This is a genomic window from Micromonospora sp. L32 (assembly GCF_052068055.1).
GTDB lineage: Bacteria > Actinomycetota > Actinomycetes > Mycobacteriales > Micromonosporaceae > Micromonospora > Micromonospora purpureochromogenes.
Genome location: NZ_JBQHDD010000001.1, coordinates 228,135 through 283,733, shown reverse-complemented (window position 1 = coordinate 283,733; position 55,599 = coordinate 228,135). Strand labels below are relative to the sequence as shown.

The window sequence follows — 55,599 nt, the reverse complement described above, 5'->3', positions numbered from 1 at the left end:
GTGGCCGTACCCTCGGGCTCTTCTCGTCGCGGCGGGCGGCGCAGCAGGCCGCGGAGCTGCTGCGCGCGCGGACCGACCTGCCGGTGCTGCTCCAGGGCGAGGAGGCGCTGCCGCTGCTGGTCCGCCGGTTCCGGGAGGAGCGGTCGAGCTGCCTGTTCGGGGTGATGTCGCTCTGGCAGGGGGTGGACGTCCCCGGCGACGCGTGCCAGCTCGTGGTGATCGACCGGCTGCCCTTCCCGCGCCCGGACGAGCCGCTGGCCGCCGCCCGGGCGGCGGCGGTGGACGCCGGTGGCGGCTCGGGTTTCGCGGCGGTCAGCGTGCCGATCGCGGCCGTCCGGCTGGCCCAGGGGGTGGGCCGGCTGATCCGGGCCACCGGCGACCGGGGTGTGGTCGCGGTGCTGGACTCGCGGCTGGAGACGGCGCGCGGCTACGGGCCGTTCCTGCGCCGCTCGCTCCCCCCGTTCTGGTACACCACCCGCCCCGACGTCGCCCGCGGCGCCCTCGAACGCCTCGCCAAGGCCTGACCTCCCTCCCCCTCCCGCCCCCAAGCGCTTCTGCGGCTAGGTCGCGACACGCCGCAAACGGCCGCATCGCCAGGCGCGGAAGCCGCGACACGCCGCAAACGGCGGTGCGGGCGGCGAGGAGGCGCGGCACGGCCCGCGCGGCCCGCGACGCGAGGGGCCCGCCCCCGGGAAGGGGGCGGGCCCGTTTTGCGGATCTGCGCGGTCAGGGCGCGTGGGAGGCGACCACCACCGCGTCCGGCGGGGTGTCCGGGACGGTACGCGCGGCCAGCCGGCGGACCGCGGTGTTGAGCACCGCGATCAGCGGCACCGCCACCAGCGCGCCGGTGATGCCGGCCAGCACCACGCCGGCCGCGATCCCGATGATCACCGCGAGCGGGTGGATGGCCACCGCCCGGCCCATGATCAGCGGCTGGAGGACGTGGCCCTCGACCTGCTGCACCCCGATCACCGCACCCAGAATGATCAACGCGGTCACCGGGCCGCTGTCGACCAGCGCCACCAGCACCGCCACGACACCGGAGAGCGCGGCGCCGACGATCGGGATGAACGCGCCCAGGAAGACCAGCGCGGCCAGCGGGAACGCGAACGGCACGTCGAAGATGACGAGGAAGATGCCGATGCCGACCGCGTCGATGAAGGCGACCAGCACCGTGGCCCGCACGTACGCGCCGAGCGTGGCCCAGGAGGCCCGGCCGGCGTCGTCGACCTTCCAGCGGGCGGCCACCGGCAGCAGCCGGACCAGGAACCGCCAGATGTTGTTGCCGTCACGCAGGAAGAAGAAGGTGGCGAAGAGCACCAGGACGGTGCCGGTCAGCACCTCGGCCAGGGTGCTCGCGGTGGCGAGGGCGCCGCTGGTGAACTTCTCGGTGTTGCCGTTCACCCAGGCCTGCGCCTCGTCGATGTAGCGCTCCAACTGGCCGTCGGAGAGGTGCAGCGGGCCGGTCTTGAGCCAGTTCTGGATCTGCCGTACGCCCTGCGACGACTTCTCGCTCAGCTCCGGCACGCCCTGGATGAACTCGTTCACCACCAGGGTCAGCGTGCCGACCACCGCCGCCAGGCCGCCGACCAGCACCACGGCCGTCGCCAGCGACCGGGGGAAGCGCGCCCTGAGCAGCCAGCCGACGGCCGGCGCGAGCAGCGCCGAGAGCAGCAGCGCCACCGCCAGCGGGATGATCACGATGCTGATCGTGCCGACGATCTTCAGCACCGCCCAGGTGACCACGCCGATCACGATCAGCCGCCACGACCAGGCGGCGGCGATCCGCAGCGCGTGCGGCACGTCCGCGTCGTCGCGGCTGCTGGTCGAGGTGTGCATCGCGGCGGGCGGCTCCGCGCCGACCACGGTCGCCGACCTCGGCGCGGCCGGCCCCGGGGACGCCGGCGAGGCGATCCGGGCCTCCTCGGGCACGTCGGCGGGGGTGGAACGACCGGAGCGCACCGACTCCCGCCCGGACTCGTACGCGCGGCGGAGCCGACCGCGTACCCGCTCGAAGCGGCTCAAGCGCACCTCCTCAGGATGGAACCGGGCCGCCCAGGACGACGGTCCGGACAGGGTACGTCCGACAGCGACACCGTAGGGCAGTTCCGCCACACATTGCCCCCGCCCAGCACCGCTCAACCGCGGCGACGATCGCCCCCGGGCACGCGGTAGCGTCTTCGCGTGACCGCCGATCAGAACCTCGACTCCGGCCTGCCGATCCGTCTGCTGCACGACCGGGTGCTGGTGCGGGTGGAGGGCAGCGAGGGTGAGCGCCGCTCCACCGCCGGCATCGTGATCCCGGCCACCGCCGCCGTGGGCAAGCGGCTGGCCTGGGCGACCGCGGTGGGGGTGGGGCCCAACGTCCGCGCGATCGTCTCCGGTGACCGGGTGCTCTTCGACCCCGACGAACGCTCCGAGGTCGAGCTGCACGGCCGGGGGTACGTCCTGCTGCGCGAGCGCGACGTGCACGCCGTCGCCGCCGAGCGGGTGGAGACCGAGTCCACCGGCAACACCGGCCTCTACCTCTAGTGCGGTGTCCACTAACGTTCACCGGGTTCCGGTTCGGCGTTGTGGATCCTCGCTATGGGGGCGAGCGACTCCCCACCGGGTGGTGGGGCGGGCCTCCGCGGGCCAACTCGATCCTCACGCCGCCGGTGGTGCACGGGGCGGCGGGGATCACGTCGGGATCGGCCAGCACCGGGGAGGTGGCGGCCGGCTCGACGGTGCGTGACCACCTGCGGGAGCACGGGAACAGCTGCGCTGGTGGTGGGTCCGCCGCCCGGGGTGCGGGTGGCGATGCTGGCAGCCGCGACCAGGTCGCGGTGCCCGGAGAATGCGCAGTGCGGGCAGGACAACGTGCGTCCACGGGGTTTGGGGACCCGCTTTCGGCAGGCGGGGCAGGTGGAGGAGGTCCCGCGTTCGTCGACCAGGTGGACGGTGATGCCGGCCAGGATTGCCTTGTCGATGAGGATCTGGATCAGCCGGCCGATCTGCCACTGCCGCAGCCGCAGGTTGTGCCGCCGCCCAGCAGGCAGGTCGAGCACGCTGCGGGGGTCACCGATGTGCAGGACACCCACCCGCTGCCGGGCAGCCCAGGAGACGACCGTGCGGGCGGCTTCATGCTGGGCCTGGCGAACCCGCCGCCGATGCCGACCCTCCACCGCCCGGGCCCGGCGGCGGTACTGCCGCCACCGCCGTGACCCCCGCTCACCCGGCTTCGGCGCCCGCCCGGCGACAGCCCGGCGGCGGGCCTTCGTGTCGGCCAGGTGCATGCGATGCTCGGCGCGGATCGCCCGCCCGGACACCAGCAGCCCATGGCCGTCGGGACCAGCCATCGCATAGGGGTGGATGATCCCCAGATCCACGCCCGCCACCCTGCCGGGATCCGGTTCCTCACCGGGCGGGTAGACCGTCACCGGGACCTCGGCGGTCACGTCCAGGAACAGCCGGCCGGCCTCACACAGCAGGGTGATCGACCGGATCTGCTCGGCCGGATACGGCAGGTCCCGTCCCAGACGCACCCACAACGGGGCGGTGCCTCTCGCGGTGGGGATCCGCACCCGGCGCCCGGCGAGGGTGAACGTGCCGTGATACCAGCGCACCGGCATCAACCCACGCCGCCGACGCGGGAACCGCGCCGACACATCATCGTCCTTGCGGCGCTTCGCCGCCGCGAACCACGCATCCGAAAACCGGTGCAACACCGACCGGGCACCCGTGGAGTCCAACTCGGCGAACGTACCCGGCCCCGACGCCGCCAACTCCCGACACAACTCCTGGTAGCCGACCAACGGCTCGTCGCCACAGCGGCGGCGCCAGGCGTTGACCTCCAACACACACGCCCACACGTCGCCAGCCGACCGCAGCAACCCGAAACACCGTCGCCGCTGCCCCGACGTCACCCGCAACCCGACACGCGCCGTCCGGTGCACGACACGCGGCGCGGCAGGATCACGACGACGAGGCACAAACCGAAGCCAACACCACCCCTACGACATTTCTCACCGGCGACCAACCCGGCGAACGTTAGTAGGACACCGCACTAGCCGATCACCTGTCGACGGCACCGGCGTGCCGTTGTTTCACCTCGACCACCGGCCGCGCCGTTTGGGCGTCCTGTCGAGGGGAAGCCAGGCCCCAATCAGGGCCCTGGGGAGGGACGATGCCGGAATTGGTGAGGAAGCTTTTGTTCTGGGGCTTCATCGCGTTCCTGATCTTCTTCATGGCGTTTCGGCCGGACGGGGCGGCGCAGATGTTCAAGGGAATCGGCGCGGGCCTGATGGCGATCTTCCAGGGCCTCGGTGACTTCATGACCAGCCTGATGACCTGACCACCGTGCGCCGGCTCCGCACCGGCGGCGCCTGGCGCGGGTCAGGGCTGCCTGGGCCCCCAGGGCACGGCCGGGGGCGGGCCGTACCAGCCGGGTGGGGGGTGGGCGGCCGGGAGCGGCGGCGGGGCCAGCACCACCGGGATCGGCACCACCGGGGAGTCCGGGGCGTCCACCGCCCGCTGCGAGCCGTCCGGGAAGCGCAGGTGGTAGCGCTGCCCGTCCCAGACCCCGACCGGCGCCTGCGGGTCACGCCCGACGAAGAACGCCCGGTACGCCGCGATCGCCTCCAGCAGTTCCCGCTCCTCCCGCACGGTGCGCTCCCGGTCGGCCGCCTTGCGGTCCAGCCCCCGGCGCATCCCGTCGCGCAGCAGTGCCAGCCGGGTGGCCGCGAACTGGTAGCCGCGCATCGCCCGCAGTCCGGCGTCGCCGCCGACCCGGCGGGCCCAGAGCCGGGCGGCGTGCCGCCGGCCGAGGCTGCCCAGGGCCGCCACCTCGGGCGGGCTGAGCCAGCCGGCCCGGACGTAGTCCGGCAGCGTCCGCTCGGTGAGCCGCCCCTCCCAGGCCCGCAGCCAGACCGCGAAGCCGACCATGCCGAAGAAGATCGGCACCATCAGCGCGACCATGCCGTACATGAAGATCACCAGCTCGCCGGTGGCCTGCACCAGCGTCGGGATCAGGTTCCAGGTGCCGTGCAGCATCATCGCCAGCAGCAGGCCGGCGGCCGGCGCGAGGAACCGCACCCGGCGGTCCGCCGTCCGGGCGGCGATGCCCAGCCCGACCCCGGTCATCGAGGTGAACAGCGGGTGGGCGAAGCCGAAGAGCAGGATCCGGGTGATGAAGATGGCGAACACCTGCCGGAAGCCGGTGGCGGGGCCCCACTGGTCGGCGCCCGTGGCGTACCCGTAGCCACCCAGGTAGAGGATGTTCTCCACCATGGCGAAGCCGACCGCCGAGAGCCCGCAGTAGACCAGGCCGTCGGTGATGCCGGACCACTCCCGCCGCCGGAAGACCAGCAGCAGGATCGGGCCGAGCGCCTTGGTCAGCTCCTCGATGAACGGCGCCACCAGCACGCCGGTGAGCGCCTGCGGCAACCCCCAGTCCTTGAACAGCCCGGCCGCGGTCTCGTTGACCGTCAGCGAGGCGGCGGTGGAGACGAACGCGCCCCAGGCGAAGCAGAAGATCAGGTACTTCAGCGGCTCCGGCTCGTACCGGTCGAGCCAGAGGAAACAGGCGACCAGCACCGGCACCGGCAGGATCGCCGCCACCAGGCCGATGAGCAGTGCCTCCAGCCCGAGGTTGGAGCCGAGCACGAAGAGCATGTAGACCGCGCAGGCCGCGATCAGCAGCACCACCCCGGCCAGCGCCAGGATCCGTCGCCAGCCGAGCCGGCGCAGCGGCATCCGGGGCAGGGCTCCACCCGACGGCGGCGGGAGGGCGGGCGCGAGCGGCGGCGGCGCGGGCGAGCCGGGCGGGGTGTCGGCCATGCGGTCAGCGTAGTCATCTCCGGTCCACTGGTCCGGGCGCATCGGTGGTGGTTATGCTGCGGTCAGGTCACGAGCGCCAGCGTCAAGCCCCGGCTTGCTGGCCGGCAACCCTCGTCGAGGTTCGCGGTGGGGTGCCCCGGGTGATGACCGGGCCCGGCCCGATCCGTGTGCTGGGCAAGCGCGGACCCCGTCCCGTGTGCCCACACGCGGGGTCCCTGGACCCCGGAGGCCCACCATGACCCTCACCCTCGTACCGCCCGCCGCCCCGGCCACCGTCACGCCGGCGTCGACCGGGCCGGATCCGCTCGGCGTGCTCGGCGTACCCGGGCAGGTGAACCTGGACCACGCCGCCAGCGCACCCTGCGCGCGGGCCGCGGCCGACGCGGTGGCCGAGCTTCTGCCCTGGTACGCCAGCGTGCACCGCGGCGCCGGGGCGCTGTCGCGGCGCTGCACCCTGGCCTACGAGCGGGCCCGGCAGACGGTCGGCGACTTCTTCGGCGCCCGGCCCGACGACCACGTGGTGTTCACCCGCAACACCACCGACGCGCTCAACCTGCTGGCCAGGGCGCTGCCCCCGGGCACCACGGTGGTCACCTTCGCCGGGGAGCACCACGCCAACCTGCTGCCCTGGCCGCGCGGCTCGGTCCGCCTGCCGGTGCCGGAGAGTCCCGCCGGGGCGGTCCGGGCGCTGGACGCCGCGCTGGCCGAGCTGCGCCGGGGCGCCACGTCCGGGCTGCCGGTGCTGGTCGCGGTGTCCGGGGCGAGCAACGTGACCGGCGAACGCTGGCCGGTGGCCGAGCTGGCCCGGGTGGCCCGCCGGCACGCCGCCCGGATCGTGGTGGACGCCGCCCAGCTCGCCCCGCACGCGCCGGTGGACGTCGCCGCGCTGGACGTGGACTACCTGGCCGTCTCCGGGCACAAGCTGTACGCCCCGTTCGGCGCGGGGATCCTGCTCGGCCGAGCGGACTGGCTGGACGCCGCCCCGCCGTACCTGGCCGGGGGCGGCGCCACCAGCCACGTCGGCGCGGCCACCCACGAGGTGCGCTGGACGACCGGCCCGGCCCGGCACGAGGGCGGTACGCCCAACCTGCTCGGCGCGGTCGCCCTGGCCGCCGTCTGCGCGGCGCTGGCCGGGGCGGACCGGGCGGCGCTGCACGCCCACGAGCAGCGGCTGGTGGACCGCCTGCGCGACGGGCTCGCCGCGCTGCCGGACGCCGTCGAGCTGCGCACCTTCTCCCCCGAAGCGCCCCGGGTGGGCATCGTGTCGTTCGTGCTGGCCGGCCGGGACTCCGCCGAGGTGGCCGCGTACCTGGCCGGGGAGCACGACATCGGGGTACGCGACGGCCTGTTCTGCGCGCACCCGCTGGCCCGGCGGCTGCTCGCCGAGGCGGCGGCGCGCGCCGGGCGGGACGACCTGCCGCCGACCGCGCTGCGGGCCAGCCTCGGGCTGGGCAGCACCGTGGCGGACGTGGACCGGCTGCTGGCCGCGCTGGCCGCCCTGGGCTGAGCGCGGGCGCGGGCGCTGACCCGCGGCGCTCGGGCGGGACCGGTGCGGGCGGGGTTCAGCCGATCGGCGGGGCGGTGGGGGGCTTCGGGGTGCCCTGCCGCTCCGCCGGCTCGCCGGCGGGCTTCTCCTGGTCGCCGAAGGACCTCCGGACCAGCCGGTTCGCCTCCTCCTGGTCGAGGCCGGAGGCGACCAGGAGGTCGCTGGCGGTGGTACGCACCTGGGCGACCACCACGCTGCCGGAGAAGCCGACGCCCTCCGCGTAGGCCCGGCCGGCCTCGCTGACCGCGCGCAACGAGCGTTCCCGGGCCTTCTCCGGTTCCTCACCGACGGCGAACTCGTGCCGGAGCAGGCGCACCACCTCGGCGAGGTGGGCCACCGCGTCCGGCAGGGGCTCCGGCACCGGCTCCTCGTCCTCGATCATCGTGACGGCGCGCCGGATCAGGGTGCCGCTGTTGCGCATGGCCCGGTCGATCGGATCGGCGGCCTCCGCGTAGTGGGTCAGCTCGCTGCGCCGGTGCCACCGGGCTGGCGAGAGGGTGCTGGTCTCCTTCGCGCCCTCAATGGCCTCGGTGAAATTGGCCAGTTCCTCCTTGTTCTCGCGGAGCCGTTCCAGGGCCCGCTGGGCACTGCCGCGGTCCCGGTTGCGCAGCGCCTCGGCGGTGATGTCGAGCTGGGCGGCGAGCAGGTCCAGCGCCGGCCGGGCGGCCCGGTTGATCACCCGTAGCGGGTTCAGCGGCAGCAGGATCGCCGTCACCAGCAGCGCGATGCCGCCGCCGATGAACGCGTCGATGAAGCGGGGTATCTCCAGGTCCTGGGTGGAGGGGCTGAGCGTGACGATCAGCACCGCGGTCGCCGCGGCCTGGATGACGATGGCGACGCTGGCGCCGAAGAAGATGGTCAGCAGGATGGCCGACGTCACCACTATGCCGAGCTGCCATCCCCCGGTACCGAGGAAGTAGATCAGGACGTCGCCGAGGAACACCCCGACCGCGACCCCGATGATCAGCTCCACCGTGCGGCGCAGCCGCTGGCCGACCGAGGCGGCCAGGGTGCCGACCGCCGAGATCGGCGCGAAGACCGGCTGCGGGTTGTTCAGGAACTCGTGGGAGACGACCCAGGCCAGCGCCGCGGCGAGCCCGGCCTGGACGGCGAGGCCCAGGGCCATCCGGACCCGGTGCAACCGGTCGTGCAGGGTGGCGCGGCTGCGGTGCCGCAGCTCCTCCACCGCGTCGGCGATGCGCATCGAGTCGACGTCGGACTCACCGTCGCGCCGGCCGAGCCGACGCCACAGCGGTAGTCGTCGGTCCCGGGCCACGGCCATGGCCGGGACTACCCGTACCGGCGCGGTTCATCCCCGCCCGCTCGGGCAGACTCGGCGAGGTGACGGAGCTGATCGACCGCTGGCGGACGGCCGCGCGGGACGCCGGCGCCCCGGACGGGCCGGCGCTGGTCCGGGCCGGGGAGGAGTTGCTGGCCCGGTGGCGGGAGCCGCAGCGGCGCTACCACACCGTGCGGCACCTGACCGCCGTGCTCGACGTGGTCGACGGGTACGCGGAGCTGGCCGACCGGCCGGACCTGGTCCGGCTGGCCGCCTGGTGCCACGACGCGGTCTACGACCCCCGCGCGGCCGGCGAGGCCAACGAGCGGGACAGCGCGGCGCTCGCCGGCACGCTGCTGACCCCGCTGGGGCTGCCGGCCGCCGCGGTGGCCGAGGTGCGCCGGCTGGTGCTGCTCACCGCCGGGCACGCCACCACCGCCGACGACCGGGACGGCGCCCTGCTCTGCGACGCCGACCTGGCGATCCTCGCCGCGCCCCGGCAGGAGTACGACGCGTACGCCGCCGCGATCCGCGCGGAGTACGCGCACGTGCCGGAGCCCGACTTCCGGGCCGGCCGGGCCCGCGTGCTGACCGCCCTGCTCGCGCTCCCCGCCCTCTACCGGCTCCCCCCGCTCGCGGCCCGCTGGACCGACCCGGCCCGCGCCAACCTCACCCGCGAACTCGCCACCCTCACCTGACCTCCCCGGCCCGGCCGGGCGGGCGCCCGGCGGCATGATCCGCTCCCCGTTTGCGGCGTGTCGCGGTCTCCGCGCGGCGTAACACCGCAACACGCCGCAAACCGCGACCGCCACCCCGACCCGCGCGCCCCGACCATCCCGTCCGACCGCGTCGGCCCAGATGATCGGCTCACGGTTTGCGGCGTGTCGCGGTCTCCGCGCGGCCGGACACCGCGACACGCCGCAAACCGCGGCGGCGCCGGGCAGGGGCGACGGGGTCAGCGAGCGGGGCGGGTCAGGTGTTTGGGGCGGCGCAGGCCCGCGTCGCGGAGCAGGCGGACCAGCTCCCGGCTCGGGACCACCCGGGCCCCGAGCCAGACGGCCATGGCGAAGCGCTCGGCGGGGATGTCGTAGTGGTCGCGGTCGAAGCCGCGCCGGGGTGCGCCCAGCGCCTCGGCGAAGGCGTGCAGCTCCGCGAGGGAGACGTCGCTGATCAGGTGGGACCAGAGCCGTCCCCGCGACGGCCAGGCGGGCCGGTCCAGGTACAGCATGGCGGCCAATCTAGCCGCCGGTTAGCCTCTCCCGCATGGCCGGATCCCCCCTCCTCGACGACCTGCGTGCGGCGCTCGGCGACGACGCCGTCCTCACCGACCCCGATCTGCTCCGGATGCACCAGCGCGACGAGGCGGACCTGTGCCCGGCCGGTACGCCGCTGGTGGTGACCCGCCCGCGCGACACCGGGCAGGTGGCCGCGGTGGTCCGGGCCGCCGCCCGGCACGGCGTACCGGTGGTGCCGCAGGGTGCCCGGACCGGCCTGGCCGGCGCCGCGAACGCGATCGACGGCGCGGTGGTGCTCAGCACGGTGGCGATGGACGCCATCCTGGAGATCGACCCGGTGAGCCGGATCGCCGTGGTGCAGCCCGGCGTGGTCAACGCGCGGCTGGCGGCGGCGGTGGCCGAGCACGGCCTCTACTACCCGCCGGACCCGGGCTCCTGGGAGTCCTCCACCATCGGCGGCAACGTCTCCACCAACGCCGGCGGCATGTGCTGCGTCAAGTACGGGGTGACCACCGAGTACGTGCTCGGCCTGGAGGTGGTGCTCGCCTCCGGCGAGGTGCTGCGCACCGGCCGGCGCACCGCCAAGGGGGTCGCCGGCTACGACCTGACCCGGCTCTTCGTCGGCTCGGAGGGCACCCTCGGGGTGCTCACCGAGATCACCGTGTCGCTGCGCCCGGCGCCGGAGGAGTCGCTGACCATGGTGGCGGTCTTCGGATCGACCGCCGAGGCGGGCACCGCGGTGGCGCAGATCGCCGCCCGAGGGCTCACCCCCAGCCTGCTGGAGCTGCTCGACCGGACCCACCTGGCGGCGATCGAGGCGTACCAGCCGATGGGGTTGCGGACCGACGCGCAGGCGCTGCTGCTGGCCGCCTCGGACACCGGCGCGCGGGCGGCGGAGGACCTGGCCCGGCTGGCCGAGGTCTGCGAGGCCGCCGGCGCCGAGGAGGTGTACGCGGCCACCGACGCGGTCGAGGCGGCGGCGCTGCTCCAGGCCCGCCGGCTGGCCCACCCGGCGATGGAGAAGTTCGCCGCGGACGCCTTCCCCGACGGCAACGGCGGTCTGGTGATCGACGACGTGGCGGTGCCGCGCGGCTCGCTCGCGGCGTTGCTCGACGGGGTCGCGCGGATCGCCGAGGAGTGCGACGTGCCAATCGGCGTCGTCGGGCACGCCGGGGACGGCAACGTGCACCCGAACATCGTGGTGGACCGGGCGGACCCGGCCAGCCTGGAGCGGGGCCGGCGCGCCTTCGACGAGATCATGCGGCTGGGCCTGGACCTCGGCGGCACCTGCACCGGCGAGCACGGCGTCGGGCTGCTCAAGCGGGACTGGCTGGCCCGGGAGATCGGTCCGGTCGGGGTGCGGGTGCACCAGGCGATCAAGGCGGCGCTCGACCCGGCCGGGCTGCTCAACCCGGGCAAGGTGCTCTGAGGCGCGGGCCCGGCCGCTGCCCGGGCGCGGGTCAGGCGGTGGGCTCGGCGGGGGTGGCCTGGGTGAGCAGCAGCAGGATCTCGTTGGCCACCGGCGGCCGATCCTCGCCCGGGCAGTCCTGCGAGGTGATCAGGCCGGCCGAGGTGAGCAGGCTGGAGGTCAGCGCGTCGATGCAGCTGACCCGGTAGCGGCGGGCCTCGTCGGTCTCCTGCCGCAGGCGCGGGTCGGCGAGCAGGTCGTGCAGCCGCTTCACCTGCTCGGGGTCGAGGCTGCCCGTCGAGGTCACCCCGTCGCCGGCGCAGTCGTCGCACTCCCAGTGGCCGTCCGGCTCGACGTTGAGCGACCGGAGCGGACCGTCCTGACCGAGCTTCTGCACCAGGCTGACCCGGTTGGCCGCTCCGGCGCCGGGGGAGGCCGTCGCCGCCGCGGCCTTGTCCGGTGTGGATTCCGTGCCCCGGTCGAACACCGAGCAGGCGGTGAGGGCGATCGTCAGGACGGCACCGGCGCAGACCATGAGCATGCGTGACCACTGGTTGGGAACCACGCGCCGGAACTTACCCCACCGTAGGTAGCGACCGGTACCCGCCGACCGGACGGGCATCGATGGGTGTAACGGTCGGTCAGCGGGACGAGGTGGGCAGCCCGGCGCTGTCCCCGTCGACGCCCCGGTCGGCGGCGAATCCCCGCACGTCCGGCGCGCCGAGCCGGGCCGCGTCGGCGGTGGCGTCGTCCGGCATCAGCTGGGACTCCCGCTCCGCCTCGACCCGGGCCCGGTAGTGGGTGATCTCGCGCTCGCGGGTGGCCGCGTCCCAGCCGAGCACCGCGCCCATCAGCTCCGCGGTGTGCCCGGCCGACTCCAGGCCGCGGTGGGTGGTCTCGAAGGAGATCCGGGTACGCCGGGTCAGCACGTCCTCCAGGTGCAGCGCCCCCTCGGCGCGAGCCGCGTACGTCACCTCGGCGGCCAGGTACTCCGGCGCGCCGGCCAGCGGCGAGGCGAGCAGCGGGTCGGCGTCGACCAGGGCCAGCAGCTCCCGGGTCAGCGTGCCGTACCGCTCCAGCAGGTGCTCGACGACGCCGACCGGCACCCCGTGCCGGCGGGCCAGGTCGGCCCGGTCCCGCCACATGGCCTGGTAGCCGTCGGCGCCGAGCAGCGGCAGGTCGGCGGTGCGCGAGGGACGACCGCCGCCGAGCCGGCGGACCGCCCGGTCCACCACGTCGGAGGCCATCACCCGGTACGTCGTGTACTTGCCGCCGGCGACCAGGAGCAGCCCCAGCATCGGCTCGAAGACGGCGTGCTCGCGGGAGAGCTTGGAGGTGGAGTCCGCCTCACCGGCGAGCAGCGGGCGCAGCCCGGCGTAGACGCCCTCGATGTCCGCCGTGGACAACGGCCGGTCGAGCACGGTGTTGACCTGGTCGAGCAGGTACTGGATGTCGCGGGCGGAGGCGGACGGGTGGGACCGGTCCAACCGCCAGTCGGTGTCGGTGGTGCCGATGATCCAGTGCCCGCCCCAGGGGATGACGAAGAGCACACTGGTGGCCGTCCGCAGGATCAGCCCGGTCTCGCCGGTGATCGCCGAGCGGGGGACGACCAGGTGCACGCCCTTGGAGGCCCGCACCCGGATGCCGGGGCGCAGTCCGACGTCGTTGAGCATCCGCGACATGTCGTCGCTCCACACGCCGGTGGCCCCGATGACGGTGCGCGCCCGTACCTCGAACTCGGCTTCCGGCGAACCGGCGGGCGCCTCCAGGTCGCGGACCCGGACCCCGGTCACCTCGCGGGCCTGCCGGATCAGCCCGACCGCGCGGGCGCTGCTCACCACGGTCGCGCCGAGGCTGGCCGCGGTGCGGGCCAGGGTCACCACCAGCCGGGCGTCGTCGACCTGGCCGTCGTAGTAGCGGATGGCGCCGGCCAGCGAGTCGGCCCGCAGGCTGGGGAAGATCCGGCGGGCGCCCTCGCGGGTCAGGTGCCGGTGCAGCGGCATCCCCCGCCCACCGCCGAAGACCCCGGCGAAGGCGTCGTACGCGGCCACGCCGGCGCCGTAGTAGGAGCGGCGGAACGCCCGGGCCGGCAGGTCCCGCAGGCCACGGCCGGCGGGCAGCGGCACCAGGAACGGCACCGGCCGGACCAGGTGCGGAGCGAGCCGGGTGGCGAGCAGGCCGCGCTCGGTGAGCGCCTCGTGGACCAGGTGGAACTCCAACTGCTCCAGGTAGCGCAGGCCGCCGTGGATCAACTTGCTGGACCGGCTGGAGGTGCCGGCGGCGTAGTCGCGGGCCTCCACCAGGGCCACCTTGAGCCCCCGGGAGGCGGCGTCCAGCGCGGCGCCCGCCCCGGTCACCCCACCACCGATGACCAGCACGTCGAACCGTTCGGACCGGAGGCGGCGCAGGTCCGCGGCGCGGCGCTCCGGGGAGAGCTGGCCGGCGGCGGATCGGGTCACGTTGGGGTCGCGCACGGGTCCACCGTAACCGCCCGGGGCCCCGGGCAGCAGGTCCTGTCCCCCGCCAGGGGCAGGGAGAGGCATTGATCACCCACCCGCGACGGGGATCGCGCGATCCGGGCACGCCGGGACGGCACGGACGTCCGGGGGCGGGTCGGGCGTCGTACTGTTTCCGGATGCGGCCCGAGCCACCTCCCACCGGAAGCGACGGGACCGCCCGGTCCGCCAACCCCTGGGCGGTGGTGGCGGCCGTGCTGGCGGGCGGCTGGACGGTGGCGACCACCGTGCTGCTCCAGGTCGCCGGCTGGTCCGTCGACCAGGTACGCCTCGTCAGCGGGCTGGACCGGTGGCCGTGGCTCTGGCCGGTGGTCTCCCTGGCCGGCGTCCTGCTGGTCGGCCTGCCGGCCCTGCTGCTGACGCTGCTCCCCCGGTCCCCGGCGCTGCGGGGCACCGGCCGGGCCTGGCTGGCCGGAGCGCTGGCGCTCGGCGCGCTCGGCGCGCTGCGTGCCCTCCCGCCGGTACACCACGAGCTCTACCTGGCGGCGCTGGCCGCCACCGCCGCCGGGCTGGCCCTGGTCGCCGCCCGGCTGCCGGCCCGACGCCGCGCCCTGCCCGACGGATCGGGGGGCGAGCCCGAATCGGCGACCACCCCCGCTGCACCAGGGGGCGAGCCGGAGCCGGCGACCACCCCCGCTGCACGGGACGGCGAGCCCGGGCCTGCGGCCACTCCCGATGCACCGGACGGCGCATCCCGCACCGAGCGGCGGGCGAGCGGCACCGGCGGGGCAGGCGGCCGCCGGCCCGATCCGGTCACCCTGCTCGCGGTGGCCGCCGGGCTGGCCCTGCTGCTCCCCTGGGCCTGGCTCGGCGCGCTGGGCGGCCTGCTGGAGACCGTCCTCGCCGCACTGGCCGCGGCGGCGCTCGGCGCGCTGGCCGGGGTGCTGCTCGACGGGCGGTTCTGGTGCCGGCTCGGGGGCGGCGAGCCACCCCGGCCCGCCCGGCTGGTGTTCCTCGGCGGGCTGGTCGGCGGGGTCACCCTGCTGCTGCTCGCCGCCGGCACCGGGCAGTCCGGGGCCCAACTGCCCGCCCTGCTCGCCGTGCCGCCGGTCGCCTTCACGCTGGCCGCCCTGTACGCGGCCGCCCGCCGGACCGGCACCCGGGCCGTAGCACCGGTCCGCTGGCTGGTCGGCCTGGCGCTGTTCGGCCCGCTCGCCCTGGCCGACCCGGAGGAGGTCTCGGTCCTCCTGGCCACCACCCGCGACGTGCCGTTCTGGGTGGCCGCCGCCGCGGTCGCCGGGCTCGCCGTCGCGGTCCTGCTCGCCGTCGGGTACGGCGTCCTGCTCGCCCGGCCCCGGGCGGTCACGCCCAGCCGACGGGTGGCCGTGCTGGCCGCCGGCGTGCTGCTGGTCGCGGTCGGGGTGGTCGCCGTGGTCCCCGGGCAGCCCGGGCTGCACGGCGAGCGGCTGCTGGTGGTGCTGCGCGAGCAGGCCGACCTGACCGGTATCCCGGCCGGTACGCCGGGCCGGGCCGGTCGGGACGCGCGCGCCGCCGAGGTGTACCGCCGGCTGGTCGCCACCGCCGAGCGGACCCAGGGCGACCTGCGCCGGGAGCTGTCCCGGCTGCGCCTGAGCCCGAGGCCGTACTACCTGGTCAACGCGATCGAGATCGACGGTGGTCCGGCGGTGCGGGCCTGGCTGTCGGGCCGTCCCGAGGTCTCCCGCGTGCTGCTCAGCCAGCGGGTACGGCCGTTGCCCGCCCCCGCCCCGACCACCTCCGGCGACGCGCCGGCGCCGGCCGGCCCGGCCTGGAACATCCGGCTGCTCGGCGCCGACCGGGTCTGGTCGGAGCTGGGGGTGACCGGTTCCGGCGTGGTGGTCGGCAGCTCCGACTCGGGCGTGGACGGCCGCCACCCGGCGCTGGCCGACGGCTTCCGGGGCGGCGACGACTCCTGGTACGACCCCTGGGACCGCACCCGCTCCCCGAACGACGCGGGCGGGCACGGCACCCACACGGTGGGCAGCGCGGTGGGTCGGGACGGCATCGGGGTGGCCCCGGGTGCGCGCTGGGTGGGCTGCGTCAACCTCGACCGCAACCTCGGCAGCCCCGCGCACTACCTGGACTGCCTCCAGTTCATGCTGGCCCCCTTCCCGCCCGGCGCGGACCCGTTCACCGACGGCCGTCCGGCGCGCGCGCCGGACGTGCTGACCAACTCCTGGGGCTGCCCGCCGATCGAGGGCTGCGACCCGCGGGCGCTCCGGCCGGCCGCCGACGCGCTGGCCGCCGCCGGCATCCTGGTGGTCGCGGCGGCCGGCAACACCGGCCCGTACTGCGGCTCGATCGCCGACCCGCCCGCGCCGTACCCGGACGTGTTGACCGTCGGCGCGGTGGACCGGCACCGCCGGGTGACCCTCTTCTCCAGTCGCGGACCGGCCCCGGGCGGCGCGGCCAAGCCGGACGTGCTCGCCCCGGGCGCGGGCGTGCTCTCCGCGATGCCGGGCGGCGGCTACGCCACCCTGGACGGCACCTCGATGGCGACGCCGCAGGTGGCGGGCGTAGTGGCGCTGATGTGGTCGGCGAACCCGGCGCTCGTCGGCGACCTGGAGCGCACCCGCCGGATCCTGCGGGAGACGGCGCAGCCCGCGCAGCCGAGCTACCGCTCCCGCGCGCCGCAGGACGCCTGCGGCGGGGACGCGAACATCACCGGCGCGGGCCTCGTCGACGCGTACGCGGCGGTGCGGGCGGCCCGGGCCGGCTGATCGGGTCTTGCGCCCACCCGTGGTGGTTGATCTAGGGTCGGCCACCATGGAGTTCACCCTCGCCGACCTGACCGCCGACCGGGTCCCCGCCGTCGTCGCGCTCTGTGGACGCGCGCTCGACCTGCCCGAGGACGCCGCCGAGGCGGAGTCCGTGGTCACCGCCCTCTGGCCCCGGGCCTCGGCCGACCGGACCGTGCTGGCGGTCGGGGCGTACGCGGGGGACGAACTGGTCGGGGTGCTGATCGGATCGGTCTCGGCGGCGGAGGAGCGCCTCGGGCACGTGGACCTGCTGGCCGTCACGCCGCAGTGGCGGCGCCGGGGGGTCGGCCGGGCGCTGGTGGCCGAGGCGGAACGGCGGCTCGCCGGCCTCGGCGCGGCCGAGCTGCTGCTGGCCGGGAACCCGCCGTACTACGCCTGGCCGGGCATCGACGTGCGGTACACCCCGGCGGTCTGCCTGGCGCTGGCGCTGGGCTACCGGCAGGACCGTACGGCCTGGAACATGACCGCCGACCTGTCGTACGACGGGTCGCCGGCGCTGCGCACGACGGAGCCGGCGGAGGCGAGGCTGGCCGGCCAGGGCGTGACCGTACGCCGGGCGGAGCCGGCGGACCTGCCGGCGCTGGCCGCGTTCGCCCGCTCCACCTTCGGCGGCGCCTGGGACGGCGAGCTGGCCGGCTCGGTCGGCCGCGCCGACGCGGGCTGCCACCTCGCGGAGCGGGACGGCGAGATCCTCGGCTTCGCGGCCTGGGGCTCGTCGCGGCCGAGCTGGTTCGGGCCGATGGGCACCGCGCCGGCGGCGGCGGGCTCGGGCATCGGCGGGGTGCTGCTGCGCCGCTGCCTGCGCGACCAGCACGAGGCCGGGATCGGCGCGGCGCAGATCGGCTGGGTGGGCCCGGTGCCGTTCTACTCCGGCAGCGCGGGCGCCCGGATCGAGCGGGTCTTCTTCCTGTACCGCCGCACGCTCTGACGGCCCCTGCCGGCCGGCCGGACGCGGCGCTCGGCCCCGGGAAGGACCGCGATATATCGATAAACGGGCGAATGGGATATAGACCCTGATAATGCCATTCGCCCGCATGAGTGATGGCCGCCCCCTACCGTTTCGGTAGAGGAGGCGGACCATGACCACGGACGACGAACAGACCGACGACGGGATGCCCCGCGCCTGGGTACCGGTCGGCGACCCGCCCATCGCGGTGCCGTTCGACCGACGGGACTACGGCGACGCGGAGCAGCTCGCCGAGATGACCGGCGTCGACGAGCCGGAGGCCGAGGACCTGGTGACCGTGGTGGACGAGCCGGTCGCCATCCGCCCGCCGTACGACCGGGCGCAGAAGCGGCGTAACCAGCGCAGTCTGCCCTGAGGAGACGGAAAGGGGCGGACCGCTCGCGCGGCCCGCCCCTTTCGGCGTTGGTGGGGCTGGACTCAGAAGTCCATGTCCCCGCCACCCGGACCAGCCGGGGCGGCCGGGGTCTTCTCCGGCTTGTCCGCCACGACGGCCTCGGTGGTGAGGAAGAGCGCCGCGATCGACGCGGCGTTCTGCAGCGCCGACCGGGTCACCTTGGCCGGGTCGATGATGCCCGCGGCCAGCAGGTCGACGTACTCGCCGTTGGCGGCGTTGAGGCCGTGACCCGGCTCGAGGTTGCGGACGTGCTCGACGACGACGCCACCCTCGAGGCCGGCGTTGACGGCGATCTGCCGCAGCGGGGCGTCCAGCGCGATCTTGACGATCTGCGCACCGGTCGCCTCGTCGCCGGTCAGGTCCAGCTTGTCGAAGGCGGTCTTGCCGGCCTGCACCAGCGCGACGCCACCACCCGGGACGATGCCCTCCTCGACGGCGGCCTTCGCGTTGCGGACGGCGTCCTCGATGCGGTGCTTGCGCTCCTTCAGCTCGACCTCGGTGGCCGCGCCGACCTTGATCACCGCGACACCGCCGGCCAGCTTGGCCAGGCGCTCCTGCAGCTTCTCGCGGTCGTAGTCGGAGTCGCTCCGGTCGATCTCGGCCCGGATCTGGTTGACCCGACCCTGGATCTGCTCGGCGTCGCCGGCACCGTCGACGATGGTGGTCTCGTCCTTGGTCACCACGACCTTGCGGGCGCGGCCCAGCATGTCGAGGCCGACGGCGTCCAGCTTGAGGCCGACCTCCTCGCTGATGACCTGGCCACCGGTGAGGATGGCGATGTCGGCCAGCATGGCCTTGCGGCGGTCACCGAAGCCCGGCGCCTTGACGGCGACCGACTTGAAGGTGCCGCGGACCTTGTTGACGACCAGGGTCGCCAGGGCCTCGCCCTCGATGTCCTCGGCGATGATCAGCAGCGGCTTGCCCGACTGCATGACCTTCTCCAGGATCGGGAGCAGGTCCTTCACCGACGAGATCTTGCTGTTGACGATCAGGAGGTAGGGGTCGTCGAAGACGGCCTCCATACGCTCCGGGTCGGTCATGAAGTACGCGGAGATGTACCCCTTGTCGAAGCGCATGCCCTCGGTGAGCTCGAGCTCCAGGCCGAAGGTGTTGCTCTCCTCGACGGTGATGACGCCTTCCTTGCCGACCTTGTCCATCGCCTCGGCGATGATCTCGCCGACGGTGTTGTCACCGGCGGAGATGGAGGCGGTGGAGGCGATCTGCTCCTTGGTCTCGACGTCCTTGGCGAGCTTGAGCAGCTCCTCCGAGACGCTGGCCACGGCGGCCTCGATGCCCCGCTTCAGGGCGATCGGGTTGGCGCCGGCGGCCACGTTGCGCAGGCCCTCGCGAACCAGGGCCTGGGCCAGGACGGTCGCCGTCGTCGTGCCGTCACCGGCGACGTCGTCGGTCTTCTTGGCGACCTCCTTGACCAGCTCGGCGCCGATCTTCTCGTAGGGGTCCTCGAGCTCGATCTCCTTGGCGATGCTCACACCATCGTTGGTGATGGTGGGGGCACCCCACTTCTTCTCGAGCACGACGTTGCGGCCCTTGGGGCCGAGCGTCACCTTCACGGCGTCGGCGAGCTGGTTCATGCCCCGCTCGAGGCCGCGGCGCGCCTCTTCGTCGAACGCGATCATCTTGGCCATACGGCGTTGTCCTCCTGGACACTCACGGGCCACCCGAGTGTTTGTGCCCCGGATGGGCCGCCTGGTGTACGCACCTTGGGACGTCGCCACCTGGCGACGACGACGTCCTTCGGCCGGGCCGGATAGCCCGCGACGACCGGCCGTGTGCCCCATCGGCGTCTCCAACGCCGCTGGAACCTTGGCCCCACCGTCCCGACCACTGGCACTCACGGTATGCGAGTGCCAATGACTTGTTTAGCACTCTCCCCTGCCGAGTGCAAGCACACTCGGGCCGGTCAGCCGAGTTCCGCCGCCAGTTGCGCGGCGTTCACCGGCCCCTCGTGGGCCCGCTGCTCGGCGTACGCCACGACCAGCCCGACCAGCTGGACCAGGTAGACCGGGACGACCAGCACCGCGGCCAGCGTGACCACCACGACGGCGCCCACCGCGGTGCCCGGCGCCGCGAACGGGTCGGTGCCCAGCGGCGCCGTGCCGACGGCCTCCAGCACCGCGCCCAGCACGCCGCCGAGGACGATCGCCACCGCCACCAGCCCGACCCGGCCCAGCACCATGCCGAGCCGGTCGTGGAAGAAGCGGAACGAGCGGCCGATCGGGTTCTGCCGCTCGAAGAGGTAGACCGGACCGGCCAGGGCGAGGGCGAACGCGAGGTAGACGCCGGGCAGCACGCAGAAGCAGATACCGGCCGTGACGATCACGCCGACCAGCAGGGTCCAGCCGTACAGCCCGGGCGCCCGGCGCAGGCCGTAGCGCAGCGCGCCGCCGAGGTCGGCCGGCTCGCCGGCCGCCTGCCGGGTGACCACCCAGGTGCCGGCCGCCCAGCCCACGCTCTGCAGCAGGTAGAGCAGCAGGGCGGCGACCAGCGTCGCGCCCCCGAACGTCAGGAGGTCACCCAGGTAGCCCGGGGGCAGCGAACCGTCGGCCGGCACCTGCGAGGACGGCTCCAACCCGAGGGTGATGATCGAGACCACCGCGGCGGGGAGCGCCTGGGTGAGCAGCATGATCGGCAGCAGCGTGCGCCAGCCCCGACGCAGCGCGCCGGCGCACCGGGTGAACCAGCCGTCGACGCCGGCGTGCGGCGGGTTCACCAGCGGGTCGGCCGGGTCCCAGCCGCCGGCGGCCGGCCAGCCGTACGGGAGGTGGCCGGCGTACGGCGGGTAGCCCGGCGGGAAGCCGGCGTACGGGTCGGCGCCGGGCGGATAGCCGCCGGTGGGCGGGAAGACCCAACCCTGGTACGGGCCGGCGGGCCCGACCGGGCCGCCCGGGGCGGGCGGGTCCACGGGGTCGGGTCCGGGCGGACCAGACGGGGACTGGTCGGACATGAGCACTCCTCAGCGACGGCTGGATCGGCCCACGATCTTCCCTGGTGCCCGCCCGCGCCGCTGCCCCGTGGGGGGCCGGCCGACGAGCGGAACCGGACGCGACTCAGGCGATGACGCGCACCCGCTCGGCCTGCGGGCCCTTCTGGCCCTGGGCGATGTCGAACTCCACCCGCTGCCCGTCGTCCAGCGCCTTGTAGCCGTCCATCTCGATGGCGGAGAAGTGGACGAAGACGTCCTGGCCGCCGTCGACGGCGATGAAGCCGTAGCCCTTCTCGGCGTTGAACCACTTCACGGTGCCCTGTGCCACGGTGCACTTCCTCACTCTGCGCGGCGTTCCACGACCCCGGGGCCGGCGGACCGGCACCGGAGGACCACCGCTTCGGCGATCGGTGAGGGCCGCTGAATCGGTGACCGAAATCGCACGCTACACGAGGCGTGACGGCGGCGCACGACCACAAATCGGGCATATTCCGGTGCTCCGCCGACCGTCCGTCCATCGGCGGTGGTCGCTGCGGTATGCATGCGGACATGACACCTGCCCCGGCCCCGCCGGAAGCCCGGAGAGCCACCGTCCGCCGGGTACGCCCCGAGGACGCCGCCCGGATGCGGGCGCTGCGGCTGGAGATGCTCGCGGACGCGCCGCTGGCGTTCCTGGAGACCGTCGCCCAGGCCGCCGCCCGCCCGCACGCCGACTACGCGGCCCGGATCGCGTACGTCTCCCGGGGTGACCACACCGCGCAGTTCGTCGCCGACCCCGGTGGCCGGCTGGTCGGCCACGCCGGCGGCACCGCCTCCCCCGACGAGCCGGGCCTGACCGTCGTCTACGCCGTCTACGTGACCCCCACCTGGCGGGGCAGCGGCCTGCTCGCCGACCTGATCGACGGGGTGGCCGCCTGGTCCCGCGCCGCCGGCCGCCCGGAACTGCTGCTGGAGGTGGTGGTCGGCAACGACCGCGCCTACCGCGCCTACCAGCGGCTGGGCTTCACCGACACCGGCGTACGCGTGCCGCACCCCACCGTCCCCGCCATGCGCGAACTCCAGATGCGCCGCCCCGCCTGACCCCCACCGCTAACACCACGCAGGGCAGCACCCCGACGAGCCACACCCCCGGTCCCGGCAGCGACGCCCGAAGCGCACCCCGCACGGGTTTCCGGGGGAGCCCGCCCGCGGAAGGATCAAGCCTGACCGCCTGGAGCGGGCGGGCTCCCCCGGAAACCCCGACCTGGACCAAAGGCGAAAACCTAGACGTGCCGCCGGCTCTGCACGATCCGGAACCGGTTCGCCACGTACGCGCCGTCGGTCAGCGCGGCGTTCGCGGCCGGGTTGGCGCCGCTGCCGTGGAAGTCCGAGAACGCGGCCGACTGGTTCACGAAGACCCCGCCGGTCAGGTTGCAGGACAGGTGCACCCCGACGTCGACCGCGGCGGCCTCGGTCGCGTCCAGCACGGCCTCGTCGGTGGAGTAGACGGCGGCGGTCAGCGCGCCCTTCTCCCCCACCGTCGCGCGCATGATCTCCAGGCTGTGCGCGGTGGAGTCGGTGGCGATGACGAAGGAGATCGGCCCGAACCACTCGCGGCCGTAGGTCGCGGTGTCGTCGGCGGCCAGCTTCACGATGGTCGGCGTCCGCACCACCGCGCCGGGCAGCGCCGGGTGCTCGACGGCACGCGACTCCAGCACCGGCTCGCCGACCTTGGTCACCTCGTCGAGCCGCTCCAGCACCCCGTCGTTGACGATGGCGCCGGTCAGCTCGACGCCGCGGGCCGGGTCGGCGGTGAGCTTGCCGACCGCGCCGGCGATGCCGGCGGCCACCTCGTCGAAGCTCTTGTGCCCCTGGTCGGTCTCGATGCCGCCGGCCGGGATGAGGATGTTCTGCGAGGTGGTGCACATCTGGCCGCTGTACAGGGTCAGCGTGAAGCCGAGGTTGCGGCACAACCCGGCGAAGTCGTCGGTGGAGTCGATGACCACCGTGTTCAGGCCGGCCTTCTCGGTGTAGACGGCCGCCTGCCGGGCGTTCGCCTCCAGCCAGTCGCCGTACTCGGTGGAGCCGGTGAAGTCGACGATCTTCACGGCGGGGTGCAGCGCCAGGGTGGAGGCGAGCTTCTCGCCCGGCCCCTCGGAGGCGAGCAGCACCAGGTTGGGGTCGAAGCCGGCCTCGGCCAGCACCTCGCGGGCGTACCGGACGGTGATGGCCAGCGGCAGCACCGCGCGCGGGTGCGGCTTGACGACCACCGGGTTGCCGGTGACCAGCGAGGCGAAGAGACCCGGGTACGAGTTCCAGGTGGGGAAGGTGTTGCAGCCGATCACCAGCGCCACGCCCCGGGGCACCACGTGGAACGTCTTGGTCATCCGCAGCGGGTCGCCCTTGCCGGCCGCCTTCTCCCAGCCGGCCGTCCCCGGGTGCCGGGTCATCTCGGCGTACGCGTAGGCGAGCGCCTCCAGCGCGCGGTCCAGCGCGTGCGCGCCGCCGGCCTGGAAGGCCATCACGAACGCCTGGCCGCTGGTGAACTGCACCGCGTTGGCGAGCTCGAAGATGTGCTTGTGCAGCCGGTCGAGGATCTCCAGGCAGACGCCCACGCGGGCCTGCGGGCCGGCGTCGCGCCAGGCCGGCAGGGCGGCCGAGGCGGCGGCGACCAGCTCGTCGGCGCCGGCGTGCGGGTAGCGCACGTTCAGCTCCAGCCCGAAGGGGCTGGTCTCGGTGGCGACCCGGTCGCCCGAGCCGGGCTGGTCGAGGGGGAAGTCGCCGTTCAGGTACGCCTCGAAGGCGGCCTTGCCGTCGGCGGCGGCGGTCTCGCCGTACACGCGGGGGCTGGGTGACTCGGGATAGGCGGACCAGTATCCCCGCTCCGTGATGGCGGTCAGCGCACGGTTCAGGGTGTCGGCGTGCCTGTCGTACAGGGGGTGCGGGGTCTCCGTCATGCCCGCCATCATGCAACAGGTTGGTCCCAGATCAGTAGAGCAGTGTCACAAGTGGGATCGTCACCCGCCGCTCGGTGAGGCCCCCCGGCCGCCGGTACCCGTCCGGCGCGGGATTGACCCGGCGGGTGCCGGGTAACCGCGCGGCCGGCGGGCGGAGGGGCGGCGGCGGGTGCGAACGACCGAGATCCGGGTGCACGGGGTTGCCGACAAGGGCCCGGAGACGGTGCTGGACCGGCCGGTGGTGACCCGGGTGGCGGGCGACCGGGACGCCGGCTTCCACCGGGTCCGCCCCGGCTTCGGGGACCCGACCGGCCCGAGTGGCGCGACGCTGGAGGCGTACCGGTGGAGCGGCCTGACCGGCGGCACCGCCATCCGGACGTTCTCGCTGGTCCTGCTCCTGCCGTTCGTCCTGAGCAACATCGCGGTCTGGATGCTGCCGCCGCGCCCCGGGGCGGAGGCGGTGGGCAAGTCGCTGTGCCGGCTGCTGGCCGCCACCCTCACCGCGATGTACGTGCTCGCCGCGGTCGGCATGGCGCTGGACCTGCTGGCGTGGCAGTGCGCCGCGTACCCCCGGTGCCTGGAGGGCCGTCGGGCGATCTCCTGGCTGGGGGGTCTGCCGCCCGGCCAGCGGCTGGCCGCGCTGTCCGTGCTGCCGATCGCCGCGGTGGCCCTGCTGCGCCGGCTCGGCGCGCGCACCTGGCAACTGCCGGAGAACACCGTCGCCACCCGGCAGGCCGCCGGGGCCGACCGGCTGGACTCGCCCGCGTTCTGGGACAACCGGGCGCTGCTGTGGCGACTGGCCTCGCTGCACGTGGCGGTCGCCCTGGGCACCCTCGACCTGGCCCTGCTCGCCGTCCTCGCCCCGCACGACCGGCATCCGGCCGGATACGCCCTGGTGGCGGCCGCCGTCGCCCTGCTCGTCACGGCCCTGGCGCTGCTCTGCGTGCCGGTCGTCGAACGGTCGATCACGACGAACGGGCGACCGTGGCCGACCAGGGTGGCCGCATGGTGCGCCGTGGCGCTGACCGCGCTCACCGTGGCGTACGCCGCCCTGCCGCGCGGGCCGTGGACCGCCGAGGGTGGGCTGCCCGGCTACGACGTTCTGGTCGCCGGTCTCTTCGCCAGTCAGATGATCCTGCTGCTGGTGCTGGCCGGGTTGATCCTGACCCGCCGCCGGCACGGCGCGCCGGCCCTGCTGCGTGGGCTGGGCGCGCCGGTGCTGGTGTCGGTCGCGATCGGGGTGGCGGTCGCCTTCTCCTCCGGGCCGAGCTACGCGCTCGCCGAGTTCCTGGACCGGGGCTCCAGTCCGACCCCGGTCCGGCCGCTGCCGCCCGGCGCGCCGCCGCTGTCCCCGCCGGTCCCGTACCGCTGGGCCCTGCTGGGCTTCTCGGGGGCGCTGGTGCTCGTGGTGGTGGTGCTGGTGCTCGGCAGCCGCCACGGGCGCACCCTGCGGCGACGGGCGGCGGAGGAGGTCGTGCGTCGCGACTACCCGGAGGCGGCCCGCGTGCCGCCGGAGCGGGTCCGCGCCGTCCGGGACCGGATCGCCCGGGCCACGGCCACCCACCGCCTCGGTTCGCTGCTGTCGGCGGCGTACGCGGTGCTGGCGGTGCTGACCCTCGGCGCGGCCGGGCTGTCGATCCAGTACCACGGGCCGGGCACGGTGGCGCTGCGGGTCGGCGGGTTGTCGCTGGCCCGGCCGGTGGTCTTCGCGACCGACCTGGGCAGCCTGCTGATCGCCGTGTTCGCGCTGGCGCTCGCCGCGGCCGGATTGTTCGCCTACCGGTCCAGCGCGATCCGGCTGGTCGGTGTGCTCTGGGAACTCGCCACCTTCTGGCCCCGCGCGGCCCACCCGTTCGCCGCGCCCTGCTACGCCGAGCGGGCCGTCCCGGACCTGACTCGGCGGATCGCCCACCTGACCGCGGGCGGGGACGGGGTGGTGCTCTCCGGGCAGAGCCACGGCAGCGTGCTGGCCGTGGCCACCGTCCTGCAACTCCCCGCCGCCAACCGGTCGCGGGTGGCGCTGCTGACCTACGCCTCCCCGCTGGGCCGGCTCTACAGCCGGGCGTTCCCCGCTCACCTCGGACCGGACGTGCTGCGCGACGTGGGCGAGCGGCTGGACTGGCGGTGGGTCAACCTGTGGCGCCTGACCGATCCGATCGGCGGCTGGGTCTTTACCCCCGGTCCCGTCCGGCCCGAGGATCCCGCGACCCGGGTGGACCGGCGGGTGCGCGACCCGGTGGGCCTGTTCATCCCGCCCGGGGGTACCGTCCCGCCGCCGATCGGCGGGCACCGGTTCACCCCCGACGACGACCTTTACCGGGCCGTCGGGGACCTGGTGGAGCGGCTGGGCCGGTGAACCCGGCGGTCAGAGCGCCAGTTGCCACTCCGTCGAGGCGTCGACCGGCCGGAAGCCGAGCTGCACGTTGATCCGGATCATGTGCTCGTTCTCCGCCGCGTTGAAGGTGTCGATCGCGCGCAGCGCCGGCTCGTACGCCAGGGCGTGCCCCAGGTTCTCGATCTTGGTGAGCAGACCGAGCCGGCGGCCGCGGTGGGCCGGGTCGACGATGGTGATCTGCTGCCAGGCGTGCCAGTCCGCGCTGGCGCCGAGGCTGAGCATGCTCCAGGCGACCAGCCGGCCGGAGCCCTCGTCGACCGCCGCTACGTGGTAGCGGCGGCTGCCCCGGAGGTCGAGCGCCCGCTCGATGCCCCGGATCCGGTCCGCGTCGACCCGCTCCTGCTCCCACTCCAGGTCGCCCAGGGGCGCGTCGGTCGTCAGCCGGCCCTCCAGGTAGGCGACGTCGTCGACGTACTCCTCGGGGGTGGCCTCCTGCCAGCGGACGGTGCGGTAGCCGGCGGCCGCGCTCCGGGCGCCGGCCAGCAGGGTGTCCAACGCGGCCCGGTCGAGCGTGGTGGTGTCCAGCCGGCGGCGTACGGCCGCCAGCGCGGGGCGGGCGCCGACCGCCGCGGCGAAGGCCGCTCCGGCGGGGTCGCGCGCCGGGCCGCCGGGCAGGGCCGAGACGGCCTCCCCCACCACCCGCTTGCGCCCCGCGTCGCGGAGCAGCCGCACCCCGTGCTCGTGCAGTGCCCGGCCGACGCCCCGCCGCCGGTACGCCGGATGCACCACCAGCTCGGCGACGGCGTTGTCGGTGTTGTCCAGTTGCGGCAGCTCGAGGCGGAGCCAGCCGGCCGGCACCCCGTCGAGCCGGGCCAGCGCCCAGTGCACGACGAGGCCCGGCATCGGGTGCCGGACCAGCGCCTCGAAGCGCCGCCGGCAGTACGGCGGGAGGTCCGGCGCGTCCGCGTCGGTGGCCGCCGCCCCGATCCGGTACGCCGCGTCGACGGCGGTCTGGTCGGTCGGCTCCAGTGGGGTGATGGAGATGCCCATGCCGGTGAGCCTGCGGCACCGGAAAGCGAACGGGCCAGCGATTTTCTCGCTGGCCCGTTCGGACGTTGGTCGGGAGGGACGTCCACACAACGCCTCCGGCGTTGGGTCGTAAGAACTCAAAGTCTCCGGCGGATCGCCCTCCCGCACGGAGCATCTTGCGCCGTCCGGTTCCTGTCGTCAAGTCCTTGTCGGCGGGTTTTCCACACTCACAGCGAAAAGCCAGTTACCCGGCGGATCGACCCGATCCCCCGTCCGGGCGAGCCGCCCATCCCCCGCCCGGCCGACCCCCGCCCCGCTCCGGCCGCGCTGGCGCCGCCCGCCGCCCCCGTTTGCGGCGTGTCGCGGTGTCCCGGCGGCGGGAGGCCGCGACACGCCGCAAACGGGGTCGAGCAAGCGGGGCCGACCGACGGGCGCCGAGGGCGGAGCGGTCAGGCGAGGAGGCCGGCGTCGCGGGCGGCGCGCAGCGAGGGCTTGATCCGGTGGGTCGGGCCGACCTGGCCGGCGACCGCGTCGATGGTCTTCAGGCCCTCGCCGGTGTTGAACACGACGGTCTCCGCGGTCGGGTCGAGCCGGCCGGACTCGACCAGCTTGCGCAGCACCGCCACGGTCACCCCGCCGGCCGTCTCGGCGAACACCCCGGTGGTCCGGGCGAGCAGCCGGATGCCGGCCCGGATCTCCTCGTCGTCCACGTACTCCATCCAGCCGCCGGTGCGGCGCACGGCCTCCAAGGCGTAGAGGCCGGCGGCCGGGTCGCCGATGTTGAGCGACTTGGCGATGCCGGTCGGCTTGACCGGGACGATGGTGTCGCTGTCGCCGTGCAGCGCGACCGCGATCGGATTGCAGCCGGCGGACTGGGCGCCGAAGACCTTCCAGCCGCCGGCCGGCGCCTCGACCAGGCCGATCTCGACCAGCTCGGAGAACGCCTTGTCGATCTTCGTGAGCAGCTCACCGCTGGCCATCGGGATGACCACCTGGGCCGGGATCCGCCAGCCGAGCTGCTCGGCCACCTCGTAGCCGAGGGTCTTGGAACCCTCCGCGTAGTACGGCCGGACGTTGACGTTGACGAACGCGGTGTCCTCGAACTCGTCGGTCTCCACCAGCTCGCCACAGAGCCGGTTCACGTCGTCGTACGACCCGTCGATGGCGACCAGCTCGCCGCCGTAGACGGCGGTGGTGACCACCTTGCCCTGCTCCAGGTCACCGGGGATGAAGACCACCGAGGGCACGCCGGCCCGGGCCGCGTGGGCGGCCACCGAGTTGGCCAGGTTGCCGGTGGAGGCGCAGGCGAACCGGGTGAAGCCGAGCGCCCGGGCGGCGGTCAGCGCCACCGAGACCACCCGGTCCTTGAACGAGTGGGTCGGGTTGGCGCTGTCGTCCTTGACCCAGAGCGGCGCGGTGATGCCCAGCTCGGCGGCCAGGTGCGGGGCGGCGACCAGGGGGGTCAGCCCCGGGTCGAGCGTCACCCGGGTGGCCGGGTCCTGGCCGGCGGGGAGCAGGGCGGCGTACCGCCAGATGTTCTGCGGGCCGGCCTCGATCCGCTCCCGGGTGACGGCGGCCAGGGCGGCGGTGTCGTAGTCGACCTCCAGCGGCCCGAAACACTCGTAGCAGGCGTGCTGGGCGGCGAGCGGGTACCGCGCGGAACAGGCGCGGCAGACCAGGGCGCGGGCCGGGCTGGCGGTGGTGTCGATGCCGGGGGCGGCGGGAAGCGTCGACGTCATGTCGAGAGTCCTCTCATCTTTCCCCGCATCGCACCCTGCGGCGGGGACGGAATTGGCACCTGCCCGCGCCGGCTCGTCATCGAGCGTGCGGGTGGTTGCCGGGGCGTCGTCGGGCCGTATCCCTCAGCCCCTCTGGATGAGGTATGCAGTTGTGCCACCGAGTCTAGAAGTTCCGCGACCCGAATCCGACCCCGGTTCCCACGCTGTGAGCTGAGGCCGTGGGTGGCGGGGGGTCAGTACGGTGCGGGCGATCACGTCGAGAGAGGAAGCCTCCGCCCATGCGCCGGACCCTGCCGAGCTTCGCGGCCGTCACGCTGGTCTGCCTGCTCACCGCGTGCGGAGGTGACACCGGGACGACCGACACCGCGTCCACCACCGTCACCCCGTCGGCGGACGCGCCCACCGCCGCGGCTCCGGCCGCCATCGCCCCCAGCGCCACGCCGACCACGGCGGCGCCGGCCGCGCCCGCTCCGGCGGAGACCCTGACGGCGAAGCCGAAGCCGCCCGCCGCCCCGGCGCTGACCTGCAAGCAGCTCGCCGGTGCGCACGTCGGCAGCGCCAAGGTGCCCTACAACGGCTACCCGGACCACCTGCCGCTGACCGAGGGCCGGTGGTCCGGCGAGGACGGCGCGACCGTGCTGTTGCAGAAGCCGTGCGGGATCGGCGACCTCGACGGGGACGGGGCGGCCGACGCGGTCGGCGTGGTCGCGTTGAACGGCGGGGGCAGCGGCACCTTCTTCACCGTGCTCGTCTGGCGCAACAGCGGCGGCAAGCCGGCCTTCCGGGCGCTGGCCGACCTCGGCGACCGCACCCCGGTCCTGTCGGTCAAGGTGGCCGGGCAGCAGGCCACCGTCGTCTGGCTGACCCGCAGCGACGGCAGGAGCATGGCCGAGCTGGACATCAGGCGCACGTCGACGTACCGGCTCTCGGGCCCGACGCTGGTCGAGGTGGGCCACACCGACGCGCCGTACACGCCCTGACCGCATCGCCGCCGGAGCCGTGCGGAACGGCTCCGGCGGCGGGTGGCCGACGGGTCAGGCGGGTACGGAGTTCCGGCCCGCCGGCGCGGGGGTGGCCACGCTGGCGCGGCGTCGACCGATCAGGCGGTCGAGCGCCCAACTGCCCGGCCCGAGCACGACCACCAGGGCGAACGCCCAGCAGAACAGGGCGGCGAGCTCGCCGTTGTTGTGTATAGGCAACAGCCCGTCCGGCTGATGCACGACGAAGTAGGCGTACGCCATCGAGCCGGAGGCGAGCAGCGCGGCGGGCCGGGTGAGGAGCCCGACCAGCACCAGCGTGCCGCACACCGCCTGGATCAGCGCCGCCCACCAACCCGGCCACTGCCCCACGGGCAGCGACTCGCCTGTGCCGCGGGCGCCACCGAGCACGCCGAAGAGCGACGACAGGCCGTGGCAGAGGAAGAGCAGGCCGATGACCATACGGAAGAGGGACAGGGCGGGTCCGTTGAACCGGTCGAGATTCATCTCGCTACCTCCGGGTGAGTGGAACGGTGCACCCAGGATCAGCCAGGAAATATCCGACCTAATGAACTTTTTGTTAACGAACGCGTCGACTGGGCGATTTAACGCTCAGGCCACCCCGCCGTCAGCTCGTGACATCCTTTCGGGTGAACCGCCAGAAGGCCAGCCCCCAGAAGAGCGTCGCGTAGCTCACCGCCGAGATCGCGCCCCGCACCACGTCGTCGGTCTGCACCGGAGTGGAGAGCAGGCCGAGCCAGGCGGTGCTGTAGTGCGTCGGCAGGAAGTTGCGCAGCCCGCCGAGGGCGGTGATCTGGTCCAGGATGCTGGAGAGGATCCAGAGCAGCACGGCGCCGCCGACCGCGCCGAGCGCGGCGTCCGTGGTCACCGACAGCAGGAACGCCAACCCGGCCACCACCAGCAGGACGACCGCCAGGTAGCCGAGCACCGCCAGCAGCCGCAGCAGCCCGTCGGCCGGTGCCAGTTCCGCCGCGACCTGGCTGCGCAGCGGCTCCCAGCCGTACCGCAGGGTGCCGGCGAGCAGGGCGGTGCCGGCGAGCAGCAGCAGGGCCAACGCCGAGTACGCCAGCGCGACCAGCAGCTTCACCGCGAGCAACCGGGCCCGGGGCACCGGCACCGCCAGCAGGTAGCGCAGGCTGCCCCAGCTCGCCTCGCTGGCCACGGTGTCCCCGCAGAACAGCGCCACCACCACGACCAGCAGGAACGACGCCGAGACGAAGATCGAGAAGAGGGTGAAGTTGAGCCCGCCCGAGGTGGCCAGCTCGACCAGGCTGCCGAACTCGTTGCGCCCGTTGTCGTCGTCGTCGCCGGAGTCGAACTGGAAGGCGATCAGGATGATCAGCGGCAGCAGCACCATGAACCCCAGCGCGAGCTGGGTACGCCGCCGCGACGCCTGCCGGCGGAACTCGGCCGCGAACGGCAGGGTCGCCGACGGCCGGTAGCCGGCCGCCGCCCCGCCCGGGCCGACCCGGCCGGCGTCGGCCGCACCCGCCGTGTCGATGGATGAGCCCGCCATCACCGGTCCCCGCTTCCCCGAGAGTTCTCGCCCACCAGGGCGAGGAACGCGTCCTCCAGGCGGCGTCGCGGCACCACCCGGTCCACCCCGATCCCGGCCCGGACCAGCTCCGCCACCACCTCGCTGCGCGCGGTGCCGTTGGTGTCCACCACCAGGCCGCCGTCACCGTCGGGCAGCACCCGGACCCCCTTCAGGCGGTCCAGCACGACCCGCGCGGCGGCCGGGTCGGTCACGTCGAAGAGCACGCTCGGCGAATCGCCGACGATCTCCTCGACCGGCCCGGAGGCGACGATCCGGCCCTTGTTGACCACCACCGCGTGGGTGCAGGTCTGCTCCACCTCGGCGAGCAGGTGGCTGGAGACCAGCACCGCCCGGCCGTCGGTGGCGTACCGCTGGAGCACCCGGCGCATCTCGGCGATCTGCGGCGGGTCGAGCCCGTCGGTCGGCTCGTCCAGCACCAGCAGCTCCGGCAGGCCGAGCATGGCCTGCGCGATGGCCAGCCGCTGCTTCATGCCGTGGCTGTAGTTCTTGATCCGCCGGTGCACCGAGTCGCCCAGTCCGGCGATCTCCAGCGCCTCGTCGAAGTGCGCGTCGGCAGCCGGCCGCCCGGTGGCCCGCCAGTACGCCCTCAGATTCTCCAGCCCGGACAGGTGCGGCAGGAAGCCGGGCCCCTCGACCAGCGCGCCGATCCGGGACAGCACCGGCGAGCCCGGCACCAGCCGGTGCCCGAAGACGTAGATCTCGCCGGCGGTGGGTTGGGTCAGCCCCATCAGCACCCGCAGGGTGGTGGTCTTGCCCGCGCCGTTCGGCCCGAGCAGGCCGACCACCTGCCCCGGGTGCACCTCGAAGTCCACGTTGGAGACGGCGACGAAGCCGTCGGCGTACTCCTTGCGGAGCTGGCGGACGGCGAGCGGGACGCCGGCGTACTCCGGGTGGACCGAGCTGTCCTGGCGGCGGTGCCGGCGGCGGGCGACGGCGACGACCACGGCGAGCCCGACCGCGATGGCGGCGAGCAGCCCGACCAGCACCCAGCGCCAGACGGTGGCGGTGGTGGGGATCGGCTCGGCGTCGACCGTCGGCAGGCTGACCGGGGCGTCGCCCGCCGCGACCGTGTAGACAGCCGGCTCGGCGGGTGTGGTGTACGCCTGGTCGGAAGTGGCGACCACGACCCGCAGCCGGTGCCCGGCCTCGATCCGGCGGACGATCGCCGGCAGCGTGACGGTGACCGGCCGCGCGCCGTCGAGGCTCTTCGGCAGGCCGGTCAGCCGCACCGGGGCGACCAGTCCGTCGGGGAGCGTCGCGGCGCCGTTCGGGTCGACGTCGTAGAGCTTGACGAAGAGCACCGCCTCACCGGTCGGCGAGGCCGCCCGGAGCGCGAAGGTGGGTGACCCGGCGACGTCCACGGCGTCGGCCAGCGGGGCCGACTCGAACCGGGCGTGCTGGCCGGGGACGTCGCCGGCCACCCCGCCGAGCAGCGAGCCGAGCGCGCCGGCGAAGGGCACCGAGGAGATCGCCGCCGGGTTGCCGTTCGGCGGGTTGGCGATCGGCTGGGCCGGGCCGGTGACGGCGATCTCGCGCCGGGCGTCCCCGGCGACGCCCGGGTAGTCGGCGGTGCGGTAGCCGGTGGCCACCAGGCCCCGGTCGAGGGCGTCGAAGCCGGCGATCCGGGAGAAGGTGAAGCCGTCGCCGGGAGCCGCCCCCTCGCCCTTGACGTAGTGGTCGAGCCACTGCGCGGTCAGGAACTTCACCCGGTCGGAGTCGCTGGTCGGCCCGGTGCCGCCGTCGTGGCCGCCGGTGTACCAGGCGACCCGCACCGGGGTGCCGGCGGCGGCGATGCCGCGCGCGTTGGCGTCCGCCTCGGTCAGCGGGAAGAGGCTGTCCGCCTCGCCCTGCACCAGCAGGGTCGGTGCCTTGATCCGGTCGACGACGCCGGCCGGGGAGGAGCGGCGCAGCAGGTCCACCGCCGCCTGGTCGGCCCGCCCGGTGGTGGCGATCCGCAGGTACGCGGCGCAGATGTCGGCGGCGAACCGGCCGCAGGACGGGTCGGCGGCCGGTGCAGGGCCGGGCGCGGGACCGGTGCCCGGTCCCGCGCCCGGCGCCGGGCTGGGCGGTCCGGCGGAAGCGGGAGCGCCCTCCGGCTGGGCGGCCGAGGTGCCGGAGAGCCCGGCCGGCCCGGAGCCCGCGTTGCCGCCGCCGCCGAAGAAGATCCCGGCCCAGCCCTTCTTGAACACCCCGTCGGTCGCCGGTCGGCCGGTGCTCTCCGGGAGGAAGGCCCGGGAGAGGTCGTTCCAGGTGATCATCGGGACGATCGCGTCGACCCGCTGGTCCTGGGCGGCCAGCAGCAGGGCCAGGCCACCGCCGTACGAGCCGCCGACCACGCCCACCCGGGGGTCGCCGGCGGCGTCGGTGCGGATCTCCGGTCGCTCCGCGAGCCGGTCCAGCAGCCGCTGGGCGTCCCGGATCTCGTAGTCGGGGTGGTCCAGGTGGATCTGGCCGCCGCTGCGGCCGAAGCCACGCGCGGTCCAGGTCAGCACGGCGTAGCCGCGGGTGACCAGGTCCTCCGCGTCGGACCGGACCGAGTCCTTCGTACCGCCGAAACCGTGCGCCAGCAGCACCGCCGGCACCCTACGGTCGGCCGAGGCGTCGTCGGGCAGCCAGAGCGTGGTGTCCAGTTCGACCGGCTGGTCGCCGGCAGGTCCGGATCGGACGGTGACCAGGGCGGACTCGGTGCGGAAGCCGGGCCGGTCCGGCCGGGCCGCCCAGACGGCGGCGGCGGCCAGCAGCACGACGACCACCGACGCGACCGCGACCCGGCGACGGCTGGCCAGGACGCGCCGCAGCCACGCGGCCGACAGCGGTGATCTCATGTGGCTCACGGTACGGCCCGGTTCCTGAGCGTTGGCTGGGATCCTCCGTACGTCCGTCCGGTTCGTCCGATCGACGAGCGGGGTCGATCGACGGCGCGCCGTCCAGACCATTACCGGCGGGCCGACTTCGGATCACGTGAATTCCGATCTTCGCTCCGAAATCGACTCGGATCAGACCATGACGGCTACCCCGACGGCACTTTCCGTGGCGATCGGTGAACGGCATGTGACATCGCTCGTAGTGACGCGAAAATGACTGAACAACCACGGCATGAGCCAGGGCCGGGTCGGTTAGTTTTCCGGTCCGGTGTACGGGACTCCATTGGCGACCCCCGACACCCGGAGGAGATCCCCCGCCGTCGCCGGAGGAGACAGACCCATGACCGTCCCCGCGCAGCGGGTCCGTCGACGGCCCTCCAGCCGCGTGCTGCCGCTGCTGCTCGTCGTGGCGATGCTGGCGCCGGTGGCCTTCCTCTTCGCGCAGCACCACCGGCTCACCGGCGACGACCGGGACCTGGCGGTCCGGGAACGACTCGGCGTCGAGTACCTGCGCGCGCTCGGCCCGGTGACCGAGGCGCTGGTGGACGCCCAGTCCGCCGCGGTGGCCGGCCGCCCCGCCGGCCGCGACGCGCTGGACCGGGCCGTCCGGGACGCCGCCCGGGTCGACGTGCGCATCGGCGACGAGCTGCGCACCCACGAGCGGTGGGCCGGCCTGCGCGCCAAGCTGGAGGCGCTGCCGGAGCGGCCGCTCACCGACCCGGAGGCCGCCTTCGTCGCGTACGGGGAGGTCACCGACCTGCTGCTGGCCCTGCATCGCAAGGTGCGGGAGAGCTCCGGTCTGGTCCGCGACCCCCGGCAGGACTCCTTCTTCCTCCAGGACAGCATCGGCCTGGACCTGCCGACCGCGATGGTCGCCGCCGGCCGGCTCGCCGACCTGAGCGCGCTCGGGGCCACCCGGCCGGCCGCCGAACGCGCCCGCACCCAGGGTGAACTGGCCGAGCTGCGGGTCGGCGCGCTCGCCTCCGCCACCGACCTGGTCGCCGACCTGCGCGAGGCGGTGGACAGCTCGGAGAGCACCGACCTCGGTCCCAACGTGCTCACCCCGCTGGACACCTACCAGCGTGCCGTCGAGGCGCTCGCCGCCTTCTCCGGGCCGAGCGCCGGGTCGAAGACCGGGCTCGCCGACCCCGGCCAGGTCGCCGCCGCCCGGCTCAACGCGCAGTCCGCCGCCCGGCAGCTCCAGCCGGTCATCCTCGACCAGCTCGACGCGCTGCTGAAGGAGCGGATCGAGTCGTACGACCGGGACCGCCGGCTGGCCGCCGGGGCCGCCGCCACGGCGGTGCTGCTCGTGCTGGTCCTCGCCGGCGTGCTGATCGCCGCGTACCGGCGGGCGCGGCGGCACGCCGCCGAGGCCCGGCGCGCGGGCGACAGCGACACCGGCACGGTTCCCGAGCCGCAGCGCTGGGCGCCGCCGGCGGCGGAGCGGAGCATCCGCCCGGAGGACCACCGGCTGCTCCAGCCGGCCGGCTCGGGCCGCGACGGCGGATCCGAACGCTGGGGGACCTTCGATGCTGCTCGGTAGGCTCCGGATCCGGGGAAAGCTCGCCCTGCTGGTCTTCATCCCGCTGCTCAGCACGGTCGGGCTGGCCGTACCGGTGGTGCTCGACCGGGTCGCCGCCGCCCAGCGGGCCGGCGAGACCGCCGACACCGTACGGCTCGCCAGCCGGATCGGCAGCCTGGTCCAGGACCTCCAGCAGGAACGCGTCATGTCGGTAGGGCTGCTGCTCGGCCGGGTGCAGCGCAGCGAGCTGATCCAGAAGGCGGCCACGGTGGACGACCGGGTCGCCGACCTGCGCGCCGACTACGCCGGCCGGCTCTCCGCCGAGACCACGGCCGCCCTGGACGGGGTGCACAAACTGGCCGAGCTGCGCACCCTGGTGCTCACCCGCGCCGCCACCCCGACCCAGGTCATGGAGGCGTACGGGCCGATCGACATGGCCCTGATCGACTCGTTGGAGCTGCCGTCGAAGGTGGACACCACCGTCCCCGCCGGGCGGCAGGTGCTGGCGCTGGACGCGCTGCTGCGGGCCGACGAGGGGCTGGGCGCCTGCGCCACCCTGATCGTGCTGGTCAAGGCGACCAGCAACCCGCGGGTGTCCGCCTCCTACATCGCCTGCATGGCCGCGCTCCAGGTGGACAACCTGCGGTTCCGCAGCCTGATCACCCCGGAGCAGTACCAGCTCGCCCTGCTGGACGACGCGGCGGTGGCCGCCCGGACCAGCCCGACCTTCCTCGTCGACAGCGTCCAGGACCCGATCGCGGCGATCCGGGACGTCCCGCTGGACGCGCTCTTCCCGTCGGTCCGCTCGATGATCACCCTCGGCCAGTTCGTGGAGAAGAAGGTCGTCGCCGACGTCATCGCCCAGACCACCGCCGACAAGCGCTGGGCGCTCACCACGGCCTGGCTGGTGGCCGGGGCGGCCGGACTGGTCCTGCTGACCGTGGTGCTGCTCAGCGTCGCGGTGGCCCGTACGGTCGCCCAGCCGCTGACCCGACTCACCCGCTCCGCCGACCGGGTGGCCCGGGTCGCCGAGGCCGAGCTGGTGCGGGTCGCCGACGACGAGTCCGACACCGGCCCTCCGGTACGCCTCGACCCGGTCGACGTCCGGGCCCGGGACGAGATCGGCGACCTGGCCCGCGCCTTCGAGCGGGTGCAGAGCACCGCCGCCCGGCTGGTCGAGCGGCAGGTGGCCGGCCGGCGCAACGTGGCGCAGATGTTCGGCCACGTCGGACGGCGTACCCAGAACCTGGTCGGCCGGCAGATCGCGCTGATCGACCGGCTGGAGCGGCAGGAGACCGACCCGGGCCGGCTGGCGCACCTGTACCGGCTGGACCACATCTCCAGCCGGCTGCGCCGCAACGCGGGCAGCCTGGTGGTGCTCTCCGGTGCGACCGGCAGCGACGGGCACGTCGCCCCGGTGCCGCTGGCCGACGTGGTACGGCTGGCGCTGGGCGAGATCGAGGACTACACCCGGGTCGACGTGCGGGTGCCGGCCGAGGTCTCCGCCGCGCCCGCCATCGCCGGCGACCTGGTGCTGGCGTTGGCCGAGCTGATGGAGAACGCCACCGTCTTCTCCCCGCCGCACACCCGGGTGGTGGTCTCCGGCGAGCTGACCGAGATCGGCGCCCGGCTCTGCGTGGTGGACCGGGGCATCGGCATGACCGAGGACCGGCTGGCCGAGGAGAACGCCCGGCTGACCCGCCGGGAGCGGCTGGACCTGGCCCCCACCGAGGTGCTCGGCCTCTTCGTGGTGGGCCGGCTGGCCCGCCGGCACGGCTGGACGGTGCGCCTCGCCCCGACCGCCGGCGGCGGGGTCACTGCCCGGCTGGACGTGCCGCACCCGCTGCTGGTGGTACGGCCGGCCGACCCGGCCGGCGCGACCGCGGCGCGGGCCGCCGTACCGGCTCGGGACCGGTGGTCGCCGGCCGCCGCGATCGACCCGGCCCGGCCCGGCCGCGCACTCACCGCGGCGCCGGCCGACAGCCCGGCCGCCACCTTCGATCCCGCGCTGCTGAGCCGGGCCACCCGCACGATGGCGGCCGGCGGATCCTGGGACGCGTTCGGTGCCGGGGCGGCACCGACCGGGGGCACCGCGTTCCTGGAGATCCGGCAGCCCGACGAGGTCGCCGGCCGGCCCGCGCCGACCGGTGCGGACGTGCCGGTCGCCGGCCGGCCGCCGGCCTCCGCGCCGCAGTCGGTGGAGCTGTCGCTCGCGCCGTCGCTCTTCGCGCCGGCGGCCGACCCACCGTGGGCGGAGGCGCCGCCCGTCCCGGCGGCGCCCGCGCCGTCGCTGTTCGCGCCGGCCCCGCCGTCCTGGCCACCGCCCGGCGGGGCCGGGGCGCCGACGGTCCGGCAGCGGGTGCCGGGGGCGACCCTGCCACCGGCCGAGCCGGCGGTCGGCCCGGTGGACGCCACCGGCGCGGACCCGGACGCCGCCCGGACGCTGGTCGAGCAGTTCCAGTCCGGGGTACGCCGGGCCGAGCAGCCCGGCTGGGCCGACCTCGGCGCCACCCCGGGCCGGCCACGGCTGAACCGACGGGTGCCCGGGGCCAACCTGGCGGTCACCCCGCCGCAGCAGGCCCCGGTGAGCCAGCCGCCGCAGGACCCGACCGAGGTCCGGGAGCTGATCAGCCAGTTCGAGGCGGGCGTCGCCCGGGCTCTGCGTGAAGTCCACACCGACCACCGCCACGACGAAGAGGAATCATCACGGTGACCAGCCCCTTCCTGCACGACAACGTCGACCACCCGACCCACGCCGGGCCCGACCTCAGCCCGGAGGCGCGCACCTTCAACTGGCTGCTGGACTCGTTCACGTCGAGCACCGCCGGCGTCCTGGAGGCGATCGCCGTGTCCTCGGACGGGCTGCTGATGGCCATGTCGGCCATCAAGGACCGGTCCAACGCCGAGCGGCTCGCCGCCGTCGTCTCCGGCATGACGAGCCTGGCCGGCGGCGCGGCGAGCTGGTACGCCCTCGGCGGCCTGAACCGGGTGATCGTGGACATGGCCGACGGCTACCTGCTGATCAGCGCGATCAGCAGCGGCTCGGTGCTCGGTGTCGTCGCCGACCGGTCGGCCAACCTGGGCACCGTGGCGTACGAGATGACCCTCTTCGCCGGGCGGGCCGGCGGCGCCCTCAGCCCGACCCTCATCGCCGAGCTGAAGAACGCCGTTCAGCAATGACCCCGCAGGCCGCCGGCGAGGAACCGGAACCGGACCCGATGGTCCGGATCCGTCCCTACCTGCGGACGCCGGCACCGACCGGCGGGGGCGTACCGGCGACGAGGCCGGCGCCCGGGCCCGACCCGCGGGCCGAGCGGCCGGCCGGCCCGCGCCCGTTCGTGCTCACCGCCGGGCGGGTCACCGGCACCGACCCGGCGATCGGTCTGGAGACCCAGGTGACGGCCCGACCAGGCGGCAACCCGTGGACGGCCACCCCGGCGGCCCGGCTCGCCCCGGAGTTGCAGGCGATCATCGCGCTCTGCGGTGAACCGATCTCGGTCGCCGAGATCTCCGCCCGGATGCGGATGCACTTCGGCGTGGCCTGCGTCCTGGTCGGCGACCTGCGGGCCGCCGGCCACCTCGACGTGCACGTCGGGGACGTCGACGACGCCCTCGACCCCGACATCATCCTGCGAGTGATTGATGGACTCCGTGCGATCTCCTGAATGGCCGGTCGCCCCGCCGGGCGGGATCTCTTCGAACAGCGCCGCCACCCGCTACGGCAGCCCGGTGGGCGGTGGGCAGGACGTACCGCCCGCGCCGCCCGCGGCCCCGCCGCCGCCGTACCGGCCGCCGGCCGCCGCGGGCAGGGCGGCCCGGACCGCGCCGGGTGGCCGGCCGCCGATCCCGGTGAAGATCCTGATCGCCGGGGGCTTCGGCGTCGGCAAGACCACCACGGTCGGCGCGATCTCCGAGATCGCCCCGCTGACCACCGAGGCGTCGATGACCAGCGCGGGCATCGGCGTGGACGATCCGGGCGTACGGAGCGCGAAGACCACCACCACGGTGGCGATGGACTTCGGCTGCGTCACCATCGACCGCAGCCTCAAGCTCTACCTGTTCGGCACGCCCGGCCAGGCCCGGTTCGGGTTCATGTGGGAGGACCTGGCCCGGGGCGCGCTCGGCGCGCTGGTGGTGGTGGACAGCGCGCGGCTGGACGACTGCTACCCGGCCATCGACTTCTTCGAGCGGGCCGGGCTGCCGTTCGTCGTCGGGGTGAACGCCTTCGACGGACGGCTGGCGCACGACCTGGGGGCGATCCGGTGGGCGCTGGCGATCGGCGACCACGTACCGCTGGTGCGGTTCGACGCCCGGGACCGGATCTCGGTGCGGGACGCGCTGCTGGTCGTCCTGGACCGCGCGCTGGACCGGGCCACCCGGGAGAGGGGGACGTGAACCTCCTCGCTGGTACGACCCGTTCATCAGGAGAAGGGGGACGTGATGAGAGGTGGTCTGGACGAGACGCTGGCCCGGCTGGCCCGCCGGGAGGAGGCGCTGCGGCGCCGGGCGGGCGAGCCGGGCGAGGAGGCCGGGGCGTCGACCGTCGCCTTCGAGGCGACCGGCCACCCCGGGGGGTCGGACGGCCCGGGGTGGGACGGGGCCGGCCGGCCGGAGGTGGCGCAGACCGGCGTGGGACGGTCCGCCGTCGACGGGCGCGACCCGGTGGAGGAGGTCGCCGAGGCGGTCCGCCGGGTGGTGGCCGAGCACCCCGGGTTGTCGGTCGTCGTGCGGGTGGAGCACGAGGGCCGGACGTACCCGCTGCGGGTCGACTGGGCGGACACGGCGGTGACGGTCGCCGCGGAGAACACGGCCACGCCCCCGCCGCCCTGGCCGAGGCCGGTCAACACCGGGCCGGTGTGGTCGGCGGGCCGGGACGGGACGAGCGCCGACCAGGCGGCCCGGCTGGCCGAGATGGTCCGCCGGGACCCGTCGCTGCTCGCCGACGACCAGTGACGTGACGGCCGGGCGGGCCGTGTCGGGGGCCGCTACTGTCGGGCGGTGGCCGAACCGGACCTGACCCTCACCGCGAGCCTGCGGCCTGCCGCGCTGGACGCCCGACGGGGCATCGTGCGGCTGCACCCGGAGGTGCTGACCGCGCTGGCGTTGCGCCCCGGCGACCCGGTGCGGCTGGTCGGCCGGCGGGTGACCGCCGGCATCGTGGCGCCCGCCGAGCCGACCGCGAGCGCCGCCCTGCTCTACGCCGACGATCTGGTACTGGGCAACCTCGGGCTGCGCGACGGTGGCCGGGTGACGATCGGGCCGGTGCCGGTGGTCCCCGCCCGCCGGGTGACGCTGAGCGGCCCGGTGGCGGTGGTGGCCGCGGTGTCGCCGGAGATGCTGCGGCTCGCCCTGCTGGGCAAGATGGTCACCCCCGGCGACGACGTCTCCCTGCTGCCGCAGGACGTGCTGCCGGACGCCTCGGTGCGCAGCCTGGTCGAGGCCGCGCGGCGCAGCCTCGCCAACACCGTCGGGTACGCCTGGACCAGCACCCTGCTCACCGTCGTGGACGCCGAGCCGGACGCGGGCGCGCTGGTCACCATGGACACCGTGGTCGGCTGGGAGCACGGGCCGGCCACCCACGGCTCGCCGGGACCGGCCCGCCCCACCACCGCCCGCCTCGCACCCGGCTCGGCGCCGGGCGCCCACCCCACGACCGGGACCGGCCGGAACGGCACGACCCAGGACCCGACCGGGACGCTCCGGTACCGGAACGGCCCCAGCCTGGACGGCACCGGGCTGGACGGCAGCGGGACGGCCGCGGCGGACGAGGCGCCGCACGTGGACGAGCTGCCCGGGCTGCGTACCCAGGCCGAGGAGTTGACCGAGCTGCTCGACCTCGGCTTCCACCACCGCGAGGTGCTGGGCCGGCTCGGCACCACCGTCTCACTCGGCGTGCTGCTCAGCGGGCCGGCCGGCTCGGGCAAGTCGGCGCTGGTCCGGGCGGTCGCCGCCGCCGTCGGCGCACGGGTGCGCCCGCTCTGGGCGCCCGAGCTGGCCGCGCTGAGCAACGACGCGGCGGCCCGCCGGCTCCGCGAGGCCGCCACCGAGGTACGCGCCGGCGGGCCAGCCGTGCTCCTGGTCACCGACGTGGAGGCGCTGGCCCCGGCCGAGGAGCCCGGTCCACTGGCCACCGTGTTCCGCCAGGCGATCGTCGAGACCGTCCGCGCCGGGGCCGCAGTGGTCTGCACCACCTCCCGTCCCGAGGCGGTCGACCCGGCGCTGCGCGCCCCGGACCTGCTCTCCCTGCGGATCACCGTCCCGCTGCCCGATCCGGCGCTGCGTCGCGAGCAGCTCACCGTGCTGACCCGGCAGGTGCCACTGGCCGAGGACGTGCGGCTGGACGAGGTCGCCGGCCGTACCCCCGGTTTCGTCGCCGCCGACCTGGCCGCGCTGGTGCGCGAGGCCGGAGTGCGCGCGGCCCTGCGGCAGAAGGCCGTCGAGCGGCCGACGGTGGCGATGGCCGATTTCACGGCGGCGCTGGAGGTGGTCCGGCCGACCACGATGGCCGCGTCCACCCTGGAGCTGGCCTCGGTCACCCTGGACGACGTCGGCGACCTGGTCGAGGTGAAGCAGACCCTCACCGAGTCGGTGCTGTGGCCGTTGACCTATCCGGACACCTTCGCCCGGCTGGGCGTGCAGCCGCCCCGGGGCGTGCTGCTCTACGGGCCGCCCGGATGCGGCAAGACCTACCTGGTGACGGCGCTGGCCGGGTCCGGCCGGGCGAACGTGCTGTCGGTGAAGGGCGCGGAACTGCTCTCCAAGTGGGTCGGCGAGAGCGAACGCGCCGTCCGGGAGCTGTTCCGCCGGGCCCGCGAGGCCGCGCCCACGCTGGTCTTCCTCGACGAGGTGGACGCGCTGGCCCCGGTGCGCGGCCAGGCCAGCGACGGGGGTACGACCGACCGGGTGGTCGCCGCGCTCCTCACCGAGCTGGACGGGGTGGAGGCGCTGCGCAACGTGGTGGTGGTCGCCGCGACCAACCGGCCGGACCTGGTCGACCCCGCACTGCTGCGCCCCGGGCGGCTGGAACGGCTGGTCTACGTGCCGCCGCCGGACGGTCCCGCCCGGGCGGAGATCCTGCGCGCCGCGTCCCGGACCGTGCCGCTCGCGCCGGACGTGGACCTCGCCGCGCTCGGCGGGAAGCTGGACGGCTTCTCGGCGGCGGACTGCGCCGCGCTGGTCCGGGAGGCCGCGCTGGCCGCGATGCGCGAGTCGCTGGCCGCGTCCACGGTCACCGCCGCGCACGTGGCCACCGCGCGGCGGCGGGTGCGCCCCTCACTCGACCCGGCGCAGGTGGCCTGGCTGGCCGCGTACGCGGAGAAGCAGGCGGCACGCTGACGGGCACCCGTCGAGGGCGTCCGGGGCGCTCAGTCGGTGGGCAGCAGCGGGCCCAGCGGGCCGAGGTCGAGGTTGAGGTCCTCGGGGGCGAGGCCGAAGTACTGGCGCAGCTCGGTCATCTGCTCCTCCAGCGCCATCAGCGTGGCGCCCACCCGTTCGATCTGCTCCTCGGTGAGGTCGCCGAGGTCGACCCGGCGCAGCGCCTGCCGTTCCATCAGCTGGCGCAGCAGCTCGATCACGGTTAGCACGAGGCTGGCCAGCCCCCGCTCGACGGAGTCCCGGTCGACGGCGAGCCGCCGGTCCAGCGGCGTCACCCGGGGGGCCTGCCAGGCGGCCGTCTCGCCGAGGGCCGCGGCCAGGTCGGCTGCCTCGTCCCGGCGCGGCCCCGGCCCGGTCACCCGACCTCCTCGGGCAGCACCACGACACCGGGCGACCCGACCGCACCGGGCGGCGCCTCCCCGAGCGGATCGGGCAGCTCGGGCGGGGTGAGCGCGCCGACCGACGCGACCAGCGCGCGCAGCGAGATGCGGACCAGGTCGATGTCGGCGATGGCCAGGGTGATGTCGCCGGAGATCACCACACCGGTGGCGAGCACCCGGTCGAGCAGGTCGACCAGCGCCACCGGGCGGTAGGCCAACGGGTCGTCGGCACTGCTCGGGGCGAGCGAGGTGGTCACCACGCCGGCTCCCGCCGCACCAGGTGCGCGGGCTCCTCCGGACCGTCCGCCGCCACGAAGGAGTACGGCGGCCACGGGCCGGTCAGCTCCAGCCGGATCTCCGGATGCCGGTCGGCGAGTTCCCGGACCAGCGCGGCGAAGCCCGCCACCCCGGCGGTCTCCACCAGGTACGCGCCGTTGAGCACCATGGCGGTCGGGGCGCCGGAGAGCCGCCGGTCCTGGGGAGCGTGCCGGCGCGCGGCGGCGGCGTACCCGGCGAGGGCGGCGTGCACCGCCGCGGCGGCCTCCCCGGCGATCCGCTGCCCCTCGTCGCGGGCGGTCAGCTCGGCCCGGCGCCGCCGCAGGTACGCCGCGCCCGCCCCGCCCCCGCCGTCGTTCGCCTCGGTGCGGGGCAGGGCACCCGGCACCACGTACCCCTTCACCCCCCACTCGCCGCGGCCGGTCAGCCGGTCCAGCGTCGCGGCCAGCTCGGCCTGCCGCTCGGCGAGCATGGCGGCGACCCGGGTGTCGTCGTGGTGCACGGTGGCCAGCCGGGCCGGCACCACCGCGCCGGCCCGGCTGAGCGCGTCCACCACCGCGTGGTGCGCCCGCGCCGCGCGCTCCAGCCAGGCCAGGTCCTCCAGGTTGCGGCGCAGCGCCTCCTCGCCGTACTCGGTCAGCGGCGCGGCGCTGACCACCGCCGCCAGGCCGGCGGCCCGGACGGCCCGCACCGGCCCACCGTCCATGCCGGGGACCGCGGCCAGAGCGGCCGGGTCCGGGTCGCGGACCACACCGTGCAGCCAGGCGCCGACGGTGACCGCCGGATCAAGTGCCGTACTCATTCCACCCCTCCCGTGCGGCCGCCCGCCGGGCCACCCGGGGCCGGCGTTCCGCCTCCACCTGCTCCGGGTCGCGCGGCCCCGGCTCGACCGGCGGGCGGGCCTTCGAGCTGAGCCACGGATCGTGCTCCCACCAGTCGATGCCGATCTGCCGCGCGGTGTCCACCGAGGCGATGACCAGCCGCAGCTTCAACGTCAGCAGCTCGATGTCGAGCAGGCTGACCCGGATGTCGCCGGCGATCACGATGCCCCGGTCGAGCACCCGTTCGAGGATGTCGCCGAGGTTGGCCGGCTCGTGCCCGGCGCCCATCACCTGGCCGGTGTTCTGCACCACCGCTGGCCGCGGACTGGTCATCTCAACCCCCGTCGCCCTTGCCCCGCTGGTAGCGGCGCGTCCGCCGGTAGCCCAGCAGGCCACCCGCCATGTCGAGTTCGACCTCGTAGAGGCCGAGCAGGTCGGTGGAGGCCGGGATGCGGTGGTCCTCCACCACCTCCACCCCGACCAGCCAGCCGTCGTCGGTGGGCTGGATCGAGGTGACGCCGAGCGGGTCCTTGCCGGTCAGGCCGACGAGCTGGCGCAACCCCTCGCGGGCCGCCTCGGCGGCCGAGACCGGCTCGTAGTCCTCGTCGTCGTACCGCTCGTCCTGCCGCACCGGCTCCTGCCGGCGCTCGCGGTCGCCGTCTCCCCGGGCACGTCCTGGGGCCATCCCGCTCACCTCCCTCGCCGTCGGTCGGGGTCGTCCCGCCGGTCCACCGGCCGTGCCTGACCCGCCGCGCGGCGGCGGGCGGGCGGCCGCCGGGGCGGGCGGGCCGGCGCGGCGGCGGTGTCCGCCCCGCGGCCGCCGCCGGCACCGGTCAACCGGTCCAGGACCCGCTGCTGTCCCCGGTCCCGTTCTTCCGGGGTGATGTCGCCGGCGTCCGCCGCCCGGTCCAGCTCCTCCAGCTCGCGCCGGATGTTGGCCGGGTCGTACTGCCGCGACTCCGCCTCCCGGGCGATCACCTTGACCACCGAGGTGAGCCCCCGCACCGGGGCGTACGGCAGGGTCAGCAGCGTCCAGAGGATGTCCACCGGTCACTCCACCAGTTGGTGCGCGCTGACGAAGTCGTACGGGGCGAGCGGCCCGAGCAGCCGCATCCGGATCAGGTCCCGGCGCTGCTCGGCGAACTCCTCCAGCACCCGGACGAACTCCTCCTCGTCGTCGGCGTCGATCAGGAAGGCGACGTTCATCGCGTCCAGCTCGCTGCTCGGCAGGCGCGGCGCGTGCGCCACCGCGTACGGGGTGAGCGTGTCGATCAGCGCCCGGTTCTCCGCCTCCCGGCGCAGCTCCACCCCTTGACTGATCATCTCGCCCAGCCGGATCCGCTCCTCCCGGCTCTCCGCCTCCGGCCGGCCGCGCACCTGGTCGGCGAGCGCCGCGGCGGAGGGGTTCTCGGCCAGGAAGTCGCTGATCATCTCCTCCTCGTCGAAGCGGCCGTGCACGGTGTACTGCACCCGGTCCTCGAACTCGTCGAGGGCGGCGGCGAACCGGTCGTGGTGGGCCTCCAGCAGATCCTCGACCGCGTCCGGCCCGGTCACCACCGTGCCGAACCGCACCGGCAGCACCGGCGCGACGGCCGCCGTCCCGTCCAGCAGCGTCTGGTACGCGGTCAGGTCGGCGGGGCGGCCCAACGGCTCCACCAACCCGACCTCGCTGACCAGCGCCGCCAGCTCGCCGTGCCGGATCGCGGCCACCTCGCCCGGCGGGTCGCCGACCCCTTCCGCGTCCGGGGTCGGCTCCACGTCGGACGGCACGATGCCGTAGATGAACAGCCCGAGCTCGCCGCCCGGCTGAGCCTGCTCGTCAGTCATCTCACCGCTCCTCGTCCCGGCGCCGGCGTGGCCGTTCCCGCTGCCGGTCCCGGCCGCGGTCGCCCAGCGAGTCCGCCACCGCGCCGCTGATCTCCTGGGCCGCCTTGCCGAGGCCGGAGATCGCCTTGCCCTTGGTCGCCGCACCGGCCGCGTCCCCCACCAGGTCAGGCAGGCCCTTCTGGTTCTTCGGGGTGATGCTCAGCCGGTCGACCGCCTCGGCGAACCGCAGGTACGTCTCCACGCTGGCGATCACGATCCGAGCGTTGATCTCCAACAACTGGATGCCGACCACGGCGACCGAGACCTGGGCGTCGATCACCACGCCCTTGTCCAGCACCGTCTCCACCACGTCGGCGAGGTTGCTCCCGCCGGCACCGCCTCCGGCGCGTTCCAGGGCGCTACCGCCCTGGGCGCCGCTCGTCGTCGCGATCGTCACTGGCCACGCTCCTCACGCCGGCGGCGGACCACCGGGCGACGCGGGGGCTCCGGGGCACGTCGGGCCGCCGGGCGAGGGCGCTCCGCTCCTCCCGCGGAGGCTGGGGTCGGCGGGCCCGTTCGGGTCGCCGGCGTGGCGGGGGCGGCGGCTCCTCCTCGGGCTCCGCCTCGTCGTACCCCTCGTCGTAGTCCTCGCCCTCGTCGTACGCGTCGTACTCGTCCGCCGGGGGCCGGCGGCGCTCCGGCGGTCGACGGCGGCCGCGCTCGGCGGGCCGGCGCTCCTCCTCGGGCTCCTCCGGCTGCTCCTCGGCCTCCTCGGCCCGGCCCCGCTGCTCCTGCTCCTCGCGGGCCTCCTGCTCCTCGCGCAGCGCGGTCTCGTGGTCCTTGACCACCTGGGAGTCCTCGATCTCGCCCCGCCAGCCCTCGACGGAGTCCGGGTCGAGCACGGTGCTGGTCATCACGTGCCGGACGAAGTGCTTCAGCTCCAGCCGGACCCGTCGGCCCTGGGCGCGCCAGAGATTGCCGGTGTGCTCGAAGAGCCCCTGCGGGTGGTACTCCAGGACCACCAGGATGCGGGTCAGGTCGGGGGTCACCTCGTGGAAACTGACGGTGCCGTCCACCGAACCCTTCTCACCCTTGGACCGCCAGTGGATGAGCCGGTCCGGGATCTGCCGGACGATGGTCGACTCCCAGCTCCGGTGCGACCAGAAGACCTGCGCCTTCCAGGTCATCTTCTCGTCCGACTCGCAGTCGGCCTGCTCGACCTTCTTCATGAAGCTCGGGAAGTCGCCGAACTGGGTCCACTGGTTGTACGCGACCCGGACCGGCACGCCGACCTCGATCGTCTCGACGATGTTGGTGACCTTGAGCTTCTTGCCGCCGCCCTTGCCACCCTTGCCGCCGCCACGACCGAACACCGACATCACCTTCTCCTTACCGCCGGCCAGGCCGGCCCGGAACATGGCCTGCACGGGGGATTTGCCCTCGGCGAGCTGCTGCGCGCCGGTGGCGGCGGCGATCAGGCCGGGGCCGCCGCCCTGTTTCGCGTACTCGCTGAGCCGGCCGGTGGCGCCGGTGATCCGCTCGGTGACCACCGAGACGGCCCGCTCGCCGATCGCGGACGCCAGGTCCCGCAGGTCGGCGCCGAGCTGCTCCTTCGCCCGGTTGGCCAGGGCGCCGGGATCGTTGGCCGCCATGGTCACCGCCCCCGCTTCGACGTCGCCGGGTCGGTGCCGCCCTCACCCGGCTGCGGCTGGTCGCCCAGCTCCTGCTCCTCGTCGGGCGCGGACCGCTGACCGTCGTCGCCCCCACCTCCGCCGGACCTGCGGCGCAGGGCGTCCGCGCTGCCGCGCAGCTTGCCGCTGATGGCGTCGATGCCGCTGCCGGCGGCGGCGGTCGCGGCGGCCTTGCCGGCCGAGGCGAGTGGGCTGCCCAGCTTGCCGAGGCCCGCCAGGTGGGGGGCCGAGGTCAACAGGTCGCCGCCGCGCTTGAGCAGGTGGGGATCACGGCTGGCCCGCCCGGCGGCGACGGCGGCGGCCAGGGTGAGGGCGGTACGCAGCTTCTTCCGCCGGCCGAGGACGTATCCGAGGCCGACCGCGAGGCCGACCCGCATTCCGCTCTTCATCGGTTCTCCTTCACTCCCCGGTGGTCGGGACGACCCGTCTCCACCGAGGGCCGGAAACCAGCACCGGGGAAATGCGCACGGCGGTCCTGCGTCGGGACGTCCCGTTGTTACGGACCCGGCCGGCAGTACCCGCCCGCCCCGGTGCAAAACATTTCCCGGCAATTCCTGGCCCGATTACGGCAAGGATGGGAAGGAGTCGTCCAGGCGGCAACCAAGGCCACAAACCGGACAGTCAGAGCGCCTCGACCAGGAAGGACGCGAGATAGATCAAACCTCGCGAAGAATTGTCAGAATGCCGGCGGAGTGGAGTCGAGGCAGATTTCGGCGTGAACCTTGTCGCCATTTTCGAGCAGTTTTGCGCCGCATTTCTTCAGCACCTGGACGGCCCCGATGTTGTCCCGGGTGGTGTCCGCGACCACGGCGTGCATGCCGGCTGCGGCGGCCTCGTTGAGCAACTCGCGCAGGGCGCCGACGCCGAGGCCCTGGCCGCGCGCCGAACGCCCGAGCCACATCCCGGTCTCCACCACGCCGGGCTCCTCGCAGCGGCTCATCCGCACCATGCCGACCACCTCGCCACCGGCGACGATCGCGTACATGCGGGTGCGGGTGGGACCGTCGAGCCCGGCGAAGTTGGCCCGGTGGAACTCCCGGAACGCCTCCCGACGGGCCAGCGACCAGCCGGCGGGTGCCTCGACCGGGGGCATCACGTCACCCGCCTCCGCCTCGGCCACCGCTACGGAGAGCAACGGCTCCAGGTTCCGCTCGTCCAGTGGCTCCAGTCGTACCGCACCCGTCACAGTGCCGCAGTCTGCCGGTACCGCCGCCGGTCGTCCAGCCCTTTGGGCCGCGAATGGCCCTCCGGTCTCCAGGTACCGGCCGGTCGTCCCATCGGGGTGTTCCGCGTCACGCTCCGCTGTCGGCGGCCAGCGCCGGCACCGGCCCGGCGCGCCGGCTCAGGTTCGGGACGGGAACTCGCAGAGCACCGCCGAGGCGTCGTCGGCGCGCTTGTGCCGGCGCAGCAGTTCGGGGTGGTCGCGCTCCGCGGCGCGTACCCGGTCGATGAGCGCCCCGGGCCCCTGCGCGGTCACCAGGTCGAGCAGTCCGGCCCAGTCGAACAGGCCGAACTGCTCCACGGCACTGGACGCGCCGTCGGAGAGCAGCACCGCCCGGCGGACCGCGTCCGGCCCGCGCAGCGGCAGGGTTCCGGTGACCGCGTGGTACGCGGCGTCCGGGTTCGTCGCGGCCACCCAGTAACCGTGGGTGCGGTTCATCCGCTCCCGCTGCACCTGCACCGCCTGCCGGAACCGGGTCTCCGCGTCGACCTCCCCGGCCGGCAGTCCCGCCGCGATCCGGCGCAGGTCGGCCAGCGCGTCGTCCAGCCGGTCGTCGGAGATCACCTCGACCCGGCCGCCGACGTCGAGGACCAGCGGGCTGTCGCAGAGCACCAGGTAGTCGACCTCGTCGCCGCCCTCCCGGAGCAGGCAGACGGTCGCCGACGGGGTGCCCGGATGGTCCAGGTCGCAGGCGTCCCCGTGGTCGGCGCGGACCGCCAGCAGTGCTGCGGCGAGGCTGCTCACCAGGGTCGCCGTCGGCCGGGCGGCGACGGCCAGCCCGATCCGGGCGGCCAGGTGGCGGACGAACCACGCGGGCCCGTGCACGCACCCGGTGTCGAAGCCCTCCGGCACGGTCGCCCCGTCGAGGACGCCCACCAGCGGACCGAACCGGAACACCACGTCCTCGTTCTCCGGGCGGCCGGGCGCCGCCACCGAGGCTGACCGCACCCGCATCGCGTACGCCTCGCCGACGGTCCGCACCGTGTGCCCCGCCGGGTGCCGCGCCTCCGGTCCCACCATCAGCCCGCTCCCCTCGCCGTCGTCCGAGCCCGGCTACCCGGCCCGGCCCACGCCATGCCCGTCTCCGGCGCCGCCGGGATTCGGACGAACCCGCCGGTACGCGCCGGTCACCGACGCTAGCGTCGGCACCCGGCGCGGCGTGGCCCGGGCAAACAGCTCACCGGGTGGGCGCCGACCTTCCCCACCACCGGCGGCGGCCTGCGCACGGACGGGAAGTGGTCAGCGCCGGCGGTTGCGGGCCCGCGAGGAGCGCAGCCGGCGCAGCCGCCCGACCAGCACCGGCTCGGCGGCGAGCGCGGCGGGCCGGTCCAGCAGGGCGTTGAGCAGTTGGTAGTAGCGGGTGGCGGAGAGGCCGAAGGTGTCCCGGATGGCCTGTTCCTTGGCCCCGGCGTGCTTCCACCACTGCTGCTCGAAGGCGAGAATCCGCTGCTCCCGCTCGGTGAGGGTGTCCGCCGAGCCCGGTCCGCGCTGCGCGGGCACCGGTTCGGCCGACAACCCCTCGACCTCCGGCCCGTCGTCCGCCATGGCGGCGAGGACGGCGGCGGCGTCGACGGGCTCCGGGGCGTCCTCGACCGGCGGCGCGCTGCGCGGCGGGGGGACGACGGCCCCGGGCCGCTGGTCGGTGACGGCCTGCCCGGACGGCTCCGGCCGGTCGCTGGCGGCGGCGGACGCGTCGGCGGGCATGGTCGCTCCTCACACAGCGCGGACGGCCGGCAACTCCGAACGCCGACCGGGGGGACCCCAGCGTAACCAGGGCCGCTGTCCGGCGCACCCGACGCGCGCCGGGCCCCGCGCGGTGGCGCGGGACCCGGCCGGCGGGTCAGGAGATGTCGCGCCGCCGCATCGTCCAGAGGGCCGCGCCGAGGATCACCGTCAGCCCCACCGCCAGCAGCACCGAGGACTGCTGCCAGGTGATGGTGAGGGTGTCCGGCTTGCACTCCCCGAAGTAGGTGGCCTGGCAGGAGTCCCAGTCCTCCAGGGTGACCTTCTTCTGCATCCAGGCCAGCGCATAAGTGGGCAGCAGCCACGCCGCGGCGAAGCGCACACCCGCCATTTCCAAGAGGATCCCGAGGCCGAACTGGCCGACCACCATCAGGGCGATCACCCCGCCCAGGGCCATCGCGGTGTGCCGTCCCAGGGAGGCGAGCGCGAAGCCGATGGTCGCGGTCACCAGGGCCAGCACCACCCCGCGCAGCCCGCCGAGAGCGAACGACTGCCAGGTGCCGGAGGTCATCTTCGCGGTGCTCCCGCGCAGGTTGGCCACCAGCCAGAAGCTGCCGAACCAGAGCACCGTCGTGGGCACCGCCACCGCGAGCAGGCCGGTGATCAGCGCCGCCAGCTTGGTCAGGAGTACGGTCAACCGCTTCGGCCGCCACAGCAGCAGATTCATCATCCCGCCGGTGCTCCACTCCGCACCGACGAAGGAGGCCCCCACCACGAACCCGACCATCGCCAGGATGGCCGCGAGCGGCAGCAGGGTGTCCCCGAAGTTGGTGCGGAAGTCGAAGGTGGAGGGCAGGAACCACTCCGCCTGGATCGCCTCCCGAGGCGGCGGCTGGATCATCGAGCAGTCATCGGGGAACTGGCCGGGCTGGGCAGTGCCGCTGGTCTTCGCCTTCTCGCACTCGGCGCGATACTGCTCGTTGCTGCGGACGTCCTGCTGCCACTGCTGCTCGGCGGCACGCTCGGCCGTGGCCCGCGTACTCGCGTCGATCTTCTGGTTGGTGAAGAAGACCCCCACCACCACGGCGGTCAGGACCAGCAGTCCCAGCAGGGCCGACCAGCGGGTCAGGCGCCGCTTGGTCAGCCGGCGCAGCTCCGTACGGTAGAGACTCATGCTCCCCAACCTCCTCCGGCGGCGCCAGCCTGCTCCGACCCACCGACCTTCGTGGACTGGTCGACCTGGCGGTGCTGACCGGGCACCGGCGCGGTCGCGGTCAGCTCCAGGAAGACGCTCTCCAGGTCCACCGCGACCGGGGCCAGTTCGCTGACGTACAGGTGCTGCTCGGCGAGGAGCCGGCTGACCGAGGCGGGCTTGTCCACGCCGGCCAGCATCAGGTGGTCGGGGTGCCGGGTCACCGACACGCCGGAACGGTCCAGCAGGTCGGCGGCGGCGGCGAGGTCCTCGGCCGCTTCCAGCCGGACCCGGACCCCGCCGTGCGAGTGCGCGGCGAGCACCTGGTCGACCGGGCCGAAGGCGACCCGCCGGCCCAGCGAGATGATGGTGACCGAGTCGCAGATGAGCTGGATCTCGCCGAGGATGTGGCTGGAGAGCACCACGGTCATCCCGGATTCGGCGAGGGTGCGCATCAGGGTGCGCATCTCCCGGATGCCGCCGGGGTCGAGGCCGTTGGCCGGCTCGTCGAGGATCAGCAGCCTCGGGTTCTTGAGCAGGGCCGAGGCGACCGCGAGCCGCTGCTTCATGCCGAGCGAGTACGTCCTGACCCGCTCACCGGCCCGGTCGCGCAGGCCGACCAGCTCCAGCACCTCGTCGACCCGGTTGATTGGCACGTCGCCGGCGCCGGCGAGCAGCGACAGGGTGTCGCGCGCGGTGAAGTGCGGGAAGAACTGCGGGCTCTCGACGATCGCGCCGACCTGACCGGCCACGGTCGGCAGCGCCGCGGGCACCTCGTGCCCGAGGATGGTCATCCGGCCGCCGTCGGGCCGGATGAGGCCGAGCAGGGTCCGCAGGGTGGTGGTCTTGCCCGACCCGTTGGGGCCGAGGAAGCCGTGCACCTGGCCCGCCTCGACCCGCATGTCGAAGCCGTCCAGCGCGTTGCGGGTGCCCCGCCGGCGGCTCTTGTACGTCTTACGTAGACCTTCGATCTCCAGGACAGCCGACAAGCTGCGCCTCCCCCGATGGTTGGCTCATGACAGCGGTCACCATACTCGGTATGCTCAGGAGGGCAATACCCGGTATGCATCGGGGCATCGAGTCGCTACCGACCGTGTATCAACGAGACACTCAGGCGCAGATGACGTTGACCCCGGCGGCGCGGAACGCCTCCACCACGTCGGTCGCCGCCCCGGAGTCGGTGACCAGCGTCTCCACCCGGTCCACCGGGCAGATCCGGGCGAAGGCGTGCCCGCCGAGCTTGGACGAGTCCGCGATGATCACGACGCGCTTGGCCCGGGCCACCATCAGGTTGTTCATCGCCGCCTCGCCCTCGTGGTGGGCGGCGGCGCCGAGCTGCGGGTCGACGGCGTCCACGCCGAGCAGGGCGACGTCCAGGGTGACCTCGCGCAGCAGCGCCCCGCCCAGCGGGCCGACCAGCTCGAACGACTTCGGGCGCACCACCCCGCCGGCGACCACGACCTTCATCCGGGAGCGGACCAGCAGCTCGTTGGCGATGTTCAGGGCGTTGGTCACCACGGTCAGCTGGGCGCCCTCGGCGCTGGTGTTCAGGTCGGGGCGGACGGCCAGGGCGCGGGCGACCTCGGTGCTGGTGGTGCCGCCGTTGAGGCCGACCACGGTGCCCGGGGTGACCAGGGCGGCGGCGGCCGCGCCGATCCGCTGCTTCTCGGCGGAGTGCTTCGCGGTCTTGTAGCGCAGCGGCAGGTCGTACGAGACGCCGTTGGCGACCGCGCCGCCCCGGGTCCGGGTGATCATCTGCTGCTGGGCGAGCTGGTCGAAGTCACGGCGGATGGTGGCTTGCGAGACGTCCAGCCGCTCGGCCGCCTCCTCGACGCTGACCCGACCACTGTCGGTCAGCATCTCGAGCAGAGCGTTCCATCTCGCGTACCGGTCCACCGCGGGGGCCTCCGTTGACTCTGCACGAACGGTGATTGATTGCGTGCACAGTAGTGCGCGAAACTACCAGGGCGCAAAACCACCACCTGCGCGATCTGGGACCTGGTTGCCACGGCCACCCGGGTTCGCGCAGAATAACGCGCGAAAGACGGCTGTAATGAGCCGTATTGCGCACCGCCGCCCTGTGCGAGGAGTTCTCATGGCGTACGTCGACGCGGAGATCGCGAGCCAGCCCGACTGCTGGCGGGAGGCGGCACAGCTCGCCGGCACCGTGGCCGCCGACCTGCCGCGCCCCGGCGAGCGGGTCGCCGTCGTCGGGTGTGGCACCTCCTGGTTCATGGCGGCGGCGTACGCCGGGCTGCGCGAGCGCGCCGGCCACGGCGAGACCGACGCCTTCCAGGCCAGCGAGTTCCCCACCGGCCGCCGCTACGACCGGCTGATCGCGATCACCCGCTCCGGCACCACCACCGAGGTGCTCGACCTGCTCGCCGCGCTGCGCGGACAGACCCCCACCACGGTCCTCGTCGGCGACCCCGCCTCGCCCGCCACCGGGCTGGCCGACGCGGCGGTGACCATGCCCTTCGCCGACGAGCGGTCGGTGGTGCAGACCCGGTTCGCGACCACCGCCCTGGCGCTGCTCCGCGCCCACCTGGGCGACAACGTCGAGGCGCTCGCCGCCGACGCCGAGGTGACCGTCCGGGCCCCGCTGCCGATCGACCCGGCCCGCATCGAGCAGGCCACCTTCCTCGGCCGGGGCTGGACGGTCGGGCTGGCCCAGGAGGCCGCGCTGAAGTGCCGGGAGGCGGCCACCTTCTGGGCCGAGGCGTACCCGGCGATGGACTACCGGCACGGCCCGATCTCGATCGCCGCACCCGGCCGGCTGGTCTGGGCGTTCGGCGAGCTGCCCGAGGGGCTGCCCGAGGACGTGGCGGCCACCGGCGCGGCGTTCGTGCACAGCCGCCACCACGGCTGCCGCACCGTGCTGGGCAGCTGGGCGGCGGGGCGTACCCCGGTCGACCCGATGGCCGACCTGATCCTGGCCCAGCGCTTCGCGGTCGCCCTGGCCACCAGCCGCGGCCTCGACCCGGACGCGCCCCGGCACCTGAGCCGCTCCGTGGTCCTCGCGTGACCGACGCCCCCGACGGTGCCCCGGTCGTCGTCGCACTGGACGTCGGCGGCACCGGGATGAAGTGCGCGCTGGTCCGCCCGGACGGCGCCGTGGTGCACGCCGAACGGCACCCCACCGGCGCCGAGCGCGGACCCGCCGCCGTGGTCGACACCATCCTGGACGTGGCGGAAGGGCTGGCCGGCAAGGCCCGCGCCGAGGGTCTGACCCCGGTCGCCTGCGGCATCGGGGTGCCGGGGCTGGTGGACGAGGTCGCCGGGGTGGCGGTCTGGTCGTCCAACATCGGCTTCCGGGACGTACCCCTGCG

The 55,599-nt window shown here is 74.7% G+C and carries 51 protein-coding genes, 3 pseudogenes and 2 riboswitches (2 of these 56 running past the window's edge); of the genes and pseudogenes, 22 read left to right on the top strand and 32 right to left on the bottom strand.

Annotated features, from left to right (window positions below):
* Positions 1-524 (top strand): annotated as a pseudogene (locus tag ACTMTB_RS01245) (ATP-dependent DNA helicase); its annotated part reaches 163 nt to the left of the window's first position; the annotation flags it as partial.
* Positions 525-726: 202 nt separating this feature from the next.
* Here the strand turns inward: ACTMTB_RS01245 and ACTMTB_RS01240 are convergent.
* The gene (locus ACTMTB_RS01240) at positions 727-2,025 is read right to left on the bottom strand and encodes an AI-2E family transporter (RefSeq protein ID WP_441142096.1); all 1,299 of its coding nucleotides are present in this window, start codon (positions 2,023-2,025) and stop codon (positions 727-729) included.
* 159 nt (positions 2,026-2,184) lie between these two features.
* Here ACTMTB_RS01240 and ACTMTB_RS01235 point away from each other — a divergent pair, with 159 nt between their 5' ends.
* Positions 2,185-2,532 (top strand): GroES family chaperonin, encoded by a 348-nt coding sequence (locus ACTMTB_RS01235; RefSeq protein WP_238449163.1) that lies wholly within the window; start codon positions 2,185-2,187, stop codon positions 2,530-2,532.
* Positions 2,533-2,543: 11 nt separating this feature from the next.
* On the opposite strand, the gene ACTMTB_RS01230 is transcribed toward ACTMTB_RS01235, so the two are convergent.
* Entirely contained in the window at positions 2,544-3,905 is a 1,362-nt protein-coding gene (locus ACTMTB_RS01230) for an RNA-guided endonuclease InsQ/TnpB family protein (protein WP_441142095.1), read from the bottom strand.
* A 260-nt stretch (positions 3,906-4,165) separates the two neighbouring features.
* Here ACTMTB_RS01230 and ACTMTB_RS01225 point away from each other — a divergent pair, with 260 nt between their 5' ends.
* Positions 4,166-4,333: a hypothetical protein gene (locus ACTMTB_RS01225; RefSeq protein WP_357612023.1), complete on the top strand. Its 168-nt coding sequence runs from the start codon at positions 4,166-4,168 to the stop codon at positions 4,331-4,333.
* Positions 4,334-4,374: 41 nt separating this feature from the next.
* On the opposite strand, the gene ACTMTB_RS01220 is transcribed toward ACTMTB_RS01225, so the two are convergent.
* Positions 4,375-5,859, bottom strand: coding sequence for a PrsW family intramembrane metalloprotease (locus tag ACTMTB_RS01220; RefSeq protein WP_441142094.1), 1,485 nt, complete (start codon positions 5,857-5,859; stop codon positions 4,375-4,377).
* Positions 5,860-5,882: 23 nt separating this feature from the next.
* Positions 5,883-6,004, top strand: a riboswitch (SAM riboswitch).
* Positions 6,005-6,052: 48 nt separating this feature from the next.
* Between ACTMTB_RS01220 and ACTMTB_RS01215 the strand changes: the two genes are divergently transcribed.
* Positions 6,053-7,324: an aminotransferase class V-fold PLP-dependent enzyme gene (locus tag ACTMTB_RS01215; RefSeq protein WP_441142093.1), complete on the top strand. Its 1,272-nt coding sequence runs from the start codon at positions 6,053-6,055 to the stop codon at positions 7,322-7,324.
* 55 nt (positions 7,325-7,379) lie between these two features.
* Here ACTMTB_RS01215 and ACTMTB_RS01210 read toward each other — a convergent pair whose 3' ends face one another.
* Positions 7,380-8,639, bottom strand: a complete 1,260-nt coding sequence (locus ACTMTB_RS01210) for an FUSC family protein (RefSeq protein WP_441142602.1) — start codon at positions 8,637-8,639, stop codon at positions 7,380-7,382.
* Between the two features lie 65 nt (positions 8,640-8,704).
* Between ACTMTB_RS01210 and ACTMTB_RS01205 the strand changes: the two genes are divergently transcribed.
* Positions 8,705-9,340 carry an HD domain-containing protein gene (locus ACTMTB_RS01205; protein WP_441142092.1) on the top strand — a complete coding sequence of 212 codons (636 nt, stop codon included), beginning with the start codon at positions 8,705-8,707 and terminating at the stop codon, positions 9,338-9,340.
* 257 nt (positions 9,341-9,597) lie between these two features.
* Here the strand turns inward: ACTMTB_RS01205 and ACTMTB_RS01200 are convergent, their stop codons facing one another.
* The gene (locus tag ACTMTB_RS01200; protein ID WP_154941551.1) at positions 9,598-9,870 is read right to left on the bottom strand and encodes a DUF4031 domain-containing protein; all 273 of its coding nucleotides are present in this window, start codon (positions 9,868-9,870) and stop codon (positions 9,598-9,600) included.
* Between the two features lie 35 nt (positions 9,871-9,905).
* Between ACTMTB_RS01200 and ACTMTB_RS01195 the strand changes: the two genes are divergently transcribed.
* Positions 9,906-11,306 (top strand): FAD-binding oxidoreductase, encoded by a 1,401-nt coding sequence (locus tag ACTMTB_RS01195; protein WP_441142091.1) that lies wholly within the window; start codon positions 9,906-9,908, stop codon positions 11,304-11,306.
* Positions 11,307-11,337: 31 nt separating this feature from the next.
* Here ACTMTB_RS01195 and ACTMTB_RS01190 read toward each other — a convergent pair whose 3' ends face one another.
* Positions 11,338-11,850, bottom strand: coding sequence for a hypothetical protein (locus ACTMTB_RS01190; RefSeq protein WP_441142090.1), 513 nt, complete (start codon positions 11,848-11,850; stop codon positions 11,338-11,340).
* Between the two features lie 76 nt (positions 11,851-11,926).
* The gene (locus tag ACTMTB_RS01185; RefSeq protein ID WP_441142089.1) at positions 11,927-13,759 is read right to left on the bottom strand and encodes a glycerol-3-phosphate dehydrogenase/oxidase; all 1,833 of its coding nucleotides are present in this window, start codon (positions 13,757-13,759) and stop codon (positions 11,927-11,929) included.
* A gap of 161 nt (positions 13,760-13,920) precedes the next feature.
* On the opposite strand from ACTMTB_RS01185, the gene ACTMTB_RS01180 reads away from it, so the two are divergent.
* The 3 genes from ACTMTB_RS01180 (at position 13,921) to ACTMTB_RS01170 (ending at position 17,861) form a co-directional block, all read left to right on the top strand.
* Entirely contained in the window at positions 13,921-16,500 is a 2,580-nt protein-coding gene (locus ACTMTB_RS01180; protein ID WP_441142088.1) for a S8 family serine peptidase, read from the top strand.
* A gap of 46 nt (positions 16,501-16,546) precedes the next feature.
* Entirely contained in the window at positions 16,547-17,467 is a 921-nt protein-coding gene (locus ACTMTB_RS01175; protein WP_441142087.1) for a GNAT family N-acetyltransferase, read from the top strand.
* A 151-nt stretch (positions 17,468-17,618) separates the two neighbouring features.
* Positions 17,619-17,861 (top strand): hypothetical protein, encoded by a 243-nt coding sequence (locus tag ACTMTB_RS01170; protein ID WP_441142086.1) that lies wholly within the window; start codon positions 17,619-17,621, stop codon positions 17,859-17,861.
* Positions 17,862-17,923: 62 nt separating this feature from the next.
* Here the strand turns inward: ACTMTB_RS01170 and groL are convergent, their stop codons facing one another.
* The 3 genes from groL to ACTMTB_RS01155 all read right to left on the bottom strand — a co-directional run bounded on the left by groL (position 17,924) and on the right by ACTMTB_RS01155 (position 21,172).
* Complete coding sequence (gene groL / locus ACTMTB_RS01165) at positions 17,924-19,546, bottom strand: chaperonin GroEL (protein ID WP_357612048.1); 1,623 nt, start codon at positions 19,544-19,546, stop codon at positions 17,924-17,926.
* Positions 19,547-19,821: 275 nt separating this feature from the next.
* Complete coding sequence (locus ACTMTB_RS01160; protein ID WP_441142085.1) at positions 19,822-20,865, bottom strand: hypothetical protein; 1,044 nt, start codon at positions 20,863-20,865, stop codon at positions 19,822-19,824.
* Between the two features lie 103 nt (positions 20,866-20,968).
* A complete protein-coding gene (locus ACTMTB_RS01155; protein WP_088960044.1) occupies positions 20,969-21,172 on the bottom strand; it encodes a cold-shock protein in 204 nt (67 codons plus the stop codon).
* A gap of 221 nt (positions 21,173-21,393) precedes the next feature.
* On the opposite strand from ACTMTB_RS01155, the gene ACTMTB_RS01150 reads away from it, so the two are divergent.
* Complete coding sequence (locus ACTMTB_RS01150; protein ID WP_210773696.1) at positions 21,394-21,924, top strand: GNAT family N-acetyltransferase; 531 nt, start codon at positions 21,394-21,396, stop codon at positions 21,922-21,924.
* A 182-nt stretch (positions 21,925-22,106) separates the two neighbouring features.
* On the opposite strand, the gene paaN is transcribed toward ACTMTB_RS01150, so the two are convergent.
* Complete coding sequence (gene paaN, locus ACTMTB_RS01145; RefSeq protein ID WP_441142084.1) at positions 22,107-23,780, bottom strand: phenylacetic acid degradation protein PaaN; 1,674 nt, start codon at positions 23,778-23,780, stop codon at positions 22,107-22,109.
* A 169-nt stretch (positions 23,781-23,949) separates the two neighbouring features.
* Here paaN and ACTMTB_RS01140 point away from each other — a divergent pair, with 169 nt between their 5' ends.
* Positions 23,950-26,136 carry a hypothetical protein gene (locus ACTMTB_RS01140; protein ID WP_441142083.1) on the top strand — a complete coding sequence of 729 codons (2,187 nt, stop codon included), beginning with the start codon at positions 23,950-23,952 and terminating at the stop codon, positions 26,134-26,136.
* A gap of 9 nt (positions 26,137-26,145) precedes the next feature.
* Here the strand turns inward: ACTMTB_RS01140 and ACTMTB_RS01135 are convergent, their stop codons facing one another.
* Both ACTMTB_RS01135 and thrC read right to left on the bottom strand, forming a co-directional pair.
* Positions 26,146-27,165: a GNAT family N-acetyltransferase gene (locus tag ACTMTB_RS01135; RefSeq protein ID WP_441142082.1), complete on the bottom strand. Its 1,020-nt coding sequence runs from the start codon at positions 27,163-27,165 to the stop codon at positions 26,146-26,148.
* Between the two features lie 428 nt (positions 27,166-27,593).
* Positions 27,594-28,883: a threonine synthase gene (gene thrC / locus ACTMTB_RS01130; RefSeq protein WP_210773699.1), complete on the bottom strand. Its 1,290-nt coding sequence runs from the start codon at positions 28,881-28,883 to the stop codon at positions 27,594-27,596.
* 10 nt (positions 28,884-28,893) lie between these two features.
* Positions 28,894-29,026, bottom strand: a riboswitch (SAM riboswitch).
* Between the two features lie 135 nt (positions 29,027-29,161).
* On the opposite strand from thrC, the gene ACTMTB_RS01125 reads away from it, so the two are divergent.
* The gene (locus ACTMTB_RS01125; protein ID WP_441142081.1) at positions 29,162-29,863 is read left to right on the top strand and encodes a hypothetical protein; all 702 of its coding nucleotides are present in this window, start codon (positions 29,162-29,164) and stop codon (positions 29,861-29,863) included.
* 54 nt (positions 29,864-29,917) lie between these two features.
* Here ACTMTB_RS01125 and ACTMTB_RS01120 read toward each other — a convergent pair whose 3' ends face one another.
* The 3 genes from ACTMTB_RS01120 to ACTMTB_RS01110 all read right to left on the bottom strand — a co-directional run bounded on the left by ACTMTB_RS01120 (position 29,918) and on the right by ACTMTB_RS01110 (position 34,264).
* Positions 29,918-30,367, bottom strand: a complete 450-nt coding sequence (locus tag ACTMTB_RS01120) for a DoxX family protein (RefSeq protein ID WP_441142080.1) — start codon at positions 30,365-30,367, stop codon at positions 29,918-29,920.
* A 121-nt stretch (positions 30,368-30,488) separates the two neighbouring features.
* Positions 30,489-31,397 carry an ABC transporter permease gene (locus tag ACTMTB_RS01115; protein WP_441142079.1) on the bottom strand — a complete coding sequence of 303 codons (909 nt, stop codon included), beginning with the start codon at positions 31,395-31,397 and terminating at the stop codon, positions 30,489-30,491.
* The gene (locus ACTMTB_RS01110; RefSeq protein WP_441142078.1) at positions 31,397-34,264 is read right to left on the bottom strand and encodes an alpha/beta fold hydrolase; all 2,868 of its coding nucleotides are present in this window, start codon (positions 34,262-34,264) and stop codon (positions 31,397-31,399) included. Before ACTMTB_RS01110 ends, ACTMTB_RS01115 begins: the two co-directional genes overlap by 1 nt.
* A 379-nt stretch (positions 34,265-34,643) precedes the next feature.
* Between ACTMTB_RS01110 and ACTMTB_RS01105 the strand changes: the two genes are divergently transcribed.
* The 8 genes and pseudogenes from ACTMTB_RS01105 to ACTMTB_RS01070 form a co-directional block, all read left to right on the top strand.
* On the top strand, positions 34,644-35,846 hold the full coding sequence (locus ACTMTB_RS01105) for a hypothetical protein (protein ID WP_441142077.1): 1,203 nt from the start codon (positions 34,644-34,646) through the stop codon (positions 35,844-35,846).
* Positions 35,833-38,538, top strand: a complete 2,706-nt coding sequence (locus ACTMTB_RS01100; RefSeq protein ID WP_441142076.1) for a nitrate- and nitrite sensing domain-containing protein — start codon at positions 35,833-35,835, stop codon at positions 38,536-38,538. Before ACTMTB_RS01105 ends, ACTMTB_RS01100 begins: the two co-directional genes overlap by 14 nt.
* Positions 38,535-39,005, top strand: a complete 471-nt coding sequence (locus ACTMTB_RS01095; RefSeq protein WP_154941519.1) for a roadblock/LC7 domain-containing protein — start codon at positions 38,535-38,537, stop codon at positions 39,003-39,005. The genes ACTMTB_RS01100 and ACTMTB_RS01095 overlap by 4 nt, the downstream gene beginning before the upstream one ends.
* Positions 39,002-39,490 carry a DUF742 domain-containing protein gene (locus ACTMTB_RS01090; RefSeq protein WP_441142075.1) on the top strand — a complete coding sequence of 163 codons (489 nt, stop codon included), beginning with the start codon at positions 39,002-39,004 and terminating at the stop codon, positions 39,488-39,490. Before ACTMTB_RS01095 ends, ACTMTB_RS01090 begins: the two co-directional genes overlap by 4 nt.
* A complete protein-coding gene (locus tag ACTMTB_RS01085) occupies positions 39,468-40,220 on the top strand; it encodes a GTP-binding protein (protein ID WP_441142074.1) in 753 nt (250 codons plus the stop codon). The genes ACTMTB_RS01090 and ACTMTB_RS01085 overlap by 23 nt, the downstream gene beginning before the upstream one ends.
* Positions 40,221-40,265: 45 nt before the next feature.
* A complete protein-coding gene (locus ACTMTB_RS01080; RefSeq protein ID WP_441142073.1) occupies positions 40,266-40,778 on the top strand; it encodes a hypothetical protein in 513 nt (170 codons plus the stop codon).
* A 45-nt stretch (positions 40,779-40,823) separates the two neighbouring features.
* Positions 40,824-41,451 (top strand): annotated as a pseudogene (locus ACTMTB_RS01075) (AAA family ATPase); the annotation flags it as partial.
* A gap of 143 nt (positions 41,452-41,594) precedes the next feature.
* Positions 41,595-43,160: pseudogene (locus tag ACTMTB_RS01070) on the top strand (AAA family ATPase); the annotation flags it as partial.
* Between the two features lie 29 nt (positions 43,161-43,189).
* Here ACTMTB_RS01070 and ACTMTB_RS01065 read toward each other — a convergent pair.
* From ACTMTB_RS01065 to ACTMTB_RS00990, 16 genes are all read right to left on the bottom strand, one after another.
* Positions 43,190-43,558, bottom strand: a complete 369-nt coding sequence (locus ACTMTB_RS01065) for a gas vesicle protein K (protein ID WP_307848903.1) — start codon at positions 43,556-43,558, stop codon at positions 43,190-43,192.
* Entirely contained in the window at positions 43,555-43,839 is a 285-nt protein-coding gene (locus ACTMTB_RS01060) for a gas vesicle protein (RefSeq protein WP_441142072.1), read from the bottom strand. Before ACTMTB_RS01060 ends, ACTMTB_RS01065 begins: the two co-directional genes overlap by 4 nt.
* Positions 43,833-44,657 carry a GvpL/GvpF family gas vesicle protein gene (locus tag ACTMTB_RS01055; RefSeq protein WP_441142071.1) on the bottom strand — a complete coding sequence of 275 codons (825 nt, stop codon included), beginning with the start codon at positions 44,655-44,657 and terminating at the stop codon, positions 43,833-43,835. Before ACTMTB_RS01055 ends, ACTMTB_RS01060 begins: the two co-directional genes overlap by 7 nt.
* Positions 44,641-45,009: a gas vesicle protein GvpJ gene (gene gvpJ, locus ACTMTB_RS01050; RefSeq protein WP_154941509.1), complete on the bottom strand. Its 369-nt coding sequence runs from the start codon at positions 45,007-45,009 to the stop codon at positions 44,641-44,643. Before gvpJ (ACTMTB_RS01050) ends, ACTMTB_RS01055 begins: the two co-directional genes overlap by 17 nt.
* 1 nt (position 45,010) lies before the next feature.
* On the bottom strand, positions 45,011-45,361 hold the full coding sequence (locus tag ACTMTB_RS01045; RefSeq protein WP_441142070.1) for a gas vesicle protein: 351 nt from the start codon (positions 45,359-45,361) through the stop codon (positions 45,011-45,013).
* Between the two features lie 5 nt (positions 45,362-45,366).
* Complete coding sequence (locus tag ACTMTB_RS01040) at positions 45,367-45,723, bottom strand: gas vesicle protein GvpG (protein WP_441142069.1); 357 nt, start codon at positions 45,721-45,723, stop codon at positions 45,367-45,369.
* 3 nt (positions 45,724-45,726) lie between these two features.
* Positions 45,727-46,503, bottom strand: a complete 777-nt coding sequence (locus ACTMTB_RS01035) for a GvpL/GvpF family gas vesicle protein (protein ID WP_441142068.1) — start codon at positions 46,501-46,503, stop codon at positions 45,727-45,729.
* 1 nt (position 46,504) lies between these two features.
* Positions 46,505-46,939, bottom strand: a complete 435-nt coding sequence (gene gvpJ, locus ACTMTB_RS01030; RefSeq protein ID WP_441142067.1) for a gas vesicle protein GvpJ — start codon at positions 46,937-46,939, stop codon at positions 46,505-46,507.
* A complete protein-coding gene (locus ACTMTB_RS01025) occupies positions 46,902-48,134 on the bottom strand; it encodes an SRPBCC family protein (RefSeq protein ID WP_441142600.1) in 1,233 nt (410 codons plus the stop codon). The genes gvpJ (ACTMTB_RS01030) and ACTMTB_RS01025 overlap by 38 nt, the downstream gene beginning before the upstream one ends.
* A 2-nt stretch (positions 48,135-48,136) precedes the next feature.
* On the bottom strand, positions 48,137-48,562 hold the full coding sequence (locus ACTMTB_RS01020; protein ID WP_441142066.1) for a hypothetical protein: 426 nt from the start codon (positions 48,560-48,562) through the stop codon (positions 48,137-48,139).
* Positions 48,563-48,849: 287 nt separating this feature from the next.
* Entirely contained in the window at positions 48,850-49,359 is a 510-nt protein-coding gene (locus ACTMTB_RS01015; RefSeq protein WP_441142065.1) for a GNAT family N-acetyltransferase, read from the bottom strand.
* Between the two features lie 156 nt (positions 49,360-49,515).
* Entirely contained in the window at positions 49,516-50,415 is a 900-nt protein-coding gene (locus ACTMTB_RS01010; RefSeq protein ID WP_441142064.1) for a hypothetical protein, read from the bottom strand.
* A 219-nt stretch (positions 50,416-50,634) separates the two neighbouring features.
* A complete protein-coding gene (locus tag ACTMTB_RS01005) occupies positions 50,635-51,099 on the bottom strand; it encodes a DUF3263 domain-containing protein (RefSeq protein WP_441142063.1) in 465 nt (154 codons plus the stop codon).
* A gap of 136 nt (positions 51,100-51,235) precedes the next feature.
* Positions 51,236-52,252 carry an ABC transporter permease subunit gene (locus tag ACTMTB_RS01000; RefSeq protein WP_441142062.1) on the bottom strand — a complete coding sequence of 339 codons (1,017 nt, stop codon included), beginning with the start codon at positions 52,250-52,252 and terminating at the stop codon, positions 51,236-51,238.
* A complete protein-coding gene (locus ACTMTB_RS00995) occupies positions 52,249-53,259 on the bottom strand; it encodes an ATP-binding cassette domain-containing protein (protein WP_441142061.1) in 1,011 nt (336 codons plus the stop codon). Before ACTMTB_RS00995 ends, ACTMTB_RS01000 begins: the two co-directional genes overlap by 4 nt.
* Positions 53,260-53,380: 121 nt before the next feature.
* Positions 53,381-54,166, bottom strand: a complete 786-nt coding sequence (locus ACTMTB_RS00990; protein ID WP_441142060.1) for a DeoR/GlpR family DNA-binding transcription regulator — start codon at positions 54,164-54,166, stop codon at positions 53,381-53,383.
* Positions 54,167-54,365: 199 nt separating this feature from the next.
* Between ACTMTB_RS00990 and ACTMTB_RS00985 the strand changes: the two genes are divergently transcribed.
* Both ACTMTB_RS00985 and ACTMTB_RS00980 read left to right on the top strand, forming a co-directional pair.
* A complete protein-coding gene (locus ACTMTB_RS00985; protein ID WP_280839985.1) occupies positions 54,366-55,295 on the top strand; it encodes an SIS domain-containing protein in 930 nt (309 codons plus the stop codon).
* Positions 55,292-55,599, top strand: the beginning of a protein-coding gene (locus tag ACTMTB_RS00980) for an ROK family protein (RefSeq protein ID WP_441142059.1). 622 nt of this gene lie beyond the right edge of the window; 308 of the gene's 930 nt are visible here — the first part of the coding sequence; the start codon lies at positions 55,292-55,294; its stop codon lies off the right edge, out of view. The genes ACTMTB_RS00985 and ACTMTB_RS00980 overlap by 4 nt, the downstream gene beginning before the upstream one ends.

Excerpts from the sequence above, each read along its gene's own strand:
- ACTMTB_RS01125 (WP_441142081.1), top strand. The coding sequence starts at position 29,162 with ATGCGCCGGACCCTGCCGAGCTTCGCGGCCGTCACGCTGGTCTGCCTG.
- ACTMTB_RS01010 (WP_441142064.1), bottom strand. The coding sequence starts at position 50,415 with ATGGTGGGACCGGAGGCGCGGCACCCGGCGGGGCACACGGTGCGGACC.
- ACTMTB_RS01175 (WP_441142087.1), top strand. The coding sequence starts at position 16,547 with ATGGAGTTCACCCTCGCCGACCTGACCGCCGACCGGGTCCCCGCCGTC.
- ACTMTB_RS01100 (WP_441142076.1), top strand. The coding sequence starts at position 35,833 with ATGCTGCTCGGTAGGCTCCGGATCCGGGGAAAGCTCGCCCTGCTGGTC.
- paaN (WP_441142084.1), bottom strand. The coding sequence starts at position 23,780 with ATGACGGAGACCCCGCACCCCCTGTACGACAGGCACGCCGACACCCTG.
- ACTMTB_RS01055 (WP_441142071.1), bottom strand. The coding sequence starts at position 44,657 with ATGAGTACGGCACTTGATCCGGCGGTCACCGTCGGCGCCTGGCTGCAC.
- ACTMTB_RS01160 (WP_441142085.1), bottom strand. The coding sequence starts at position 20,865 with ATGTCCGACCAGTCCCCGTCTGGTCCGCCCGGACCCGACCCCGTGGAC.
- ACTMTB_RS01025 (WP_441142600.1), bottom strand. The coding sequence starts at position 48,134 with ATGGCGGCCAACGATCCCGGCGCCCTGGCCAACCGGGCGAAGGAGCAG.
- ACTMTB_RS01180 (WP_441142088.1), top strand. The coding sequence starts at position 13,921 with ATGCGGCCCGAGCCACCTCCCACCGGAAGCGACGGGACCGCCCGGTCC.
- ACTMTB_RS01085 (WP_441142074.1), top strand. The coding sequence starts at position 39,468 with ATGGACTCCGTGCGATCTCCTGAATGGCCGGTCGCCCCGCCGGGCGGG.
- ACTMTB_RS01110 (WP_441142078.1), bottom strand. The coding sequence starts at position 34,264 with ATGAGATCACCGCTGTCGGCCGCGTGGCTGCGGCGCGTCCTGGCCAGC.
- ACTMTB_RS01090 (WP_441142075.1), top strand. The coding sequence starts at position 39,002 with ATGACCCCGCAGGCCGCCGGCGAGGAACCGGAACCGGACCCGATGGTC.
- ACTMTB_RS01135 (WP_441142082.1), bottom strand. The coding sequence starts at position 27,165 with ATGGGCATCTCCATCACCCCACTGGAGCCGACCGACCAGACCGCCGTC.
- ACTMTB_RS01225 (WP_357612023.1), top strand. The coding sequence starts at position 4,166 with ATGCCGGAATTGGTGAGGAAGCTTTTGTTCTGGGGCTTCATCGCGTTC.
- ACTMTB_RS01215 (WP_441142093.1), top strand. The coding sequence starts at position 6,053 with ATGACCCTCACCCTCGTACCGCCCGCCGCCCCGGCCACCGTCACGCCG.
- ACTMTB_RS01195 (WP_441142091.1), top strand. The coding sequence starts at position 9,906 with ATGGCCGGATCCCCCCTCCTCGACGACCTGCGTGCGGCGCTCGGCGAC.
- ACTMTB_RS00985 (WP_280839985.1), top strand. The coding sequence starts at position 54,366 with ATGGCGTACGTCGACGCGGAGATCGCGAGCCAGCCCGACTGCTGGCGG.
- ACTMTB_RS01105 (WP_441142077.1), top strand. The coding sequence starts at position 34,644 with ATGACCGTCCCCGCGCAGCGGGTCCGTCGACGGCCCTCCAGCCGCGTG.
- ACTMTB_RS01000 (WP_441142062.1), bottom strand. The coding sequence starts at position 52,252 with ATGAGTCTCTACCGTACGGAGCTGCGCCGGCTGACCAAGCGGCGCCTG.
- ACTMTB_RS01080 (WP_441142073.1), top strand. The coding sequence starts at position 40,266 with ATGAGAGGTGGTCTGGACGAGACGCTGGCCCGGCTGGCCCGCCGGGAG.
- ACTMTB_RS01150 (WP_210773696.1), top strand. The coding sequence starts at position 21,394 with ATGACACCTGCCCCGGCCCCGCCGGAAGCCCGGAGAGCCACCGTCCGC.
- groL (WP_357612048.1), bottom strand. The coding sequence starts at position 19,546 with ATGGCCAAGATGATCGCGTTCGACGAAGAGGCGCGCCGCGGCCTCGAG.
- ACTMTB_RS01200 (WP_154941551.1), bottom strand. The coding sequence starts at position 9,870 with ATGCTGTACCTGGACCGGCCCGCCTGGCCGTCGCGGGGACGGCTCTGG.
- ACTMTB_RS01005 (WP_441142063.1), bottom strand. The coding sequence starts at position 51,099 with ATGCCCGCCGACGCGTCCGCCGCCGCCAGCGACCGGCCGGAGCCGTCC.
- thrC (WP_210773699.1), bottom strand. The coding sequence starts at position 28,883 with ATGACGTCGACGCTTCCCGCCGCCCCCGGCATCGACACCACCGCCAGC.
- ACTMTB_RS01120 (WP_441142080.1), bottom strand. The coding sequence starts at position 30,367 with ATGAATCTCGACCGGTTCAACGGACCCGCCCTGTCCCTCTTCCGTATG.
- gvpJ (WP_154941509.1), bottom strand. The coding sequence starts at position 45,009 with ATGACCAGTCCGCGGCCAGCGGTGGTGCAGAACACCGGCCAGGTGATG.
- ACTMTB_RS01115 (WP_441142079.1), bottom strand. The coding sequence starts at position 31,397 with ATGGCGGGCTCATCCATCGACACGGCGGGTGCGGCCGACGCCGGCCGG.
- ACTMTB_RS01020 (WP_441142066.1), bottom strand. The coding sequence starts at position 48,562 with ATGAAGAGCGGAATGCGGGTCGGCCTCGCGGTCGGCCTCGGATACGTC.
- ACTMTB_RS01045 (WP_441142070.1), bottom strand. The coding sequence starts at position 45,361 with ATGGCCCCAGGACGTGCCCGGGGAGACGGCGACCGCGAGCGCCGGCAG.
- ACTMTB_RS01220 (WP_441142094.1), bottom strand. The coding sequence starts at position 5,859 with ATGCGCCCGGACCAGTGGACCGGAGATGACTACGCTGACCGCATGGCC.
- ACTMTB_RS01170 (WP_441142086.1), top strand. The coding sequence starts at position 17,619 with ATGACCACGGACGACGAACAGACCGACGACGGGATGCCCCGCGCCTGG.
- ACTMTB_RS01035 (WP_441142068.1), bottom strand. The coding sequence starts at position 46,503 with ATGACTGACGAGCAGGCTCAGCCGGGCGGCGAGCTCGGGCTGTTCATC.